The following is a 57,671-nucleotide window of genomic DNA, read 5'->3' on the forward strand; positions in this document are numbered from 1 at the left end:
GTTCAATTCAATCGAAGAAGCCATGAAGTTTATGTCTTATTTCAGCTCCACTTTGGATCTAAGCGCAAAAGACAAAATGATCATTGCTAAAGACCTTTATCTGAACGCTGAGAATGAAAAAGAGGCCATTGGGATAGTGAAAAAATGGACTGACTGAAGCCCGCTCCGGCGGGTTTTTTCATACCTCACCGTTCTCGATGAGTGCGGTTAGTTATGACAACCGGCGGCCATCCACCGCCCATTGAAAAACTGAATAAATGCGTTGAAGTCTTGTATTAACCGTTCGGCGGCGCGGCCTTAAGCGCGGAGATGATTATGAAATACACCATGAAAGTTTACGCTAGCTCTCCTGAATATGGCGCCTACCTTAAAAGCCGATTTGGTGGCGACAAGAGGGGTAAGTCATTTGAATGGGCCGGTCACCGCTGGGCATACGAAGTCACCAGTTTTGACGATGCCGGCGATTACGACCTGCTTTACCGGTTTGATGATAAGCCATATCCAGAAGAAGTTTCAGTCACTACAGATGACATGACGATCCGTGACTACTTTGCGGCTAAAGCGCCAGGTCTTTGTTTCGCACAATACCTCAATCATGCTGAAGTTGAAGGGTTTCAGGATGGCTGGAGAGATGGAGTTGCTGCTGACGCATACCAGATGGCTGACGCAATGCTGCGTGCCAGGGAGGCATCATGACAGTCACCCACAACGGCAAGCAGTACACCGCCAAAAAGCTCAACGATAACGAGTGGCAGCTGACGTCGGTATCAAACCCGCGTGAAAAGATGACGCTTAACCGCTGGCACATGAAGCTGTCTGGCCTCCTGGAACAGGTTGAGGTGAAGGTATGATCAACCACTACGGCACCACCCCGCTCATTCGCCAGTGCGTAACGCCCGGCATGATGGCATTGCATGAAGGCCGAACCTATCGCGTCTCAGCAGTCATTCAGGAGCGCAAATGGGTGTATCTACACACCGATGCAGAAATCATCCGCCTCAGTGATTGCGTGATTGACGTCCTTCTGGACGGTCACGGCAACCCTATCCAGCACTAACCATCCTATTCAACCGATCGGCCTGGCATTACGCGGGCGGCATCTGCACATCCAAATTTCAGGAGAAACCATGAGCGAAGTAACGGACTTAACTGTCATCGAAATCAAGCCGGAACAGGCTCCGGTGCTTTACGTAGCGGGCGGCCTTGATGCTTATCTCGAGCAAATCCGCCAGGCGGTAAACGAAGTGCCGGACCTGTCCACGAAGAAAGGCCGTGACCGTGTCGCCTCTCTGGCGGCGCAGGTGTCCCGCAGCAAGACGGCAATCGAAAAGCCGGGCCGTGAGTACCTGAAACGTCTGAAGGAGGCTGTGCGACCTGCTGAGGCCGAAATTAAGCGGTTTGTTGATGCCTGTGACGAGCTGCGCGATGCGACCCGCCGCCCACTCACCGAATGGGAAGCAGAGCAGGAACGCATTAAGGCTGAAGAAGCCATGAACGCGCTGCACGACGAAGCGCTGGAAATGAACGAAGAGTTTGACCGCCAGCGTGCCGCGCAGATCGAAGCAGACCACGAAATGGCTCTGCTGATGAACAAGGATTTCGACCGTGACCGCGAAGAGCAGCGCCGCCTGGCGGAACAGGCTCAACGCGAGCACGAAGAGCGCATCAAGCAGGAAGCGGCAGAGCAAGCCCGCCGCGATGCCGAAGCGAAGCACAAAGCGGAGATTGAAGCCGCAGCGCGCCGTGAAGCTGAAGAGAAAGCACGTGCAGAGCTGGCTGAACGCCAGCGCGTCGAAGCGGAACAGCGTGCATCTCGCGAGAAGCAGGAAGCGGAAGCCCGGGCGGAACGCGAAAAAGCCGCGGCAGTGGAAGCTGAGCGCCTCAAGGCAAAACAGGCAGAAGAGAAACGCCTGGCCGAAGAGAAGCGCAAAGCTGACGAGCAGGCAAAGCGCGAAGCTGATGTGAAGCATCGCAAAACGGTCGGCACCAACATCGTTAACGCGCTCACCAGCCACACCAGTTTAACCCGCGAACAGGCAATCGAAGTGCTCACCGCACTGAAAGACGACCTGATCCCCTGCGCAAAAATTCATTACTGAGGTGAATCATGAATATCACATGCGAGTGCGTAGACATGCGCACATCCGTCGGCCCCCACAACACCATCAAAGTTGAGATGGAAGGCGTTGTGCTGGCCGGCACCGTAAAACCCCGTGACTTACTCCCCCAGCTCGACGGCGCAGAAGTAATCGAGTGGTTGGCTGAACAGGGGTACGTCATCACTCATCAGGAGCGTGCAGCATGACGGCGGCAGAACGGTGGGATGAAGAGTCATTCCTGCGCCTTATGCGCGACGTGCTTCCGGAAAAGCCCGAGGGTGATGACGAGCCAGTTAACCAGGCCGCCGAGCGGCAGAACCCGGTCATTAGCTGGGATGAATTTGCGGGGAATTACACATGAACCTTGATGATTTAGATGCGCCATTTGCCAGTGAGGATATTGAGTGGCGCATTCAGCAGGCGGGAAAAAACAATAACGGCATCTGGGCAAAGGTGCTGGCTTACGTAACTAACCGCGCAATCATGAAGCGGCTGGATGAAGTATGCGGCAAGGCTGGCTGGCGTAACGAGTACCGAGATATTCCGAACAATGGCGGCGTTGAGTGCGGTATTTCCATCAAGGTTGAAGGCGAGTGGATCACCAAGTGGGATGCGGCAGAAAACACACAGGTTGAAGCTGTGAAAGGTGGTCGCTCTGGCGCCATGAAGCGCGCCGCCGTGCAATGGGGGATCGGTCGTTACCTCTACAACCTGGAGGAAGGGTTCGCAGTGGTGTCTGCAACGCGCGCGCCCGGGTTCCAGTACGCCAAATCAAAAGAGGTTGGCGTTTTCTATTGGAAGGCGCCAGCTCTACCGGGATGGGCATTGCCATCAGGAACACCAACCGAGCAGGACCAACAACCGCATGATGGTCACCAGCAGCGAGACCAGGCACCTCAGTCCGTGGATGCGGACAAAATCCTCGCCGAATTCTCTGCATACGCTGGCTCTGAAAACGATAGCGATCGGCTTAAGCATCGCTATGAAGACACATGGAAATTACTGAACGGCTTTGCTGAGCACCAAAACAAATGCAAAGACGTTACTGGCATTCGACTCAAAGAACTTAAACAGGCGGCGTAAATGGCTAGCAAAGGCGTAAACAAAGTGATCCTCGTCGGTAACCTCGGGCAAGACCCAGAGGTCCGTTATCTTCCGTCCGGCGGCGCAGTGTGTAGCGTGACGCTGGCGACATCTGAGTCATGGCGAGATAAAGCTACTGGCGAGCAAAAAGAGCAAACGGAATGGCATCGCGTCGTCCTGTTCGGAAAGCCGGCTGAGGTGGCCGGTGAATACCTGCGCAAGGGCTCTCAGGTTTATATCGAGGGTCAACTGCGCACCCGAAAATGGACAGATCAGGCTGGCGTGGAGAAGTACACCACAGAGGTAGTGGTAAACGTCGGCGGCACAATGCAGATGCTTGGTGGCCGTCAGGGCGGTGGAGCGGCACCGGCGGGTGGCAGCCAAACGCAGGGCGGGAATCAGTTCAGCGGCGGCGCACAGTCTCGTGCACAGCAGCACTCGTCACCCGCCCAATCTAACGAACCGCCAATGGACTTCGACGACGATATACCCTTTTGAATCATCTCCCGGTCAGGAGAAACCAATGAACAAATTTACCCACGAGTATCGAAAATATCTTCTCCGGCCAATCCCTGACCGGAAGCTCTCACCCTCTGAGCGAGCAGATCGCAAAGAGCTTTACCAAATTATCCAGCAAGAAAGAGCCAACGACGATTCACCCCCTGCCCCATCCAATTACACGCCAGCTGACCCATACCTAAACGACAACCGCAAAGGCCTCGGCGGCGCTTCAAGGAGTGACTAATGACTCACGCTCACGACGACATCAGGGTTGGCACACTGTGCCTTCCCTTCATTGGTAACGGCTGGCTAATGCCATGGGGTGAAGTGGTCAGCAATCCATTAAAGGCGCAGCGGCTCGCTGAGGAATATCGGGAAAGGCAGGAGGCGGCATGACAGCGAAATACTCACTTCTGTATGTCGATCCGCCCTGGTCTTACGGCAACACCATCAGCAACGGCGCTGCCGCCGATCACTACTCCACCATGAAACTCATCGACATCAAGCGCCTGCCAGTGTGGGAACTAGCTGCCGAAAACGCGGTGCTGGCGATGTGGTACACCGGCACGCATAACCAGGAGGCTATCGAACTGGCCGAGGCCTGGGGCTTTACCGTTCGCACGATGAAAGGCTTTACCTGGGTGAAACTGAACCAGAACGCGGAACTGCGCATCAACAAGGCGCTGGCCGAGGGTGAAGTCACCGACTTTTACTACTTCCTCGATCTGCTTAACGCCGAGACGCGCATGAACGGCGGCAACCACACCCGGGCCAATACCGAAGACCTGCTGATTGCCACCCGCGGCGCCGGGCTGGAACGAAAGCACGCCGGGATTAAGCAGGTGGTCTACAGCCCGCTCGGCGCGCACAGCGAAAAGCCGTGGGAAGTGCGCCACCGTCTGGAACTGCTTTACGGTGATGTGCCACGCATTGAGTTATTCAGCCGCAGCGCGGCGCCGGGCTGGGATCATTGGGGAAATCAGTGCGCCACCGCCGCGGTTGAATTGCTACCCGGCTGCGCCATCGATGTTGTTAAGACGGAGGCCGCATGACGCCAGCAGCTTATTACAACGAAATCGACCCGTTCGCTGCTCAGTGGCTGCGTAACCTGATCGCCGACGGTCATATCGCCCCGGGCGAAGTTGATGAAAGGAGTATTGAAGATGTCACACCTGACGACCTGCGAGGATTCACGCAGTGCCACTTCTTCGCCGGTATCGGCGTCTGGTCCCATTCCCTCCGCCTCGCCGGATGGCCTGACGATAAACCAGTCTGGACCGGCTCCTGCCCGTGCCAGCCTTTCAGCGCGGCAGGCAAAGGAGATGGGTTTGCTGACGAGCGGCACCTTTGGCCCCACTTCTTCCACCTCATCAGCGAGCGCAGGCCTGAGCATGTCTTTGGCGAACAAGTTGCAAGCGGTGACGCAAACACATGGTTCGACCTTGTACAAGCTGACCTGGAAGGAATGGGATACGCCTTCGGGCTTGTGCCGTTTGCGGCAGCGGGCGTCGGTGCTCCGCACATCAGAGAGCGGGCCTACTGGGTGGCCAACGCCAACAGCCAGATCGACGACCGGCGCAGGTACATCGGGGCGGATGGGGGGAATGAACATTCAGACTGCAGTAACCCTGACAGGTTGGCCGACACCCACAACGATCGACAACAATCAGGTTGCAGGCCAAGCTGCGGCTGCAAATGCGCCAAAGCGGGGATCCACCCTTGGCGGAGCATCAAGGCTTGCAGGCTGGGTGACACCAACCTCACGCGACTGGAAGGACTCGGCGGGAATGACTGCGCAGCGGGACGGGAAGGAGCGACTGGACCAGCTGCCGCGCCAGGCGTACACATGCGGGCCCTTGAGGTTAACGGTTTTTGGCGAGATGCGGACTGGCTCTTTTGTCGAGATGACAAATGGCGTCCAGTTGAACCCGGCACATTCCCGCTGGTTGATGGGGCTGCCGCACGCATGGGACGAGTCGAGTCCGGGGTGGCAAGAGTGGCAAGCAGCAACCGCACAGGCCGACTCAAAGGCTACGGCAACGCCATAAACGCGCAAGCTGCGGCAGAATTCATCCGCGCTTATATGGAGGGGTTATGAAACCAGAAAAAGACAACGCCATCCGCGCCGCCTGCCGCCGCTGCACCGAGGAAATCCAGCAGGCCATGCGCAAGAAGCCAAAGCCTAACTGGAACGAAACGGTGCCTCCCATCATCAACAAGCATCACAAGAAAATTGAAGCTCTGGGAGTTAGCCTCCTGGAGTTCGTCGTATACACAGGGCGGCTTAATCGCCGCTTCGGAGTTGAATCGTGACCAAATACGCGAAACTGGATAGCGAGGTGTTAAGCGCTATCGGCGCTCAGCCAACCTCGTTTTCGAAGATACTTAACCCTTCCGTCAGGCAGGAGTGCTTGGTCATTGCTGAAGCAGAGGGAAAGCACCCGATGGACGTCTTCAGCATTCTTGACCGCCGACTCCAGTCTCTCAGGAAGCTTGGCGTTATTCAGCATGTCAAAGGCAGGGGGTGGATACAGCCATGACATCACAAATCACCAGGTCGCTAAAGCGGCCTTTTTTATTGCTGGCGTTCACCTTCAACCGAATTAACCGACAGTTCCGGGAGCATTGACCATGGCCGACATCATCGACACCGCAGCAGAGATTGAAGAGCTTCAGCGTAACGCTGCCCTTTCCGCTCACCGCATCGACCGTAATGCCGTGTCATCTGAGCATTGCGCTGAATGCGGCGAGGATATCCCAGCGCCGCGGCGCGCTGCCGTTCCCGGCTGCCAGACGTGCGCGGAGTGCCAGGGCGTTATCGAATTGAGGAATAAGCAGAGGGGGATCCAGTGAAAGAGCGTGGAATGATTTTTAATGGCGAGATGGTGCGCGCCATCCTCGACGGCAGGAAGACGCAGACGCGGCGCATCATGAAAGTTCAGCCGTCTGATGGTTTCCACCCAACGCATAACGGTTACGATCTGGATTTAAACGCCCACTGGTACACGCCTGGCGTGGTCGATAAAAACGGATACCTGCAGCCTGCAAAGAAAGAGGTATTTGGCGTTGCTGATGAGAATGAAGGCTACACCTGCCCGTTCGGTGCCGTCGGCGATCGAATCTGGGTGCGCGAAACGTGGGCTGAAGCTGGTGCTGGCGCGCCGGACCTGAAACTTTATCGCGCGGATTACCCTGAGCACGTTCCAACTCATTACGAGAATGTGCCGCCGGCTGATGAAATACGCTGGACGCCTTCGATTCACATGCCGCGCTGGGCCAGTCGTCTAATGCTGGAAATTACCGGTGTGCGTGTTGAACGACTAAGAGATCTGAGTGAGGACGATGCAAAGTCAGAAGGCATTACGCCGTCTTCCGGCGGGGTTCTTCCCGGATGGGAATATCGCATTAACTTCCGTGACCTTTGGATGAGCATCTACGGTGCCGACAACTGGGAAACTAACCCATGGGTTTGGGTTATCGAATTTAAGGTGGTACCCAATGTTCCAGCTAATTCAACGGGGTCAGATTTACGCTGACCAGCACGGTTGGCCCGTCATTATCCACAGCTGCACATCACAGATAGTCCGCTACTGGCGACAGGGCCGGATAAACACCGCTTCAATCGACCGATTCAACAATGATTTTGAGCACCTAGATCACCGTGAGGCGGCGCAGATACGCGCCGAACTGGAGACGAGCGAGCATATCAAATCGCTGCGTGCCCGGCGCGCGGCCTAAGGAGAGATTATGGGAAAGGTAACGTTTGTATTTGAGTATGAAGATGGCAAAGAGCCGCCAGTTAACGCTGGTATGGAGTTTATGGGAGGTAAGATTGTTGCAGTCTCGTTTAGTGATGCGCTTGAGTGCCTCGAAGAGGATTTTCATGAATGCTCACGGGGTAATTTAACAGTTGAACAAATTATTTCTGACCTCAACGAGTCTGGTCCGATAAGCAGAACCTTGATTGGCAATATGAATATCAAAACCATTGGCTAAACCCACCAATGACGCAACTGATAGCCAGTTATGAGCTGGCTATTGGGTGCGAAAGCACTGCAACGTCATCCCTTTTGCCCGGCCCCGCGCCGGGTTCTTTTTTGCCTGGAGAAACCCATGAGCGAAATGACCTTAATCGTGCCCAACGACTGGGTAACCGAAGAAAAGCTCGTCGAGATTACCGGCCTTCGCCCTGGCACTATCCAGCGGGCCCGAAAAAAATGCTGGATGGTCGGTCGGGAATATCTGCATGTTTCCCCGGACGGCGTGCCGAAGAAAAACAGCGAATGCATGTACAACCGAAAGGCTGTCGACCAGTGGGTTGAGAGCCTCAAAAAGAAACAGCCGGGTGCGCGCCAATGAAGATCCGTTTATGCTTAGCGGGCTCTTGGACGTCAGGAGGGAATAATGGCTAAGTCAGCATACCCAACAGGCGTGGAGAATCATGGCGGAACGCTCCGCATATGGTTCATCTATAAAGGCAGCCGGGTGCGTGAAAGCCTCGGCGTGCCTGATACACCAAAAAACAGAAAAGTCGCTGGCGAGCTGCGCGCGTCGGTGTGCTTCGCGATAAAAACAGGCAATTTCAATTATGCGGCCCAGTTCCCGGATTCGGCAAACCTGAAGAAATTTGGGGTTGAGAGTAAGGATATCACTGTTTTCGAATTGGTGAAAAAGTGGTCAGAACTAAAGCGAATGGAGATCAGCTCAAACACGATGAGCAGGTATGAGTCCATCGTGAAAAACATGCTCCCGCGCATCGGCGAAAACAATCTCGTTTCGTCTGTCACTACTGAAGATTTACTGTATGTGAGAAAGGAGTTATTGACCGGTTTTCATGTGATGAAGAAGGATCACCGCCAGCAGGTAAAAGGAAGAAAGTCATCCACGGTGAATAATTACATGATGCTCATGGCCGAAATCTTTCAGTTCGGTGCCGACAACGGCTACACAAAGGAGAATCCGTTTAGTGGAATTAACCGTCTCAAGAGGGCAAAGGGAGATCCAGACCCTCTTTCTACAGATGAGTTCATCCGATTTATACGGGCGTGTGGGCACCAGCAGATGCAAAACCTCTGGTCTCTGGCGGTCTATACCGGCATGAGGCACGGGGAATTGTGCGGGCTGGCATGGGAGGACATTGATCTGCAGGCGGGCACTATCACGGTGAAACGCAATCTGACCCAAACGGATGAATTCACCCTGCCTAAGACTGATGCTGGTACCGACAGGGTTATTTATCTTATTCAGCCAGCTATCGACGCATTAAAGAGCCAGGCTCATCTGACTCGACTTGGCAGGCAGTACGAAATAGAGGTGAAGTTGCGGGAGTATGGCCAGGCAGTTATGCATCCATGCACATTCGTTTTCAGCCCACAATGCATCAAACGGGGTCCGCGGAGAGGTTATCACTACGCGGTAAATTCTATTAACAAAATCTGGGCGCCAATTATAAAACGCGCAGGCATACGTTACCGGAACGCATACCAGTCAAGACACACTTACGCTTGCTGGTCATTGTCCGCCGGTGCCAACCCAAACTTCATAGCTACGCAGATGGGTCACACTGATGCCCAGATGGTATATAAGGTTTACGGCAAGTGGATGTCGGAGAAAAGTGCTGAGCAGGTGTCCATTCTGAACCAGGCTCTTTCGCAATTTGCCCCACCCATGCCCCAGACCATTACACAGGTTAGCTAAAAACAATAAATATCAGATGATTAGCATCGTTACTGCTACATTTGTATAACACGGGGCACAAAATGCCCTCGACCATAAAACGCGCTTATGTTGTGATCGGGGTTCAATAAATCACTAAACAAGGTATACTCCGGAGTTGTTTATTGTACTAAACGCTCCTGTGAGAGGATGCTACTGCGCACCTATGACTCAATTCGCTTCTCCAGTTCTGCATACGTTGCTGGATACCGACGCGTATAAACTGCATATGCAGCAAGCCGTTTTCCACCATTACTATGACGTTCACGTCGCGGCGGAATTCCGCTGTCGTGGCGACGACTTGCTTGGTATCTACGCAGACGCCATTCGTGAACAGGTCAATGCTATGCAGCATCTGACGCTGCAGGACGAGGAATATCAGTGGCTTTCTGGCCTGCCTTTCTTCAAAGCCGACTACCTGAACTGGCTGCGTGATTTCCGCTATAAGCCGGAGCAGGTCACCGTGCTTAACGATAACGGCAAGCTGGATATTCGCCTTGAAGGTCCGTGGCGGGAAGTGATCATGTGGGAAGTGCCGCTTCTGGCGGTAATCAGTGAGCTGGCTCACCGCTACCGTTCGCCGGAAACCGGCGTCGAGCAGGCGGTCGCCGCGCTGGAAAATAAACTCACTGCCTTCTCAACCCTGACAGAAGGGCTGGACATGTCCCGCTTCCGCCTGATGGACTTTGGCACGCGTCGCCGTTTCTCGCGTGACGTTCAGGAGGCCATCGTTAAACGTCTGCAGCGGGAACCGTGGTTTGTGGGCACCAGCAACTACGATCTGGCACGCCGCCTCAGCCTGACGCCAATGGGTACCCAGGCGCACGAATGGTTCCAGGCGCATCAGCAGATCAGCCCCGATCTGGCTAACAGCCAGCGCGCGGCACTGGCCGCATGGCTTGAGGAGTACCCGAATCAGCTCGGGATCGCCCTCACCGACTGTATTACGATGGATGCCTTCCTGCGCGACTTTGGTCCCGAGTTCGCAGAACGTTACCAGGGGTTACGCCACGACTCCGGGGATCCGGTTGAATGGGGCGAGAAGGCCATTGCCCATTACGAGAAACTCGGCATCGATCCGATGAGCAAGGTGCTGGTCTTCTCGGATAATCTCGACCTGGCGAAAGCGGTCGAACTCTATCGCCATTTCAACACCCGGGTGAACCTGAGTTTCGGAATTGGTACCCGTCTGACCTGCGATATTCCTCAGGTAAAACCTCTGAATATCGTCATCAAACTGGTGGAATGTAACGGTAAGCCGGTGGCAAAACTCTCCGACAGCCCGGGTAAAACCATCTGCCATGACAAAGCGTTTGTCCGCGCATTGCGCAAAGCGTTCGATCTTCCCCAGATCAAAAAAGCCAGTTAAGCGCTTACGGGAGCCTTCATGGCTCCCTTCTCCTTATTTATTTCTCAATTCTTCTCTTTTGACTGCGAAATTTACTTGTCTGATAGCGGATGGCAGGTAACATAGATATCCCCCCATTAGGGTGGACAAGTGTTTATTTTTTCCGACTATTAACAGAGAGAATATTATGAGCGTTGTGCCTGTAGCCGACGTACTCCAGGGCCGTGTCGCCGTTGACCAGGAAGTCACCGTGCGCGGATGGGTGCGTACCCGCCGAGATTCTAAAGCTGGCATCTCCTTCCTTGCCGTCTATGACGGTTCCTGCTTTGATCCTGTACAGGCCGTCATTAATAATTCTCTGCCCAATTACAATGATGACGTTCTGCACCTGACAACGGGCTGTTCCGTGATTGTTACCGGCGTGGTTGTGGCATCACCGGGTCAGGGCCAGAGCTTCGAAATTCAGGCTTCTGCGATTGAAGTCACCGGCTGGGTTGAAGATCCGGACACCTATCCGATGGCGGCAAAACGTCACAGCATCGAATATCTGCGTGAAGTCGCCCACCTGCGTCCGCGTACCAACCTGATTGGTGCGGTGGCGCGCGTGCGTCATACGCTGGCGCAGGCGCTGCATCGTTTCTTCGACGAGCAGGGTTACTTCTGGGTCTCTACCCCGCTGATCACCGCGTCCGATACGGAAGGTGCGGGCGAGATGTTCCGCGTCTCGACGCTGGACATGGAAAACCTGCCGCGCACGCCAGAAGGTAAAGTGGACTATGACAAAGACTTCTTTGGTAAAGAAGCCTTCCTGACGGTGTCTGGTCAGCTCAACGGCGAAACGTACGCCTGTGCGCTGTCTAAGATCTACACCTTTGGCCCAACCTTCCGCGCCGAAAACTCCAACACCAGCCGTCATCTGGCGGAATTCTGGATGCTGGAGCCTGAAGTGGCGTTCGCTGACCTGGACGATGTTGCGGGTCTGGCGGAAGCGATGCTGAAGTATGTGTTCAAAGCGGTACTGGAAGAGCGTCCGGACGACATGAAATTCTTCGCCGAGCGCGTAGACAGCGACGCAGTAGCTCGTCTTGAACGCTTCGTCTCTGCCGATTTTGCGCAGGTGGACTACACCGACGCGGTGGCGATCCTCGAGAAATGCGGTGAGAAGTTCGAGAACCCGGTTTACTGGGGCGTTGACCTGGCGTCTGAGCACGAACGCTATCTGGCCGAGAAGCATTTCAAAGCGCCGGTTGTCGTTAAAAACTACCCGAAAGACATTAAGGCCTTCTATATGCGCCTTAACGAAGACGGTAAAACCGTGGCGGCGATGGACGTACTGGCGCCGGGCATTGGTGAAATCATCGGTGGCTCTCAGCGTGAAGAGCGTCTTGACGTGCTGGACGCACGTATGGAAGAGATGGGGCTCAACCCGGCTGACTACAGCTGGTACCGCGATCTGCGTCGTTACGGTACCGTACCGCACGCCGGTTTTGGTCTGGGCTTTGAGCGTCTGATCGCCTACGTTACCGGTGTTCAGAACGTACGCGACGTGATCCCGTTCCCACGTACTCCACGTAACGCCAGCTTCTAATCGGTACAAGACTAAAATGGCCAGCTTATGCTGGCCATTATTTTATTCTGTATTGTCAGTTTTCGTCAGCGTAAAGTCAGCGTCTTTAAACCTTCACCCCGTCACAACCACTACCTGTTACGTTTTGTTTCCGCGAAACATCCAGCCACAAAAAATAAACCCTATTCTTATTGCGATTATTACACCCTCAAGCGATAGCACAAATTTCAACCACTTTTACAGCCATCCAGAAGTCTTTTTGCGGTCATAAGAAAAAAAGAGTCGTTTAACGTCTGTTTATATGAATCACCTTTATCTCAATTAATCATAAGCAATTCATATATATAGAATAGGTCCTGCCGTTTAATTCGCCAGAGAGGTCTGAAGTTTGAGGTGGTTCACAAAGTTCCAAAAAATACACATTTAGTTACATATATTTTCTTTCAGTTACTTAATCTTGAGAATTGTAGCACTTTCAGGCTAGCGAAACGCTTCGCCGAATGGAAAGATGCCTGTCAGATACATAAAGACACCAAACTCTCATCAATAGTTCCGGAAATATTTATTGACAGAATTTATTGACGGCAGTGGCGAGTGTCATAAAAAAACCAATGAGGGTAATAAATAATGATGAAGCGCAATATTCTGGCAGTGGTAATCCCTGCCCTGCTGGTAGCCGGTGCAGCTAACGCTGCAGAAATCTATAACAAGAACGGCAACAAACTGGACTTCTACGGTAAAGTTAACGCCGAGCACGATTTCGTGACTTCCGGTGATAACACCAACAATAACGACGCTACCTACGCGCAGATCGGTTTCAAAGGCGAAACGCAGATCAACGACCAGCTGACCGGTTACGGCCAGTGGGAATACCGTTTCGTGGCCAGCCAGGCTGAAGGTGGTGCTCAGACTAACAAAAACCGTCTGGCATTTGCGGGTCTGAAAGCGGGCGACGCTGGCAGCATCGACTACGGTCGTAACTACGGTATCGTTTACGACGTAGAATCTTACACCGATATGGCACCGTCCTTCTCTGGTATGACCTGGGGCGGTAACTATGTTGATAACTTTATGACCAGCCGCAGCACCGGTCTGCTGACCTACCGTAACAGCAACTTCTTCGGTCTGGTTGACGGTCTGAGCCTGGGCGTTCAGTACCAGGGCAAAAACGACCGTACTGACGTTAAAACTGCTAACGGTGATGGCGTAGGCTACTCCCTGGGCTACGATTTCGGCGAAGGCTTCGGTGCAATCGCATCTTACAGCAACGCTAACCGTACTCTGAATCAGAAAGCTGACGGTGAAGGCGACAAAGCTGAAGCATGGGGTCTGGGTCTGAAATACGACGCCAACAACATCTACCTGGCAACCACCTATGCTGAAACCCGTAACACCACCCGTACCGGTTCTGATGGCGATGCTGGCTTTGCTAACAAAACGCAGAACTTTGAAGTTGTTGCTCAGTACCAGTTCGATTTCGGCCTGCGTCCAGCAATCTCCTACGTGCAGACCAAAGGTAAAGACCTGGCTGGCGTGACCAACTCTAAAGGCACCTTCAAAGGTGGCGATGCAGATCTGGCTAAATTCATCCAGGTTGGCGCAACTTACTACTTCAACAAAAACTTCAACGTGTGGGCTGATTACTACATCAACCTGCTGGACAAAGACACAGACTACGCGCAAACCGTTGGCGGCCTGAACGGCAACGACGATATGGCTGCTGTAGGTGTGACTTACCAGTTCTAATCAGAACACCACTTTGTTATATGCTTAATGAACAGGGCTTCGGCCCTGTTTTTTTATGCGTGACAGAAAATAATGGCGACTTTTGAAAAGCCGCACGCTTTTCGTCGCAAACGGTTGGCATTTTGTAAATCTACCGTTAACCTGATAGCGGATTTCACTTCTGTAATCACAATGGAACTTCGTCATGTTTGAGAACATTACCGCCGCTCCTGCCGACCCTATTCTGGGCCTGGCCGATCTGTTTCGTGCCGACGACCGCCCAGGCAAAATCAACCTGGGTATTGGTGTATATAAAGATGAAACCGGCAAAACTCCGGTACTGACCAGCGTTAAGAAAGCTGAGCAGTATCTGCTGGAAAACGAAACCACCAAAAACTACCTCGGTATTGATGGTATCCCTGAATTTGGTCGCTGCACCCAGGAGCTGCTGTTCGGTAAAGGCAGTACAATTGTGAGTAACAAACGTGCCCGTACAGCACAGACCCCAGGCGGTACCGGTGCGCTGCGCGTGGCGGCGGATTTCCTGGCGAAAAACACCTCTGTCAAGCGCGTATGGGTAAGCAACCCAAGCTGGCCGAACCACAAGAGCGTGTTTAACTCTGCGGGTCTGGAAGTACGTGAATATGCTTACTACGATGCGGCAAACCACTCTCTCGACTTTGACGGCCTGCTGGCGAGCCTGAGCGAAGCGCAGGCGGGTGACGTGGTGCTGTTCCACGGCTGCTGCCACAACCCAACCGGTATCGATCCGACGCTTGAGCAGTGGGAACACCTGGCGAAGCTGTCCGTAGAAAAAGGCTGGCTGCCGCTGTTTGACTTCGCCTATCAGGGCTTCGCCCGTGGTCTGGAAGAAGATGCCGAAGGCCTGCGCGCGTTCGCAGCCGTGCATCAGGAGCTGATTGTCGCAAGCTCTTACTCCAAGAACTTCGGTCTGTACAATGAGCGCGTAGGTGCCTGTACGCTGGTCGCGGCAAACGAAGAGACCGTCGATCGTGCGTTCAGCCAGATGAAATCGGTTATCCGCGCGAACTACTCTAACCCACCGGCACACGGTGCGTCTGTTGTTGCCACTATCCTGAGCAACGATGCGCTGCGCGCTATCTGGGAACAAGAGCTGAACGATATGCGTCAGCGTATTCAGCGCATGCGCCTGCTGTTTGTGAACACCCTCGCTGAGAAAGGCGCGGACCGCGACTTCAGCTTTATCATCAAACAGAACGGCATGTTCTCGTTCAGCGGCCTGACCAAAGAGCAGGTTCTGCGTCTGCGTGAAGAGTTTGGCGTGTACGCCGTCGCGTCTGGCCGCGTGAACGTTGCAGGCATGACGCCTGACAACATGGCGCCACTGTGCGAAGCGATTGTCGCCGTACTGTAATTTGCACCCATAAAAAAGCCTGCGTTATGCAGGCTTTTTTTTATTCTGGTTACCAGACAGGCATTTCATCCTGAAGGAACGGGTTATGGAGCCGTTCAAAGCCCAGCGTCGACATCGGACCGTGCCCAGGGATAAACGTAACGTCATCACCCAGCGGCAATAACTTTTGTTTAATCGACTGAATCAGCTGCCCGTGGTCGCCGCGCGGAAAATCGCTGCGTCCTACACCACCTTTGAAGATCACATCGCCGGAAATCAGCAGACGGGACTGGTCATCAAAGAAGACGATATGGCCTGGCGTATGTCCAGGACAATGCAACACCTGTAAAGTCACATTCCCTACGTTAACGCGCTCTCCTTCGTTCAGGTAAGCGTCGGGCGTCAGGGGCTGACACTCATCAAGGCCAAACATGCGGCTTTGGGCGGGTAACCCCTGCAGCCAGAACTCATCTTCTTTTTCCGGGCCTATCACAGGCACACCATAGTGTTCAGCCAGTTCAGCCGCTGCACCCACATGGTCGAGGTGACCATGCGTCAGTAAAATCTGCATGAGCGTCACGCCGCTGTCGGCGACTTCCTGCTTGATTTTCTCAGCGTCACCGCCGGGATCGACAAGCGCGGCCAGTTTAGTCTGTTCGCACCAGATCAATGAACAATTCTGGGAGAACGCGGTAACCGGAATAATACGATAGTTCATACTGCTCCTGTGTTTCGTTATTACCAGTGCCGAACCGGACCGGTATCAATGTGCACAAAGTTGCTGCTGGGGTAATATCCTACACCACCTGCGCGCATAGATAACGCGGCTTTGCGAATATTGGCTAACGAAACGCCTTCAATATGGAAATCCATTGCCTGTCCCTTCGTGTGATAGCTTTTTTTCGCTACCCCGCGACTGTGGGCGCGCAGTTCATTATTGGTATCAATCGAGCGATAGCCAGAGATGAGCTGCACCGGCTTGCTGGTGCCCAGCAGGCCCTGAAGGCGGAAAATCTGGTCAAACAGTCCTGGGTCGATGGCTTTTATTTTATTCGCGCGGAAATCACGGAAAAAATGGTTAAGTCTTGCTAATTCATCCTGAATATAGCCTCTGCCATCGAAAAACTCCGCTTTTAGCGACTCACCGGTATGAAGATTGTTGAGCGTTAAAACTCGCGGACGAGGTGTCGAGAGGGTGGCAAATGCTGGCGTCGGCAAGATGGCCGCTGCGCCAAGCGCAACGCCACCTAACGCCAGCAGTTTGCGGCGATTAGCGTCAAATTTGTCCATGATAATCAGGTCTACAGGTAAAAGAAATCGTAATATGCTTAGCGCACGAAGGGCACCATAACTGGCAAAACCAGGTACGTCAAGGCGCCCAACCCCAGTGAATACGCGGCTTGCAGCGATATAGCTACCTATTCACCATAACTTACGACAATCATTTTTCCCGAACTGCTTCATTTACCTGATTAATTGTTCCGCTTTTGGCAAAATTTGTGCGCCAGATCGCGCGGTGAGATCATAATTGTAAATATCTGTACGATACTGGGTACGCCCGTCTTCGCCCACAAACGCCGTCAGATAGTAAAGATTGACCGGAATATTGTGGCGAATATTTACGTAACGCGTATCTCCCTGTTTCAGGGCATCCGAGATGCGCGTATCGTTCCAGCCCGCATCCTGCAGCAGCATATTGGCCAGCTCCGAGGCTTTGTTCACGCGCACGCAGCCAGAACTCAGCGCGCGAGTATCTTTCTGGAACAGGTTGTGGTTCGGCGTATCGTGCAGATAGATAGCTTCTGAGCTCGGCATATTGAACTTGTAGCGCCCTAGAGAATTATGCGCCCCAGGAGCCTGCTGGAAACGGAACGGAAGATTCGACGCAGTGATCGTTGACCAGTCGACCATGTAAGGATCGATGGCCTCTTTACTGTTCCATCCGCGCATCACCGTATAGCCATGACGTTCCAGATAACCCGGATCGTTCCAGACCTTCGGCAGAATGTCTTTCCGCGCCAGCGTCGGCGGCACGTTCCACGGCGGGTTAACCACCACGTTATTCAGCGCACTGCTCATCATCGGTGTTTTACGATCCGGACGCCCGACAATCACGCGCGACGCCAGTTTTTCGCTACCATCCTGATAATAAACCAGGGAATACGCCGGGATGTTAACCATAATTCCGGTAGAGAGCGTTCCCGGCAGCAAGCGCAAACGCTGGATATTGAGCGCCAGCACCCCAGCCCGCTGCGCAGGCGATACGTTCAGCCAGTCGCGCGTCGTCTGGCCAATGACGCCATCGGCCCCCAGTCCCTGAGCGGCCTGAAATTGCTTAACGGCCGCAACCAGCTCGCGATCGTAAGCCGCGGGTTTGTTACTCAGGACAACGGCTTTCTTCTCTTTCACGGGAGCTGACGGGCTAACGGCGACGCTTTGTGAATCATCCCCCGGAAGAGCAATCTTTGGCCCGCCTTCCAGAATACCGGAACGCGTCAGGATCTCGCGCAGGGCAGGAACATCGCTGCTCCACTGCCCTGGACGCAGCGTCGCGGTACCGCGCATTTGCGGCCATGGACGCGTGTCCCCCACCAGCGCGAGGAGCGACTGGTGCAGAGTGGAATATTGTGGATGCGCCGGTGCGAGGCTGGCGATAAAGCGCGGCAGTTCGCCGTTATCCAGCGCTAACTGCCATTGGTTAATCACCGACAGCGCCGGCGTCGCCAGCTTGTACGGCTTATCGCTGTACAGCCAACGGTTGCCATTGACCGGAATACCCGCCACGAACTGCAGGTAGCCCATCATGGCATCGGAAAGCACCACATCACGCGCCTGCCCGGTGACGGCAGGATCGGTTAAAAGCTCAACCCACTTTGTAAACTGCGGCTGAAACCCTGCAATCGCGACCTCCGCCAGCTGCTGCTGGAAGGCGCGCACGGCATCGCGATTTTCCCACATTGGTTTCATATCGCGGGCAGCATAGAGGAGCGTGAGCTGATTGAGATAGGCAGGCGTGTAGCCTGACGGCAGCCCCGACTGCAGCTGCTGACTGAGCGATTCGGTGTCGATGCCTTCCGGCAGCGGTTTAATCCCGGCCATGATAGCCGTCGCCGGAGACTGGTCCAGCGGCTGGGACAACGACGTTGGCTGCGCGCCTGTCGTTGCCGAGCTGTCAGTCGGCACAATTTCAGGCTCGTCGGCCTGGGCGGTTAACAGCGGAGCAAACATCACTGCCAGGCATAAACTCAGCGCAGACAGCTGACGACCACATTCTTTCTTAAGCAACATCCCTTGCCCCCTGTTTTCACGACATGCCCATCACGTTGGGGCTTTCTTTCATTATAGGTAGACGGCTAAGCTGTTGCCTTACCTTATGTAAAGAAGTTTAAAGATAACGCAGCCCTAAGCACAAGTTAAGTTTAAAAAAAAAGCGGCGCCAGTGCGCCGCTTCGGGTCAAAAGACGCTTCAGGAAGCGTCCGCCGTGGTTTCCGGCAATGATTCTGGCGGCTGCGGCGCAAAGCCACGCAGCCCCACAACGTGAACGTGTTCGCTGTTCTGGAACACTTTACGCACCAGTTTGTAGGTTGTGCCCTTCTCGGGGCTGATGTTCTCCGGTGCCGCAATGATGAGCTGCATATCAAGACGTTCGCAAAGCTCGAACAGCGTGGCAATTGAGCGGGCATCAAGACGCGCCGCCTCATCCAGGAACAGCAGTCGGCATGGCGAGATGTCTTTGCCGCGCAGGCGACGCGCTTCATCTTCCCAGCTCTGTACGACCATCACCAGAATTGACATCCCGGTACCGATCGCTTCACCGGTAGAGAGCGCCCCGGATTCCGCACGCAGCCAGCCGTCTGAGCCACGGTTTACCTCAACTTCCATTTCCAGGTAGTTACGGTAGTCCAGCAACTCTTCTCCGATGGTTTGCGGCGTACGCTGCCCCATATCAATCTGCGGGTTCAGGCGCTGATACAGCTTCGCCAGCGCTTCGGAGAAGGTCAAACGGTTGCTGTTGAACAGATCTTGATGCTGCTCGTGCTGCTCAGACAGCACTTCCAGCAGCGTTGCATGGGCTTCACGCACGTTGACGTTGAGGCGCACACTGTTCACCTGGCCAAACGACACGCTTTGCAAACCCTGGTTCAGCTGGCGGATACGGTTCTGCTCGCGCTGAATGGTTTTGCGGATAATGTTCGCCACGCTGCGGGAGCTGATCGCCAGCTTCTGCTCGCGAGAGGTCAGCTCTTCCGTGAGGCGGCCCAGCTCAATTTCCATCTGTTCGATGGCTTCGACCGGATCGTCGGTACGGATGATGTCCTGACGAATACGCTCGCGCAGGTGCTGGTAAACCGCCACGAAGAACTGAATTTTACGTTCCGGACGTTTTGGATCTTCCGACATACGCAGCACATCGCGCAGGTGTTCGTTATCCGCCACCGCCAGACGCAGCGCACCCAACGCCTTATCCGACATGGATCGCAGCTCATCAGCAGAGAGATACGCCAGTTCACGGCGGTGCAGACGACGCTCTACGTTATTGTCTTTCACCATGCGCATCACCGCGCACCAGCCCGCCTTGGCGGTCACGACCTGCTCGCGCATTTCATGATAGTCGCGTTCCAGCTTGCGCAGGCGACGGGTCAGGTTATCCATTTCCGCTTCGCAGAAGGTCAGCGCTTTTTCCAGCTGATTACGACGCGCACGGTTATTGCTGAGCTGAGAATGCAGCTCGTCACGACGAATACGCGCGCGCTCTTCTGCGCCGCTGTCGGCACGCACGCCGATGTCATGAAGCTCTTTCTGCAGATCGTTTAACAGCTCTTTCTTGGTATCGAAGGAGCTTTTCAGCGAGGCCAGCACCTGGTTGTACTGGTTCAGCTGAGCGGAGTGGCTGCGCATCGCTTCGCGGGCGCGAGTACGTTCCGCCTCCGCCTGCTCAAGGCGCTGACGCAGTTTTTCGTTCAGATCGCTGTTACCGCTCAGCATTTCAGCCGAATCGGAGTAGCCAAAGTGGGCCCGACGCTGCACCACTTCCGTCAGGGCAAACGCCTGCTGACGCGCTTCGCGCTGCACCTGCTGCGACCAGGCATAATCTTCTTTTAACTGCTCAAACTGTTCCGGGTCGCTCTGCAGTACAGACACGACGGGCTCCAGCTTAGCCAGCTGATTGCCGTGCTGTTGAACGAAACGCGCGGCTTCCTGCGCTTCATCCAGACGCTCCTGGATCTCGTCCACGCGATCGGCCAGCGTGTCGTCCGCCAGCAGGTTCAGACGCGGCAGAATGCGGTTAAGGGCAGCAACGCCCTCTTTCGCCTGTTCAAACTGAACGCGACTTTGCTGGTTATCACTTTCATGGCTGGCAATCGCACGTTCCAGTTCGCCACGGCGGGTATTGAGTTTGCGGATTTCGGCTTCCGGATCCGCGTCAAACGCTACGGCGAGATGGCTGCCGATAAAGCGGCTGAACGACTGATGCAGACGCTGGGTTTTCTGCACGTCAAACGACAGGGTCGCAAAACGTTCAGACAGCGTTTCACGCTCTGCGTGCAGGCTTTCAATGCGGCTTTCGCGCGCGGCGCGGCCAAACAGCGGCAGCTCAGGGAAGCGGGAATAACGCCACTGACGGTCGGCAATTTTCACCACCACCGCTTTTTCCAGCTCGTCGACGCTGAATACGCTGTCATCGAACGACTGCGGATCCCCTTCGATCAGGTAGAGATCTTCCGGACAATCTTCCAGGCCGGCAAGCTGCTCAGAAATCAGCGACAGATCGGGAACCACAATCGCGTTGCGGGATGGACCGTACAGCGCGGAGAAGTACGGGGCATCGTCAAGGCCAACATCGTCGTAAATCTCGGACAGCAGCACGCCGCCAAAACGCTCGGCTAGCGCATTCAGGCGCGGATCTTCTGACCCGCCCGGCTGGCTTAAGCGCTCAATTTCTTCATCGACGTCGCGCTTGCGGGCGCCCACTTCGTCACGTTCAACAATGGCTTCGCGCTCGCGCTCCAGCAGCTGCTGCAGGTATTCGGTCACTTCCTGGCTGGATTCGAACTGCTCGCCGCACTGCTCGCTGAGCTGGTTCAGGCTGCTTTGAGCCGCCAGCCAGACCGGCGCACGCTCCAGGAGCGTCTTCGAACGGGACTGAATCTGCTCCAGCTCCTGACGGAGGTTCATACGCTGTTCGCTGGCGTTTGATACGGTATCGGACAGGGCTGCAATACGCGCTTCCAGCTCCTGATGCAGAGCCTCAAGCTCGTCGAAATCGTAATTTTTACCCTGACGCTTGCAGAAATCCGCCAGCAGACGCTCGGCTTCCTGCTGCTCGCGCAGGCGCTGCTCCAGCTCGTTCAGACGCATACGCAGCGGCTGAACCTGCTCGGCCAGATGGCGCTGGTTCACACCGTCGCGCAGCAGTTCACGAGCAACGTCCCAGGCTTCGTTACGCGCCAGCGGGCCGTTAATTGCGACCACCAGCTGATAAGCCTGCTCAAACTGGCTGTGCGCCGTTTGCGCAACGCTCATTTTCTGTTCGAGGGACAGCAGTTTCTCGGTGGCTTCCTGCTCTTTGGCCTGGAAGGTATCCAGCCACTCGTCGGCGCTCTCCGGCGTCAGGTCGGGCAGATGACACAGCTCTTTCGCGCGCTGTAATGCCTGCAGTGCCTGGCTGTACTGAATCGCTCGCGTCTGCTGCACGTCCAGCGCCTGCTGGTAATCGGCAAGCTGGCTTTTCAGCTCATCCACTTCCAGCTCGGCCGCTTCGGCGCGGGCTTCGTTCTCTTCCTGCATGTCAGCGGCTTCGGCCACCACTTCATTTTGCTCTTCGAGACGAATCTGCAGCTCATCGAGGTCCGCTTCATAGCGCTCGATTTTTTCCTGCTGACGCAGCGCGGTCTGCACCAGGTTAAGGTGATCGCTGGCGGCCTGGTAATCGGCTTCCAGGTCGCCTTCAGCACCGTTGTGCTCGCCCAGCTCGCGCGCCATTTCGACGTGCTTGTACTGCTCGGCCACCAGCTGTTTACGGGAGGTAAACAGCTCGCGACGGTATTCTAATGCCTGATCGAGATGCACCCGGCGCTCGTTGGCGTGGCGCATGTAGTCCGCCGCCACGTAGTTGGTGGCTTCGCTGATCAGGTGTTTAAACAGGTCGCGGTCAGACTGGGTAACGCGAATCGCTTCCAGCGTCATGCGGTTTTCACGCAGCGCCGCTTCCATATCCTGGAAGGCCTTACGCACGCCGCTGTTTTCCGGCAGCAGGTAGTCGCGCAGGGAGCGGGTAATCGCGCTGGAGATACCGCCGTACAGCGACGCTTCAATCAGGCGGTAGTATTTGCTACGGTCTGATGCCGTGCGCAGACGACGCGCCACCACGCCCAGATCGAACATCAGCGAGTGGTAGTCGGTGATAGAGTTGAACTGCTTGAACTGCACGCCTTCGATGGCTTCGAGCTTGTCCTTCAGCTCCTGCAGCGTCAGCACGCGCGCCTGGCGTTCGTTCAGGGTTTCCGTCAGCAGCGACGTCGGCTGTACGGACGTTGGCAGACCCTGGATCGCAAACGGTTTAATATCCACTTTACGGTCGCGACCGGCGACCTGCTGCAGGCGCACGCCCACCACCACACGCTGATGACGGGAGTTAATGACGTCCAGAACCGAATAACAGACGCCCGCCTTCAGCTTACCGTGTAGACCTTTATCACGGGAACCGCTTGTTGCCCCCGCTTCAGTGGTGTTACGGAAGTGAAGCAGCGTCAGATCGGGGATCAGCGCCGTAACAAAGGCCGCCATGGTGGTGGATTTACCCGCACCGTTACCGCCGGAGAGCGTCGTGACCAGCTCATCCAGATCGAAGGTTCGGGCAAAGAAGCCGTTCCAGTTAATCAGCGTCAGTGAGCGAAATTTACCGCGTTCAATCATTACTCTTCCTCCCCGCTATCCGGCAGATTCTCTTCATGCTCATCATTGAGCTGCAAATGGTTTTCCACCGGCATCGCTTCACCGTCGCGGATCATGCGAAGCTGCGCTTCACGCGCGTCATCGCCCGCACGCACATCGGCACCGAAGCGGAAGACAGATTCCGTAATGCGGAATTTGCTGCTGTCGTGACCCATAAACCAGACCATCCCAAGACGACGCAGACGGTTCAGGGAAGAGCGAACCTTTTCCTGTAATTTCTGACGGTCCAGATCCGACCCCGTGGAGCGGTTATTCACCAGCTTGAGCAGCTTGCTCTCATCAGCCAGCGTCAACAGCTCGTCGTAAAGTTCCTGCTGGGTGAAGATCCCTTCATTTGCCAGACGTTCCGGGCTGAGGTAGAGGTAGCAAAGAATTTTGCCGACCATCATATCCAGCTCGGAGAGCACGGAACGCGGAATCAGCGTCGTGGAGCGCGGGCGCAGGTAGAAAAACCCTTCCGGCGCGCGGATAAGCTCCACGTTGTAGCGTGCATAAAACTCTTCCAGGTACTCCTGGAAGTCCATCAAAAAGGCGTGATTATCCAGCTCGTCTAAGCCAATGTGACGACCGGCACGCAGCTGGCTGTCCAGCGCCGGAAATAACGGATTCGCCAGCGCCTGTGCCAGCTTAACCGGCATCACGTGTTCAATATTTGTCAATGACATGCGCCTGTACCTTGGCTCCGTAATCGTTGATTGGCTGCCACTTCGGCGGCAGTCCGGTGAAATCTGCTTGCGCGACGCCCAGGCGCACCGCCTGGTCTACCACAATGCGGGCAATGTCGAAGTGGCGCGCGCGTGGATATTGCGCCAGATAGTCGCGCACCACGAGACCAAGATCCAGCGGCACTTGTCTGGTTTTGTAGACAGCGAGCTGTTCTTCGATCATCGCCGCAAGCTGCTCGCGAATTTCGTTAAATTCTTCGTATTCCAGATCCGGCGGCAGTTCACCGGTTACCTCTTCATCGCGCAGCGCCATCTCTTCATCGCGCATATCCAGCAGACGATCGGCACTGGCGTAGGTCAGCGCCCACGGCGCATCGAAATAGGTCTGCACCGACTGACGCAGACGCTGAGCAAAGACGCGGTTTTTATCCATATCAATCGCGGTACGGATAAATTTATGCACGTGTCGGTCGTAGCCGATCCACAGGTCGATCGACTGCTGACCCCAGCTGATAATGCGGTCAAGCTTGGTCTGCAGATCGAACACCAGACGGTCGATAAAATGCAGATCGTCGTGCGCCAGCGTCGCGTCCTGGATGCGCAGCAGGTTAGCCTGCAGCTTGTCCCCTGCGGCTTCCAGCGTATCCTGGAGTTCGCGCAGCGTGCCGGAGGTTTCTGACAGCAGAAGTTCACAGCTGGAGATGGCCGCTCGCCAGTCTTTATTCAGCAGCTGCGCGATATCGTCTTTCACCTGCTGCTGCTGTTCGTCCATCAGGCGCTGGGTGAGATCGATACTGTCGAAAATCTCGGCTACCGAATATTTCAGCGGCGCGTAGACGTTACGGTGCCAGTGGAATTCGTCACCGTTTTCATCCGCCGCGTCGGCGGCACGCTTAAGCTCACCCGCCACGATCGAGAGCTGCATGGAAAGACGCAGCGTGGAAAATTCACGCTGGCGGATGTAGTAATCGGTGATGCCGATGCCCAGCGGCGTCAGGCGATAGATGGCGTTTCCTTCCGCCTGCTCGCTGGTAAAGCGGTTCAGCAGACGTTGACGCACCATATCGTTGATCGCGTTGTTGGCACGCACGCTAATGGTTTCGCTGGTTTGCTCAAACGCATCACTGACATGGCGGAACGCATCCACCAGTTCACCCTCGCTCATTTCACCGTCCAGCCGTTCGCCGTTCAGCGTGGCAACCGCCAGCAGGAAAGAGAGTCTGTCTACCGGCAGCGAGATGGAGAAATCGTTTTTCCTGGCCCAGGCAACCAGTTCGGGGACTGTCTGGGAAAATTCACTCATAGGTTATCCTTGCATCTGCGGCTTGTGCGCGGTGACGTGAATATAGCGGCCAAGGCTGATAAAAGGCTCCTGACGGCAATACCGCGTTTCTAATTCTGTTAAGGTGTCAAAACAGTCACGCTGTTTGTGTTTTTCACGCAGATAATCATGAAACACCCTGACGCCCGTCTTCCCGACAATCTGCCAGCCAATCGCTTCCAGCCAGCCATAAACCTGCTGTGGATCGCGCGGATAGTCCGGGGAAAGCGTGCGCTTTTTCTTTTTGGGCATCCCGACCTGCACATAGTCGAAGTTTCCTGCAACCATGTTGTGCATCAGGAAGCCGTTAGCATTGTAGAACATCAGCGACAGCGTGCCGCCCGGGCGTAACATCGACCACAGGGTTTGTAACACGCTTTGCGGATCGGCAACCCACTCCAGCACCGCATGAAACAATATCAGATCAACCTGGGTTTCCAAATGCTGCGCGATGTCCTGAGCAGCGCATTGTATAAAATGCATGTTGTTGCTCACACCTTTCTCTTCTGCCGCACGCGTCGCGCGGGCGACCATTTCAGCAGAAAGATCGCAAAGCGTGACGTGATGACCGCGCCCGGCCATTTTTATCGCCGTCTGCCCTTCACCGCCACCGGCGTCCAGCACGCGCAACGTTTGACCACCAAAGGTGGCCAGAATGGTGTCCAGATCCTGCCAGAGGATCGTCTGACGGAGCTGACCTTTCGTGGTGCCATAAATGTTGCGCGAAAACTTTTCCGCGATGTCATCAAAATTGCGATCCCGCATTGGGAGAGTTCCACTCGCTAACTGCAAAAGCGCTATTTTGTCACACCCGGGCGGAGAATGAACCTCTCTGGTGTAATATCACCGGTAATCCCCTGCTATATGGTCAAAAAAGGAACCAAAAAGGATGCTTTTTACCCTTAAGAAATACATTGGAGGGATGATGCTTCCCCTTCCGCTGCTGCTGCTCACGATCGCGCTGGGGCTGGCGCTGGTCTGGTTCAGTCGCTTTCAGAAAAGTGGCAAAACGCTTATCACGCTCGGCTGGTTTGTCCTGCTGCTGTTAAGCCTGCAGCCGGTCGCGGATGGTCTGTTACGCCCCATCGAAACTAAGTACCCGACGTGGCAGGGAAACCAGAAAGTGTCGTACATCGTAGTGCTGGGCGGTGGGTATACCTGGGATCCTGACTGGGCGCCCAGTTCAAACCTGATCAACAACAGCCTGCCACGGCTAAACGAAGGCATTCGCCTCTGGCTGGCGAATCCGGGATCAAAAATGATCTTCACCGGCGCGGCGGCCAAAACGAACCCGGTGAGTACGGCTGAAGCAGGCGCCAGAGTCGCGGAATCACTCGGCGTACCGCGTTCCTCAATTATCACTCTGGACAGCCCAAAAGATACCGAAGAAGAGGCTGCCGCAGTGAAGCAGGCGATTGGCGATGTCCCGTTCTTGCTGGTGACCTCCGCCTCACACCTGCCGCGCGCGATGATTTTCTTTGAGAAGCAAGGCCTGCACCCGCTTCCCGCACCGGCAAACCAGATGGCCATCGACGCGCCGCTCAACCCGTGGGAACGGGCGATCCCCTCCCCGGCGTGGCTGATGCATAGCGATCGCGTCGGTTATGAGACGCTCGGACGCCTCTGGCAGTGGCTGAAAGGATCGTCAGGCGAGCCAGGGCAGGAGTGATTTTGTTGCCAGATCGAAGTTTGCGCGATTAAAGCGTCCGGTATTGACCAGCTGCGCAACTTCGTCCCAGAGCAGGTAAAGCCAGCGCCGCCAGAGAAACGCCTCTGCAACGGGCGCGCGTTGAAGGTAGTGCCACAGTAAACCTTCCGCCGCCCCGCTGTCGCTAAGCCTGAATAGCTCGTATTCGCGCGGAGCCCAGAGCATGATCCCCGGCCCCAACATCGCCAGAAGCTGATCGCTGCGGGAGTCTTTGAGCATGCTGCGAAGGGTGAAATTACCGTGGATTAGCACGCAGTTGTCATTAAAACCGTCGAACAGCGCCGGCAAGCACTCGCGGGTGCGAAACAGAATACGTTTATCCTGCATGGTCAAACCGGTATTGTTAAACTGGTTAAGCGTCCCCCACAGGACTTCAACCCGCTGGCGATACCACAGCGGCCACAGGTTTTCCTGAGTGCTGTCGACCGGACCGACAAGCCCGCGGCTATCCTGACGGTGCCAGGCCAGCAGCGCCTCGACTATCTGGTCTTTCAGTTGCTCCCAGCGTTCCGGCGTGCGCGCGGGCGCTTCAACGGGTACGCCGCGCAGGCGCTCAATCAGCAGCACGTCCGGGCCGGGGTGTTCCTCGTGCGTCATTACGCCGTACACCGTCGGCATACGGACCGTTCCTTCCCGCGCCAGCATCGACATTTTCCATGCAAGCTGCCTGGCAACGCCCGGCGAGGTGAAACTCCTGGCCATCAGCGGCATTGGGTTGCCCTGACTGTCATACAACGACCAAAGCGCGGTATCGGCCTTTTCACTCACGCATTCGACCCGGCTTAATTTCTCACCCAGCAGATGGCTAAGTTCGGCACGCAGCTGTTCCATATGAGATTACCCCCATTAAGACTACTGCTTTTATAATGAGCGTCCTGAAGGAAGATGTCACCCGGAAGAGATCAATTAGGGAAAAGAAACAGGAATTAGCGGGGAGAGGACATCCCCCCGTCAGGAGGGATGCAGGCGGTATTAGCGCAGCTCGGCGCGGACGCGCTCAAGATCTTCCGGCGTATCAACGCCCGTTCCAGGTACTTCGCTGGCAACGGCAACGTGAATTTTTTCACCGTACCAAAGCACGCGAAGCTGCTCCAGCATTTCGATATGCTCCAGCGGACTCGGCGCCCAGGTAACATAGCGACGAATAAAACCGGCCCGATAGCCGTAGATCCCAATATGACGCAGGAAGGTATCACCGATGGTCTCTTTAGAGAGCGCAAAGCGATCGCGATCCCAGGGGATCGTGGCGCGGGAGAAATAGAGCGCATAACCTTCGGCATCCATGACCACCTTCACCGCATTCGGATTGAATGCCTCTTCAGCATGGTGAATGGGCACCGCGAGCGTCGCCATACCAACCTGACGCTGAGCCAGGTTTTCTGCCACCTGACGGATAATCACCGCCGGGATCATCGGCTCGTCACCCTGCACGTTAACGATGACCGTATCATCACTGAAACCACATTTCTCAACCACTTCCGCCAGACGCTCGGTGCCGGACTGGTGATCGGCGCGGGTCATGCATACCTCACCGCCTGCCGCCTCAACCGCACGGGCGACGTCAGGATGATCGGTAGCAACAATCACGCGATCGGCACCGGATTCACGCGCACGCTCAAGGACATGCACAATCATCGGCTTGCCGTTGATATCCACCAGCGGTTTACCCGGCAGACGCGTTGAGGCATAACGCGCAGGAATAATGACAACAAAACTCATGGTTTGCTCTCTTCTGCCACCAGGGAACGGGCTTCATTTTCCAGCAGTACCGGAATGCCGTCACGCAGCGGGAAAGCCAGGCTGTCCAGCTTGCAGATCAGCTCCTGTTTGTCCTGGCTGTAGTAGAGTTTTCCGTTGCATACCGGGCAGGCAATAATTTCAAGTAAACGGTGATCCATAGTTCCTCCGTATGGGTTATCGCTAAAGCTTAACACATTCCCTTTTCAGGGAGTGCCTGTTTCCCAGCCACTTCGACAGGATGTAAACAGTCCGTCGGGTACCCGGCCCAGCGTGACGTCACGGGCACCCTGCCAGCGCGCGAATTCGCTAATGGCGAACGTTAACCCTTTCTCCAGGCTCGCCGTCACCCTGACGCCCTCTTCCAGATAAAGCGCAATGACTTCAAGCGTGCCGGTCTTGCGGTGCATTTTTGCATCCATGCGCCCGACCAGTTGCCCCTTATGCAGCAGCGGGAGAACAAAGTAACCATACTGGCGCTTTGGGGCCGGGGTATAACATTCCAGCCGGTAGCTAAAATCGAACAGCTGCTCGGCGCGTTTTCTGTCCCAGACGACCGGGTCGAAAGGCGACAATACCGCGCTGTGGGTTGCCTGAAGTTTCCCCTCAAGGGCCAGAGGCAGTAGCGGGAGGAGATCCGCATGCAGCCACATGTCGCCCAGCGTTTCCACCGTGACGGGGATGACGCGCTGTTCGCGTTGCCATATGTCCAGCAGCGGTTTCAGCACGGGCTGGCGAAGGCGATAATAATCTGCCAGCCATTGCGGACGGAAAATGCCCAGACTGCGGGCGCTGTTCTCCAGCATGATGGTCTCGGCCGCCTCCTGTTTGAGCAGGTCACGCTCGTCGTCCCAGTGCGGCATCACGCGATGCGTCAGGTCGTAGACGCGCTGAAAATTACGCCGCTCAATCACCATGACTTTGCCAGAGGTAAACAGCCCTTCGAGATGACGCTTATGCGGCTTCCACTCCCACCAGCCGCTGGTGCCTTTGCGCGGGTGTTCAAAATCTGCGGAGCGTACGGGACCGTTATCCTTAATATGCGCAATGAGCTGCTCAATTTCGGCCTCATGCTCCAGCATCCACGCCTGTCGGTATTTCCAGCCCATCTTTTCCGGGGCAAGCATACGGTGGCGAACCAGGGCAAAATCGCTGCGGGGCAGGAAGCAGGCTTCGTGCGCCCAATACTCCATTAACTCCCCCTTGCTGAGCGCCTCATCCAGCCACTGCGGAGGATAACTTCCCAGGCGGCTAAACAGGACCAGGTAAGGGCTTCGCGCCACAATGTTAATGGTGTCGATTTGAAGCAGCGACATGCGCTGGACGGTAGAGAGAATATCGGCAGGCTGCGCGCGGCGGCGGGGCTTTTTGAGCAGCCCCTGCGCGGCAAGGTGTAAATGACGTGCGGCTGAAAGCGAGAGTTGCGGTAAAGACATGCGTTTTCCTGTCAGTCAAAGCGCCACCAGAACCGCGTAAGCGTTTATTTTACCAACGCAATCAGTTCCTTGAGCAAACGTTCCGGCTGCTCGCCGCTGAGTTCAGCGTCAACCGGCAGATACCACCAGTTTTCTTTCGCGAAGGCACGGCATTTCACCGCATCTTTTTCGGTCATGATCAGGGTCTGACCGGGCACGGTGAGCGCATCGATCTGCCCTTCCATCAGCGCCTGGTGGTCGGCCAACGGAACGCGTTTCTCAAGCCGTGCACCGCACTGTTCCAGCGTAGCGAAGAAACGCGGAGGATGACCAATACCGGCCATCGCCACCAGCGCAGGTAATTGAGAAACCGACTGACGTTCACCCGTCAACAGATTGACCGCCATTCCCGGCAGGAGATGCATGGGGATTTCACCCGCGTTTGCCTCACCACCGTTCACAATCACCGCATCAACGGACTTCAGACGCGAAGCGCGTTCCCGCATTGGCCCCGCCGGCAGCCACCAGCCGTTACCGAAACGGCGAACCCCGTCGATCACCACAATTTCTTTATCACGCGCCAGGGCGTAATGCTGCAGACCATCATCCGTAATGATGATTTGCACCGCGTGTTCGGCAACCAGAGCCTGCACGGCCTCGCTGCGCACTGGAGAGACCGCAACCGGCGCGCCGGTACGCTGGAAAATCAATACCGGTTCATCACCCGCTTCGGCGGTTGTAGTTTCCGCCGTCAGCAGAAGTGGATACTGCGCCGATTTACCGCCATAACCGCGAGAGACAACCCCCGGACGAACACCGCGTTTTTGCAGTTGTTCCACCAGCCAGATAACCACCGGCGTTTTACCGTTGCCGCCCGCCGTGAGATTACCGACAACCACAACCGGAACCGGCGCACGCCAGGCCCGCTTAAGCCCTAAACGGTAAAGCAGACGGATAATGCCGCTCACCAGACCATACAGCCAGGAGAGCGGCAAAAGCAGCAGCCACAGCGGGGATTCACCGGACCAGATGCGTGCAATCATTGTTGGCCAAACTGCATCTTATGAAGCTGGGCGTAAACGCCACGGTGTTCCAGCAAATCGGCATGGCTTCCGCGTTCAACAATGACGCCATCCTCAACCACGACGATTTCATCAGCCTGCTCGATAGTAGACAGACGGTGCGCAATCACCAGTGAGGTACGGTTCTTTTGCAGTTCATCCAGCGCGGACTGGATAGCGCGTTCAGATTCGGTATCCAGCGCAGAGGTCGCTTCGTCCAGGATCAGAATTGGGCTATCGCGCAGCAGCGCGCGCGCAATCGCAATACGCTGGCGCTGACCGCCGGAGAGCAGCACGCCGTTTTCACCAATGATGGTATCCAGACCGTTATCCATCTTATTGATAAAGTCCATTGCATAAGCCATACGCGCGGCGTTCTCAATCTGCTCGCGGCTGTACTCATCAGTGCGTGCATAAGCGATGTTGTTGGCGACCGTATCGTTAAACAGGTGCACGTTCTGGGAAACCAGTGCCACCTGGTTACGCAGCGACTGCAGGGTATATTCCCGCAGGTCGTGACCGTCTAATAGGATTTCACCTTCGTTAATGTCGTAGAAACGGGTCATCAGGCTGGCAATAGTCGATTTACCCGAACCAGAACGGCCCACCAGCGCAACGGTTTTACCCGCCGGAATAGACAGGTTGATATTACGCAGGGCAGGCACTTCGCGGCCTGGATAGGTAAAGGTCACGTTGCGGAATTCAACGTCTCCGTTTGCACGCTCGATCACGCGCTTACCTTCATCCTTTTCCTGCTCGGAATCCAGAATGCTGAACAGGGTCTGGCAGGCGGCCATCCCACGCTGGAACTGGGCGTTGACGTTCGTCAGTGATTTCAGCGGACGCATCAGCGCAATCATAGAGGAGAAGACCACGGTAATGGTACCCGCCGTCAGCGTCTCCATGACGCTCGGGAAGCTTGCCGCATACAGGACGAACGCCAGTGCCAGTGAGGCAATCAGCTGAATAATCGGATCAGAGATTGAAGAGGCCGAAACCATTTTCATCCCCTGAAGACGCATTTTGTTGCTGACTTTATCAAAGCGTTTGGTTTCGACGTCCTGACCGCCGAAAATCAGAACTTCTTTATGCCCTTTCAGCATCTGTTCCGCGCTGGTCGTCACCTGCCCCATCGTGTTCTGCATATTCTTACTGATATTGCGGAAGCGCTTTGAGACGACGCGAATAGCAATAGAAACTATCGGCGCCAGAACGATAAGGATGATCGACAGCTGCCAGCTGTAATAGAACATCATCGCAAACAGGCCGATGATCGACGCACCCTCACGCACAACGGTGATCAGCGCGCTTGAGGACGAGGAGGCAACCTGCTCTGAGTCGTAGGTAATACGGGACAGCAGCGTCCCGGTAGACTGCTTGTCAAAGAATGAGACCGGCATGCCCATCATGTGGCTGAACAGGCGACGGCGCATGGTCATCACCACTTTCCCTGATACCCAGGAAATACAGTAGCTGGAGATATAGCTGGTGATACCGCGTAAGATCATCAGTCCGATAACCACCAGAGGCATCCATAGCAACACTGAGCGATCCGTTTTACCAAAACCGTCGTCCAGTAACGGTTTGAGAAGCGATAGCATAAAAGTATCGCTGGCTGCGTTGAGGATTAACGCTACTCCCGCCACGATCAGGCCTGTTTTAAAGGGCGCAATCATCGGCCAGAGTCGGCGGAAGGTTTGCCACGTGGAGAGATCTTTGTCGTTATGCATTCAAAAAACCAGCATTCGTTGAAATAGCCGCATATTCTACCCGTTATCGACGGGCGCGCCAAACCACTGATGATACCAAACGGGTAAAAATTGCTCTCGCAAGCGCCGGATTTGCCAGTGATGTTGCGAGAATGTCACCGATATTTGTCCAGAATGAGGAGTGTCGTGCCAGATATACCCCTCTTTTCGGTAACGTCGGACAACTTTTGCCGACGGGAATCGCCATGCGTTATACCGGGCCGCTGAGTCCAGAGCGATCTGACCTTCCACCCGCTGTACCAGCGGCAATGAAGACGAAGTATTGCTGCCATGATGGGGCACCTGTATGAGCGTGGACTTCAGATAACGCCAGTAATGGCTAAGCATAGCCTGTTCCGCTTGCGCTTCAATGTCCCCCGTTAGCAGAACACTCTGCTCACCGTCGTCCACCTTTACCACGCAGGAACGGTTGTTACCCTGAGCCGGGTAATTTTCAGGTGGCCAGTGGACGGTGAAGGTGAGTCCCTGCCATCGCCATCTCTGCCCGCGAAAACAGGGACTATGGCCCACCTGGCGCAAGGAGCTTCTTACCCACACGTCCGGCCACGCTTTTTGCAACGATGCGAGGCCTCCCGCATGGTCGAGGTGTTCATGACTGAGAATAATGCCTTCTGGCTGCAGGTGATGCCAGCGAAGCCACGGGATTATTAACCGCTGCGCGCTATCCCCGCCCGGCCAGGCGAGCCCGGTATCATACAGAATGGCTTTCCCCTGCCGTTCAATAACCATCGCCAGCCCCTGCCCCACATCCAGCATATGCAGCGTCCAGCTCTCGCTTTTTGCCGTTCGCCAGAGGGGAAACGTCAGTAAGACACTGCCTGCAAGGCAAACGGCAGGAACGGTTTTCCAGGCACGAAAGCGCCAGGCAATGATGCTCAACCACGGCAGCAATGCCTGGGTTTGCCAGCGCTGATCGACATTCTGCCAGCCATCTGGCAGGCGCATCAGTAGCCAGAAGAGTCCCGCAAGCGACTTATCGGCTGCAAACCAGATGGCACTTTCTACCGCAGCCAGCGGTAGCAGATGGAGCAGCATCCCGAGCAGAATCAGCGGGACGGAAACAAACGTCACCAGGGGAACGGCAAAAAGATTTGCGACCAGGGAGGAGATGCTGAAGCCATGGAAAATCAAAACCTGTAACGGCATGAGCAGCATCAGCATGCCGACCTGCAGAGAGAGCAGGTTCAGCAGCGGCCGTATACGTTGAGTCCGTTGCCAGCCAGGAAGAGGCAGCCACTGAAACCAGAAAATCAGCGCGGCGACGGCAAATGCGGACAGGGCCAGACTCTGCGAAAGTACAGCTAAGGGATCGCTTATCAGGATCGCCGCGATACAGCACCCCCATACCTGCCAGGGAGACCATTGACGGGCACCAATCCGCAACATTGCAAGCACAGCAAGCGCGATGACCGTTCGAAGCGCAGGAGGTTGCAGACCGGTAAGCCAGGCGTAGAAAGCGGCAAAGCATAACCCGGCCAGGAGAGGCATTTGCCAGTGGACCCGATGGCTGGGTAATAAAAACTGGAGTCCACGAGCGAGTAACCAGACAAGGGATGCCGCAAGCGCGATATGCAGACCCGAAATCGCCATCAAATGGAGCGTCCCGGTTTCACGCATTAGATCTTTTATTTCCCGGGGCACATCCAGACGTTCCCCCATCCCCAGTCCGAGGATAACCGCCCCCCAGCGGTAAGCAGAAAGTCGTTTTTGCAGTGACGCCAGATATTGCGCTCGCAGGCTGCAGCGTCCATCGACGACTTCAGCACGGGTGAAACGGCCGCTCAGCGTTTGATGTCGGGCAAAAGCGCTGCGCTGAGAATCATATCCACCGTCGTTCAGTTCGCCGTGAGCAGGCCTGAGCCTGAGCGTCATGCTCCAGCGCTGACCGGCACACGCTTGCTGTGGCAGATAATTGCCATACAGCGTGACGCCGGTGGTGGCCCACCAGCGCTTGCCATCAACGCTGAGAATGTTTCCCTGATGTAGCGTTGCGCCATCTGTGGCGGTGATCTCTACCTCAGCCTGCACAGCACTCGTGGTTAAATGCTGCATCGGCCAGACGCACTCCCGCGCGGCAAGCATACCCCATACACAAAATAACAACGCGATCCCGACATACTTCAGTCGTACGTTTCGCGTTGCGGCCAGCGCTATCCCGCCAACAATCATTAGCCACACGGTATGACGTGACGGCAGTTCAGGTAACCAGAGTAACGGGGCTATTGCCAGAATGACGCAGACGCTTAGAGCGGGAATTCCCATTGCTACCTCCCTGTTTCAGGGGGGCAGTATGTAATCTGGCAGAGCGAGTTGTCAGGTACGAAGAATGTGTTTTACAGCGCGCGCTGTGCTGTTTTTATTCGTTTGCAGAAAATGAAACAAAAAATGCGATGCACCTTCAGAATGAAAGCGACAGAAACAAAAAAAGCACCCGCAGGTGCTTTCTTTCGAACCCAGTTTAACCGGCTGGCTAAACTCAGTTGCCGTAAATATTGGCGCGATCGCGCAGTTCTTTACCCGGCTTAAAGTGTGGAACGTACTTACCTTCCAGCTCGACTTTGTCACCAGTTTTCGGGTTACGCCCGGTACGTGGAGCACGATAGTGCAGAGAAAAACTACCGAAACCGCGGATTTCAATGCGCTCGCCCTGGGCAAGAGTGGAGGCCATATGCTCCAGCATCTCTTTTACGGCATCTTCCACTGCCTTGGCAGGGATATGCGGTTGCTGACTGGCAAGTCTTTCAATCAATTCTGACTTGGTCATGATTCCTCCGGTTCCTTTCAAACCAATTAGCTGAACAGCTCATTAAACAAGGGCGGCCGTAGCCGCCCTTTGTTATTGATTACAGGACGAATCCTGCAATCTGTCAAGTTTGCTCCTCATCCTTCGCGCTGTAAATGCGTTACTGCGCAAATGATGCTGAGAACCTGATATTACTCGCCTTTAGCTGCTTTGAAAGCTTCAGCCATTGCGTTGTTAGAGAAGTTTGCATCTTCCTGTTTGTTAACAGTTGCGATTGCATCTTTCTCATCAGCTTCGTCTTTAGCACGAACAGACAGGCTGATTGCACGGTTCTTACGGTCAACACCGGTGAACTTAGCTTCAACGTCGTCGCCTACGTTCAGAACCAGAGTGGCATCTTCAACGCGGTCACGTGAAGCTTCAGAAGCGCGCAGGTAACCTTCAACGCCGTCAGCCAGTTCTACGGTTGCGCCTTTAGCGTCAACTGCAGTCACTTTACCGTTTACGATTGCGCCTTTCTTGTTCAGTGCAACCCAGTTGTTGAACGGATCTTCTGCGAGCTGTTTAACGCCCAGGGAGATACGCTCACGCTCTGCGTCAACCTGCAGAACAACTGCAGCGATTTCGTCGCCTTTTTTGTATTCACGAACTGCTTCTTCGCCTGCAACGTTCCAGGAGATATCAGACAGGTGAACCAGGCCATCGATGCCGCCGTCCAGGCCGATGAAGATACCGAAGTCAGTGATAGACTTGATTTTACCTTCAACACGGTCGCCCTTGTTGTGGGTTTCCGCGAACTGCTGCCATGGGTTGTTTTTGCACTGTTTCAGGCCCAGGGAGATACGACGACGTTCTTCGTCGATATCCAGAACCATCACTTCCACTACATCACCAACGTTAACAACTTTGGATGGGTGGATGTTTTTGTTGGTCCAGTCCATTTCGGAAACGTGTACCAGACCTTCAACGCCTTCTTCGATTTCAACGAAGCAGCCGTAGTCAGTCAGGTTGGTTACGCGACCAGTCAGTTTAGTACCTTCTGGGTAACGCTTAGCGATAGCTACCCATGGATCTTCGCCCAGCTGTTTCAGGCCGAGGGATACACGAGTACGCTCGCGGTCGAACTTCAGCACTTTAACAGTGATTTCGTCGCCCACGTTCACGATTTCGCTTGGGTGCTTAACGCGTTTCCACGCCATGTCGGTGATGTGCAGCAGGCCATCAACGCCGCCCAGGTCAACGAATGCGCCGTAGTCAGTGAGGTTCTTAACGATACCTTTGACTTCCATGCCTTCCTGCAGGTTTTCCAGCAGCTGATCGCGTTCTGCGCTGTTTTCGGATTCGATAACGGCACGACGGGAAACAACAACGTTGTTACGCTTCTGGTCCAGCTTGATTACTTTGAATTCAAGCTCTTTGCCTTCCAGGTGCAGAGTGTCACGAACTGGACGAACGTCTACCAGAGAACCTGGCAGGAACGCACGAATACCATTCAGCTCAACAGTGAAGCCACCTTTAACTTTGCCGTTGATAACACCGACCACAGTTTCAGCTTCTTCGTAAGCTTTTTCCAGCGTGATCCATGCTTCGTGACGTTTAGCTTTCTCACGAGAAAGCAGGGTTTCACCGAAGCCGTCTTCTACTGCGTCCAGAGCAACGTCAACTTCGTCACCTACCTGGATTTCCAGCTCGCCCTGGGCGTTTTTGAACTGCTCTGCCGGAATGGCGGACTCAGATTTCAGACCGGCGTCAACCAGTACTACGTCTTTGTCGATAGCAACAACAACACCGCGAACGATGGAACCCGGGCGGGTTTCGATTGTTTTTAAGGATTCTTCAAACAGTTGAGCAAAAGATTCAGTCATGTTTAATCTTCAGGTTAATATTAACGTCCACCTGGCTCCGTGCCGGATGGGGTTGTTTCACATACCCGCCGTCAATCCATTGCAGCGGGGGTACTACTAAATCGGTCGCGATTACGCGAGTGCCAGTTTTTGGCGCGCATATTGTAGCGCTTTTTCAATCACTTGCTCAATAGTTAAACTGGTTGAATCCAGAACTAATGCATCTTCTGCAGGAACAAGTGGAGCGACGGCGCGGTTACGATCGCGGTCATCACGCTCTTTTATCTCGGATAAAAGGCGATCAAAGTTAACACTAAACCCCTTTTCCTGCAACTGAAGCATGCGGCGTTGAGCACGTTCTTCCGAAGAGGCGTCGAGGAAAATTTTCACAGGCGCATCAGGGAATACCACGGTTCCCATATCGCGTCCGTCAGCGATCAGACCCGGCGCTTCACGGAACGCGCGCTGACGACGCAGCAGCGCCTCACGAACGCGCGGGAAGGCCGCAACCTGGGAGGCTGCATTAGCCACTTCCTGAGTACGGATTTCGCCGCTCACGTCTTCCCCTTCAAGGATGACTTCCAGGTTGCCATCGGTCGACACGAAACGCACATCCAGATGCGCAGCCAGCGGAACCAGCGCCTCTTCAGACGCAACATCTACATGATGATGCAGCGCGGCCAGCGCCAGCACGCGATAGATTGCTCCCGAATCTAAAAGATGCCATTGCAATGCTTCCGCCATCGCTTTGCACAGAGTACCTTTCCCTGCGCCACTCGGCCCATCAATGGTGATTACCGGGGCAACTGCCGTCATCTTTTTCTCCTTAAATAAGGCATAGCGTTTACATGAACGCCGCGCATTATACGCGCCAACGTGCGCAACTGTTACCTTTGCGTGCAAATTACGGAATGATTGAAGCAGAGTGTAGAAGAAATGAGCGAAGGTGTTCGTAATGAAGCGTAAGCAAATGCCGCATCGGGCGATGCGGCACGACGTTATCAGGCCAGCGTGCTAATGCGTGCCAGCTGTTCGAAGTAGTCCGGGAAGGTTTTCGCGGTACATTTCGGGTCAAGAATAGTGACAGGCGTGTCTGACAGCGCCACCAGCGAGAAGCACATCGCCATACGGTGATCGTTGTAGGTGCCGATTTCCGCAAACTGCAGTTTTGCCGGAGGGGTCACGCGAATGTAGTCTTCGCCCTCTTCCACCTCGGCACCGACTTTTCGCAGCTCGGTCGCCATTGCGAACAGGCGGTCCGTCTCTTTTACGCGCCAGTTGTAGATGTTACGCAGCGTGGTGGTGCCTTTGGCAAACAGCGCCGCCGTGGCAATGGTCATCGCCGCATCCGGGATATGGTTCATGTCCATGTCGATGGCGTTCAGCTCGCCGTGAGTACAGGAGATGAAGTCATCGCCCCAGGTGACAGTAGCGCCCATTTTTTCCAGTACGTCCGCAAAACGGATGTCGCCCTGCACGCTGTTACGGCCGATACCGGTCACTTTTACCGTACCGCCTTTAATTGCACCCGCGGCCAGGAAGTAGGACGCGGATGACGCATCTCCTTCAACCAGGTAGTTGCCCGGAGACTGGTACCGCTGCGCTCCGCGCACAACAAAACGCTGATAAGACTGGTTTTCCACCTCAACGCCAAAGGTTTTCATCAGGTGCAGCGTGATATCAATGTAAGGTTTGGAAACCAGCTCACCTTTAATCGTGATAACCGTATCCTGCGGGGCCAGCGGCGCGGTCATCAGCAGTGCCGTCAGGAACTGGCTGGAAACGCTGCCGTCAACCTCGACGTGACCGCCGGTAAAGCCGCCGCGCAAACGCAGTGGCGGATAGTTTTCCTGCTCCAGATACTCAATCTGCGCGCCGCCCTGACGCAGGGCATCCACCAGGTGACCAATCGGACGCTCTTTCATGCGCGGCTCGCCGGTCAGCACGATGTTGTTGCTCCCCAGGCACAGGGCCGCCGCCAGCGGGCGCATCGCGGTACCTGCGTTACCCAGAAACAGCTCAAGCTCTTCGCCCGAGCGCAGCGCGCCGCCGTTGCCGGTTACTTCACAACGGGTACGATCGTCAGAGAGAGTGTAATGAACGCCCAACGCTTGCAGCGCATTGAGCATATGGCGCACGTCATCGCTGTCCAGCAGGTTTGTGAGGACGGTGGTGCCGTTTGCCAGAGCTGCCAGCAGCAGAGCGCGGTTCGAGACACTTTTTGAACCAGGCAGATTAATGGTGCCATCTACCCGCGCGATAGGTTGTAACGTCAGGGATTCCATGAAAACTAAACTCTCAACTCAACATAATAAAAACCCCGCAGGGAGGCTGCGGGGGTGAAAAACAGCAAATTAACCGTGACGACGTTCGAAGTCGATCATGAAATCCGTCAGGGCTTTAACGCCTTCCAGCGGCATCGCGTTATAAATGGAGGCACGCATGCCGCCAACGACACGGTGACCTTTGAGCGCATGCAGACCAGCCGCGAAGGACTCTTCCAGGAAGACTTTGTCCAGGTTGCTGTCCGCCAGTTGGAACGGCACGTTCATGCGGGAACGGTTAGCTTTCGCCACATCGTTGCGGTAGAAATCGCTCTTGTCGATCACGCCATACAGCAGTTCAGCTTTCTGCTGATTCACCTTGTCCATCTGCGCCACGCCGCCGTTTTGCTTCAGCCATTTGAAGACCAGGCCGGAGAGATACCAGGCAAACGTTGGTGGGGTGTTGAACATCGAATCGTTATCGTTCAGCACGGTGTAATCGAGAATCGACGGGCAGGATTTATGCGCTTTACCCAGCAGGTCTTCACGCACGACGACGATAGTCAAACCGGCCGGGCCGATATTTTTCTGCGCGCCCGCATAGATAACGCCGTAGCGGCTGACATCAATTGGCGCAGACAGAATGGTGGAGGAGAAGTCGGCGGCAACCACGACATCGCTGCCGAAGTTTGGCGTCTCGTCGATGGCAATCCCGTCAATGGTTTCGTTCGGGCAGTAGTGCAGATACGCTGCGTTATCGGAAAGCTGCCACTCGCTCATGGGCTTCACGGCGCGCAGACCGTCAACGGTCACTTTGGCGTCGATAACATTCGGCGTGCAGTATTTGTGCGCTTCTTTTACGGCGCTTGCCGCCCAGTAACCCGCGTCAACGTAGTCAGCCGTCGTTTTTTCGCCCAGGATATTCAGCGGAACGCCCGCAAACTGACCGCGTCCACCGCCGTGACAGAACAATACTTTGTAGTTCGAGGGAATATTCAGCAGATCGCGAAAATCCTTTTCTGCCTCTTCCGCCACCTGAATAAACTCTTTACCCCGGTGGCTGATTTCCATCACCGACGTACCCAGACCGTTCCAGTTGCAAAGTTCCTGTTGAGCCTGTTTAAGCACGTCTGCCGGTAACATTGCCGGACCTGAACTGAAATTAAAGACTTGAGCCATTTCCCCTCACCACGCTAAAAGCCATAAGTTATAACTGTGGATATCGGTTTTATCATTCAGTGACACGCGCCGCAATGTCTAAAACTTATGACCCGTGAAATGTGCCCCGCGTCACACAAAACAATCTGCCGCCTCGCTAAGACAAAACCGACAAAATGGCTGTCAGGTGATACGCTTGGCCCGGCTAACCTTCGTCCATTCCGGATTTGCACAGCGGGGGCATAATTGACGATCTCCCGGCTGCATCGCGACAACGTGGCTACATCTAACACAAGCATACTCACCTGATTCAGGTACCGTTCTGAAACGCTCGATCAGCATATCCGGCAGGATACAGAGACCCGGCTTCACCTCGTCGTCTGAATAGTAATAGACGCTGATCTGCCCGTTGGTTTCCATGATCGCCAGACGCACCTGCCCGAGCTGTTCAACGCTGTTCAGGCGCAGCTCCATAAAGAACTCAAACTCGGTCATATTGGCGCTTTGTACATTTTCCCAGGCCAGCTGTCCGTCCTCGACGATAACGACCGGCTTGCCTTCAAGCAGATCTTCCAGCTTTTCACTTTTCGACATCAGCCACATCACAAGGCGGTAAAGGAGCGCCAGTGTGACAAAGACGATAAACACCGGGACCATCGGCACATCGTCATAAAAGGCGACGTCCCCCGCCGCAGACCCCAGCGTCAGGATGATCAACACCTCAAAGAGCGACATCTGCCGTACGCCACGACGGCCGGTGATTTTAAGAAACAGGAAGACAAGTACGAAGGTATACAGGCTGCGCAGCGCCACTTCGCCCAGAAATTCAGGAGGAACTTTATCAAACGCCATCCGCTGGAGATCAAATGCTTTCATTTTTCTATGCCTTAACAGTCAGTTACTGCCACTAAGCATAGCCCAGCCTTTTATTTTCGCCGAAGATAGCACCCGTCACGCAAAACCCGTATCATTGCGCGCTTTACGTACGATAAAAGTGAACGCCATGACTCAAACGTTTATCCCCGGCAAAGACGCCGCTCTGGAAGATTCCATCGCTCGCTTCCAGCAAAAACTGACCGACCTGGGTTTTAACATCGAAGAAGCCTCCTGGCTTAATCCGGTGCCTCATGTCTGGTCCGTGCATATTCGCGATAAAGACTGTGCCCTGTGCTTTACCAACGGTAAAGGCGCGACAAAAAAAGCGGCACTGGCCTCTGCGCTGGGTGAGTATTTTGAGCGTCTGTCCACCAACTATTTCTTCGCTGACTTCTGGCTGGGCGAAACCATCGCTAACGGCCCGTTTGTTCACTATCCAAATGAAAAATGGTTCCCGCTGACCGAAGATGACGAACTGCCGGAAGGTATTCTCGACGCTCGCCTGCGTGCCTTCTACGATCCAGACAACGAACTGACCGCCAGCATGCTGATCGATCTACAGTCCGGTAACGAAGATCGCGGTATTTGCGCCCTGCCGTTTACCCGTCAGTCTGATGAACAGACCGTCTATATCCCGATGAACATCGTTGGCAACCTGTATGTGTCTAACGGTATGTCCGCCGGTAACACCCGCAATGAAGCGCGCGTGCAGGGTCTGTCTGAAGTCTTCGAACGCCACATTAAAAACCGCATCATCGCCGAATCCATCAGCCTGCCTGAAATTCCGGCTGACGTACTGGCGCGTTATCCGGGCGTGGTGGAATCCATCGCTAAACTGGAAGCAGAAGGTTTCCCAATCTTTGCGTATGACGGCTCGCTGGGCGGCAAGTATCCGGTTATCTGCGTTGTGCTGTTTAACCCAACGAACGGTACCTGCTTCGCCTCCTTCGGCGCGCACCCTGACTTCGGCGTGGCGCTGGAGCGTACCGTTACCGAACTGCTGCAGGGCCGTAGCCTGAAAGATCTCGACGTGTTCACCCCGCCAACGTTTGACGATGAAGAAGTGGCCGAGCATACCAACCTCGAAACCCACTTCATCGACTCCAGCGGTTTGATCTCCTGGGATATGTTCAAGCAGGACGCGGACTATCCGTTCGTGGACTGGAGCTTTGCCGGTACCACGGAAGAAGAGTTCGCCACGCTGATGGCGATCTTCAAAGCCGAAGACCAGGACGTCTATATCGCCGACTACGAACATCTTGGCGTCTACGCGTGCCGCATTATTGTTCCAGGCATGTCCGACATCTATCCGGCTGAAGATCTGTGGCTGGCGAATAACAGCATGGGCGCGCACCTGCGCGAAACGCTGCTGGCTCTGCCGGGCAGCGAGTGGGAGAAGGAAGATTATCTGAACCTGATCGCCCAGCTGGACGAGGAAGGCCACGATGACTTCACTCGCGTACGTGAACTGCTGGGTCTGGCGACCGGTAAAGACAACGGCTGGTATACCCTGCGTATCGGTGAGCTGAAAGCGATGCTGGCACTGGCGGGTGGCGATTTGGATCAGGCTCTGGCCTGGACCGAGTGGACCATGGAATTCAACCAGTCGGTCTTCTCTGCCGAACGCACTAATTATTACCGCTGCCTGCAAACCCTGTTGCTGCTGGCACAGGAAGACGATCGCGAGCCGCTGCAATACCTGAATGCTTTCGTGCGTATGTACGGTGCTGAGGCCGTTGAAGCAGCCAGCGCGGCCCTGAGCGGCGAAGCGCCGTTCTATGGCCTGCAGGCTGTTGATAGCGATCTGAAAGCCTTCCCGGCGCATCAGTCGCTGCTGAAGGCCTATGAAAAGCTGCAGAAAGCAAAAGCCGCTTACTGGTCAAAATAAGCGCACATAACATTACCAGCAGTAGGCGTATTCAATCGTCTGGGCTATATTACGGGGCAATTTCATTGCCCCGTTTTTTATTTTCTTCGGCAATGACTGTTGATTGTAATAATAAAGTTAAACATGGGTAAATATAATAATATTTACCGGGGCTTTACTGTTACTTTTTATGGTAAATACTCCATATTAATTAACTGTTTCAGAGGTGGCCGAACGAAAAAATTCAACTCTTTTCATAACTTTTAAAATTTATTTTTATACGGATAATCAAATACTTACTCCGCATTTGCTGTAAATCATACACACTGCGGGCCTATAAGCCAGGCGAGATATGATCTATATCAATTTCTCTTCTATAATGCTTTGTTAGTATCTCGTCGCCGACTTAATAAAGAGAGAGTTAGTGTGAAAGCTGACAACCCTTTTGATCTTTTACTCCCTGCTGCGATGGCCAAAGTTGCCGAAGAAGCGGGTGTCTATAAAGCAACGAAACACCCGATGAAGACGTTCTATCTGGCGATCACCGCTGGTGTGTTCATCTCTATCGCTTTCGTCTTCTACATCACCGCCACCACCGGTACTGCCGGAATGCCTTTCGGCATGGCCAAACTGATTGGCGGCATTTGCTTCTCACTGGGCCTGATTCTCTGCGTCATCTGCGGCGCCGACCTCTTCACCTCAACGGTGCTGATTGTCGTGGCAAAGGCCAGCGGAAGAATTACCTGGGGTCAGCTGGCACGTAACTGGCTTAACGTCTACGTGGGTAACCTGGTTGGCTGTCTGCTCTTTGTTTTGTTAATGTGGCTTTCTGGCGAGTACATGACCGCCAACGGTGGCTGGGGCCTTAACGTCCTGCAAACCGCCGACCACAAAATGCACCACACATTTATCGAAGCCGTTGCTCTCGGCATCCTCGCTAACCTGATGGTCTGCCTGGCTGTATGGATGAGCTACTCGGGTCGTAGCCTGATGGACAAAGCCTTAATTATGGTTCTGCCGGTTGCGATGTTTGTTGCCAGCGGCTTTGAGCACAGTATCGCGAATATGTTCATGATCCCAATGGGCATTGTCATCCGCGACTTTGCGAGCCCGGAGTTCTGGACCGCAGTTGGTTCATCCCCGGAAAGTTTCTCTCACCTGACTATTATGAATTTCATTACTGATAACCTGATCCCTGTCACTATCGGGAACATTATCGGTGGGGGTCTGTTAGTTGGGTTGACATACTGGGTCATTTACCTGCGTGGCGACGATCATCATTGATGGTTTTCTCAGGCAGTAAATAAAAAATCCACTTAAGAAGGTAGGTGTTACATGTCCGAGCTTAATGAAAAGTTAGCCACAGCCTGGGAAGGTTTTGCGAAAGGTGACTGGCAGAATGAAGTAAACGTACGTGACTTCATTCAGAAAAACTATACCCCGTATGAAGGTGACGAATCCTTCCTGGCTGGCGCAACTGAAGCGACCACCAAGCTGTGGGACAGCGTAATGGAAGGCGTTAAACTGGAAAACCGCACTCACGCGCCAGTTGATTTTGACACCTCCGTTGCTTCCACCATCACTTCTCACGATGCGGGCTACATCAACAAAGCCCTTGAGAAAATCGTTGGTCTGCAGACTGAAGCACCACTGAAACGCGCAATCATCCCGTTCGGTGGTATCAAAATGGTTGAAGGTTCCTGCAAAGCGTATAACCGCGAGCTGGACCCAATGCTGAAAAAAATCTTCACCGAATACCGCAAAACCCACAACCAGGGCGTATTCGATGTTTACACCAAAGACATTCTGAACTGCCGTAAATCTGGCGTTCTGACTGGTCTGCCAGATGCGTATGGCCGTGGCCGTATCATCGGTGACTACCGTCGCGTTGCGCTGTACGGTATCGACTTCCTGATGAAAGACAAGTACGCGCAGTTTGTTTCCCTGCAGTCCGATCTGGAAAACGGCGTAAACCTGGAAGCGACTATCCGTCTGCGTGAAGAAATCGCTGAACAGCACCGTGCGCTGGGTCAGATCAAAGAAATGGCGGCTAAATATGGCTGCGATATCTCTGGTCCTGCAACCAACGCTCAGGAAGCTATCCAGTGGACCTACTTCGGCTACCTGGCCGCTGTTAAGTCTCAGAACGGTGCAGCAATGTCCTTCGGTCGCGTATCCACCTTCCTGGATGCGTACATCGAACGTGACATCAAAGCAGGCAAAATCACCGAGCAAGACGCTCAGGAAATGATTGACCACCTGGTCATGAAATTGCGTATGGTTCGCTTCCTGCGTACCCCTGAATACGATGAGCTGTTCTCTGGTGACCCAATCTGGGCAACCGAATCTATCGGCGGTATGGGCGTTGACGGCCGTACGCTGGTAACCAAAAACAGCTTCCGCTTCCTGAACACCCTGTACACCATGGGTCCTTCTCCGGAGCCGAACATCACCGTTCTGTGGTCTGAAAAACTGCCTCTGAACTTCAAGAAATTCGCCGCTAAAGTGTCTATCGATACCTCTTCTCTGCAGTACGAGAACGATGACCTGATGCGTCCGGACTTCAACAACGATGACTACGCTATCGCTTGCTGCGTAAGCCCAATGGTCGTTGGTAAACAAATGCAGTTCTTCGGTGCGCGTGCAAACCTGGCGAAAACCATGCTGTACGCAATCAACGGCGGCGTTGATGAAAAACTGAAAATGCAGGTTGGTCCTAAGTCTGAGCCGATCAAAGGCGACGTTCTGAACTTCGACGAAGTCATGGAGCGTATGGATCACTTCATGGACTGGCTGGCTAAACAGTACGTCACCGCGCTGAACGTTATCCACTACATGCACGATAAGTACAGCTACGAAGCCTCTCTGATGGCGCTGCACGACCGTGACGTTATCCGCACCATGGCGTGTGGTATCGCAGGTCTATCCGTTGCTGCTGACTCCCTGTCTGCAATCAAATATGCGAAAGTTAAACCAATTCGTGACGAAGACGGCCTGGCTGTAGACTTCGAAATCGAAGGCGAATACCCGCAGTTTGGTAACAACGACTCTCGCGTTGATGACATGGCGGTTGACCTGGTAGAACGTTTCATGAAGAAAATTCAGAAACTGACGACTTACCGTAACGCTATCCCGACTCAGTCTGTTCTGACCATCACCTCTAACGTTGTGTATGGTAAGAAAACCGGTAACACCCCAGACGGTCGTCGTGCTGGCGCGCCATTCGGCCCAGGTGCTAACCCAATGCACGGTCGTGACCAGAAAGGTGCAGTTGCCTCTCTGACCTCCGTTGCTAAACTGCCGTTTGCCTACGCGAAAGATGGTATCTCTTACACCTTCTCTATCGTGCCAAACGCGCTGGGTAAAGACGACGAAGTGCGTAAAACTAACCTCGCGGGTCTAATGGATGGTTACTTCCACCACGAAGCATCCATCGAAGGTGGTCAGCACCTGAACGTGAACGTCATGAACCGTGAAATGCTGCTCGACGCGATGGAACACCCTGAGAAATATCCTCAGCTGACCATCCGCGTATCTGGCTACGCAGTACGTTTTAACTCCCTGACTAAAGAACAGCAGCAGGACGTTATCACCCGTACTTTCACTCAGTCCATGTAAGTGGAATTGACTGAAATCACGCGTTAAAAAGCGTACAATAAAGGCTCCACGTCAGTGGGGCCTTTTTAGCACCCTCTCCATCTCAGTCTCTTTTGTCCGCTATCTATACTCTATGGATATCAGCCAAAACAGACTTCAACACAGCCGGCTTTGAGCTGTGCATACTCAGGCCCTGGACGGGCCGATGCTGGAGATATCACCGCAATGTCAATTATTGGTCGCATTCACTCCTTTGAATCCTGTGGCACCGTCGATGGCCCGGGCATCCGCTTTATCACCTTTTTCCAGGGCTGCCTGATGCGCTGTCTGTACTGCCACAACCGTGACACATGGGACACCCACGGCGGGAAAGAAGTGACCGTCGAAGATTTGATGAAAGAGGTGGTGACCTACCGCCACTTTATGAACGCGTCCGGTGGTGGCGTGACGGCGTCCGGCGGTGAAGCCATTCTTCAGGCGGAGTTTGTGCGCGACTGGTTCCGCGCCTGCCGCAAGGAAGGTATTCATACCTGTCTGGACACCAATGGCTTTGTACGCCGCTACGATCCGGTTATCGATGAATTGCTCGAAGTGACCGATCTGGTGATGCTCGATCTCAAACAGATGAACGATGAGATCCACCAGAACCTCGTTGGCGTCTCAAACCACCGCACGCTGGAGTTCGCCAAATACATTGCCGATAAAGGCATTAAAACCTGGATCCGCTACGTGGTGGTGCCTGGATGGTCAGACGACGACGACTCCGCGCACCGCCTCGGGGAATTTACCCGCGACATGGGCAACGTCGAGAAAATCGAACTTCTGCCCTATCACGAGCTGGGTAAACACAAATGGGTGGCTATGGGAGAAGAGTACAAACTCGATGGCGTGAAGCCGCCCAAGAAAGAGACGATGGAACGCGTCAAAGGTATTCTTGAACAGTACGGCCACAAGGTGATGTATTAAAGAAAAGGCCCGGTGAGAACCGGGCCTTTTTATATTCTATTTAAAGACGCCGTTAATAACGGACGTCACAATGGCTGTACTCAGCGCAATTAAGACCAGGTCATCTCCGACCACGCGCCATTCATAGCCAGGGTAGGAAGGAAGCTGGCCCAGCATTGAGGCCGGTACGGTTTTCTTCGCAATGCCCGGAGGCAAGGGCTTACCGCGCGCCAGGTTTTTCGCGATACCCGGAGGCAAAGAGTCATAGCCCGTTAAGCCATAATTCAGCGCCAGATGGCGGGCATGATCGAAACTCACGCGAGCGTCGACATCGTTACCGACATCTTTACTGCTTTTAAAGCTTTTATCCGATTTTCCAGGGTTATCCTGACCGTTATTTTGCTTATTGCCATGGTTACCAGAATTCCCGTTACCATGATTGCCGCCATTACCTTGCCCGCCACCGTTTCCGTGACCACCGCCATTCCCGTTACCAGGATTAGCCATGACCGGAGCCGTTGCAAACGTTAAAGACAACACTACGGCAAGTGCGGTAGTGGAAAAACGACGAATAGACATGATTGCTGCCTTATAGTGGTAGGACTCACATGAATTATCGCCCGGCGCAATAAACTAACAATAAGCAAAACTCTTAGTTGTGACAGGGACAAATAAGCCCGTCATCGACAGGCTTTTAATTCATCAGGCATGAGCCACAGGCGTTGGGTGTTCGCCCACTTTGCGCAGCAGCATTAAGAGATATATAAACGATACGCTGGCGATCATGATAAACAATAAATTATCAGAGTAATTCTGCATCAGCATCGCGGTAAACGTCGGCCCTAATAAACTGCCGATGGTATAGCTCAGTAACAGCGCCTGGTTCATTGCCACCAGCTGGTGATGTTCAACTTTCTCACAGGCCCAGGCCATCGCAACCGGATAGAGCGTAAAGCCGGCGGCCCCGAGAATAAACAGCGCAGGCGCCATCGCGGCGTTGCTGAGCATGGCAAGGCACCCCATGATGACCACAAAGACCTGGACGCGCAGCACCAGCAGACGACCGAAGCGGTCCGCCAGACGGCCAATCGGCCACTGCCCGACGATCCCCGCACTCACCATCACCGCCATCCAGAAACCAATTCCGGAATCGCTGACGCCCTGATGGTTCAGATAGAGCGGCATCAGGCCGTAGAGCGAGCCCAGTACAATCCCCGAGATAATGCAGCCGTTAACGCCCAGACGCGCCTGACGGAGTCTGAGCATTGGCCAGACGTGGGTTGCTTCCTGATGCTCGCTGTTCTGGTTCACAATGCGCGTGAAAAGCAGCGGCAGGATCGCGGCCAGCACCATGCCCGTTACCCACGGCAGAACGCTCATCAGATCGGTTGGCAGCTTGCTGACCATCAGTTGACCCAGCACGGTGCCGACGTAATAAACCATCATATAGGCTGCCAGCAGGCGTCCGCGGTTGCGGGAGGTGCCGCTGCACATCAGCGCACTTTCAACGACTACCCAAATCATCGCGCAGCCTACGCCAGCGATAAAGCGCCATGCCATCCAGCTCCAGAAGCCGACCATCAGGCCCAGCCCGGCACACCCGGCGGCGAAAATCAGCGAAGCCAGATAATAGCTGCGATTAAAGCCAAAGCGCTTAATCAGGTTCCCGGTGACCAGCGTCCCCAGCAGGTTGCCGGTAAAAAAGGACGAACTGACCATACCCACCTGCCAGGTCGGTAAGTTTTCATGGGCGAGCCACAGCGGGACGAGCGTATTTAACACTGCGATCGCCAGGGTCAACAGAAGCAGGCCACAGAGCAACAAAAGCACTGGCCGGGTATAGGTGGTCATGGATTAAAAACCGTGAGGAAGTTCAGATTTCGTGCGCATCATGCCACTGGCAAAAACAAAGTCAATCCACTGACTTAGCCGCCTCGCACAATATGTTCCCTGTCGATTTAAAAAACTTATCCTGCTAATGCCACGCCTGCTATAGATATTAATTATGTATCTGTTTTTATTTATTAATGGGCAAAATTAAAACAAAACGACAGTCGAAAAATTTCATGATCGAAAAAAGAAAAAGCCGGGCACGCAGGCCCGGCTTGATATAACGAAATGCAACGTTAACTGGCGATAGCCATACCAACGGTCATATGCAACCCGTAGAACACACCGCGTCCAATCAGTTCACCCGCCAGTACCAGCACAAAGGCCAGTGACAACAGCGGCAGCGCGGGCTGATATCCTTTGAGCTGAGGCGCGATCCAGAATACCAACGCCGCGACCAGCAGAACGATGCGCCAGGCCATCAGAGAACCGTAGTCCGGCACCAGGGCAGAAGCCTGCTGGATAGAGCTGTGAATGGTTGCCAGTTCGGCACCCTGCATCAGGGCGACCATCGCACTCACCACCAGCGCCAGCAGCGAAACAGCAGGCAGCAAACGCATAGCCCACCCGTCTACACCCGCCACGCGCAGCAGCAGGTAGCCCAGAAGCGGCCCGCCGATAAACATCGTCAGGAAGAAGCTCATTGGCGTCCAGACGCTGTACCAGGTTGGGACGGTATCAATGGTGTTATAGACGCGCACCATCATCCACACGAACACCACGCCCAGTACCATGGTCACGATCAGCCACAGGCTGCGCAGACCCGCTGGCAATTTCTTCAAAGCCGCCAGCAGCCAGCCCAGCCCACCGACGGCAAAGAAAATTGCCCCGCTGGCAATCTCGTTACTGAGGGATGATGCGCCCACGCGGTTCAGAGAATTAAACGCGCGCATCGGCGAACCCAGGTGCAGCGTAGAGGCGATAAAGCCAATTCCCATCAGCACCCACAGGCCAAACATGCTCAACACTAAACGCTGCTGCTGTTCGGCATTGAGGTTCCCTTTTAACAACGCCAGCGCGAGCACAATGAAACCGCCCGCCACGCACTGACCAAAGACCGTGAAGATCATCAGCGGCCATTCATGCCATCCACTTCCCATCTCACACCTCCTTCGGATTTGCCAGGTAGCCGGTGGTGTCACCTGTAGGACGGCTGTTGGCGTTAGGTTTAATCACAATGCTCGGCTTCGTGAAGTGCGCAGACGGCAGCGGTGCCACTGCGGCAAGCTGACCGTGTTTTTGACGCAGCTCTTCAATAGGGCCGAAGTCCAGCGCGCGCAGCGGACAGGACTCGACGCAAATCGGCTTTTTGCCATCCGCCACGCGGGTGTGGCAACCGTCGCATTTGGTCATATGACCTTTGGCGGCGTTGTACTGAGGCGCGCCGTACGGGCACGCCATGTGGCAGTACCGACAGCCGATGCAGACATCTTCGTCCACCACCACAAAACCGTCTTCACGCTTGTGCATCGCCCCGCTCGGGCAGACCTTGGTACAGGCCGGATCTTCACAGTGGTTGCAGGCAATCGACAGGTAATACGCAAAGACGTTCTGATGCCAGACGCCGTTATCTTCCTGCCAGTCGCCACCGGCGTACTCGTAAATACGGCGGAAGCTCACGTCCGGAGTCAGGTCTTTGTAATCTTTACAGGCCAGCTCGCAGGTTTTGCACCCGGTGCAACGGCTGGAATCAATAAAAAATCCATACTGGGTTGTCATCGGCTACTCCTTAAACCTTTTCAACCTGGACAAGGTTTGTGTGGGATGGGTTGCCCTTCGCCAGCGGCGAGGGACGCTGCGTGGTCAGCACGTTAATACTGCCCGCCTGGTCGATGCGGTTGGCATCGGGGCTGTACCAGGACCCTTCCCCCAGCGCCACCACGCCAGGCATCATACGCGGCGTCACCTTAGCTTCAATGTGCACCTCGCCGCGACCGTTGAAGATGCGTACGCGATCGCCATTGCTGATGCCGCGTGATTTGGCATCCATCGGGTTGATCCACATCTCCTGACGGCAGGCGGCCTTCAGTACGTCGACGTTGCCGTAGGTAGAGTGCACGCGCGCTTTGTAGTGGAAACCGGTCAGCTGCAGCGGGAATTTCGCCGTCAGCGGATCGTTGTAGTTTTCGAAACCAGGCGTGTAGATCGGCAGCGGATCGATAACGTCCCCTTCCGGCAGCTCCCAGGTCGACGCGATTTTTGCCAGCTCTTCGGAGTAGATTTCGATTTTGCCCGACGGCGTGGTCAGCGGGTTCGCCTGCGGATCTTCACGGAACGCTTTGTACGCCACGTGGTGCCCTTCCGGATCGCGCTGTTTGTACATACCCTGCTTGCGGAAGGTATCGAAATCCGGCAGGTCAGGGATCGCCTTACGGGAAAGTTCATGCAGATGGCGCATCCACCCTTCCTGAGTACGTCCCTCGGTAAACTGCTGCTCAACGCCAAGACGTTTCGCCAGCTCAGAGGTCATCTCATAGATGGTTTTGCACTCGAAGCGCGGTTTAATGGCCTGATCGGTAAAGATCACGTAGGACATGTTGCCGCAGGAGGCGTCCAGGGCGAAATCCATCTGCTCAGAGGCGGTACAGTCCGGCAGCAGGATATCGGCATATTTCGCCGAGGAGGTCATGTGGCAGTCGATCACTACAATCATCTCGCACTTCTTATCATCCTGCAGGATTTCATGGGTGCGGTTGATTTCAGAGTGCTGGTTAATGAGACAGTTACCGGCATAGTTCCAGATCATCTTGATCGGCACATCCAGCTTGTCTTTGCCGCGCACGCCGTCGCGCAGTGCGGTCATTTCCGGGCCACGTTCGATCGCATCGGTCCACATAAACATGGAGATGCTGGTCTGAACAGGGTTATCCAGCGTCGGCATACGTTCAAACGGCACTTCATACGAGCCTTCACGCGCGCCGGTGTTACCGCCGTGAATGCCCACGTTACCCGTCAGAATGGAGAGCATAGAGATGGCACGGGTCGCGATTTCGCCGTTCGCATGACGCTGCGGGCCCCAGCCCTGGCTAATGTAGGCCGGTTTGGCTGAACCAATCTCACGCGCCAGCTGAACGATACGCTCCACCGGAATCCCGGTGATGGTGGACGCCCACTCTGGCGTTTTCGCCACGCCATCGCTGCCCTCACCGAGAATGTAGGCTTTGTAATGCCCGTTAGCAGGCGCGCTGGCTGGCAGGGTTTTCTCGTCATAGCCGACGCAGTATTTATCCAGGAAAGGTTGATCGACGAGGTTTTCGGTGATCATCACCCATGCCAGCGCTGAAACCAATGCCGCATCGGTGCCCGGACGGATTGGGATCCACTCGTCTTCACGTCCGGCACCGGTGTCGGTGTAGCGCGGATCGATGATGATCATGCGGGCATTCGATTTGGCGCGGGCCTGTTCGAGGTAGTAGGTTACCCCACCGCCGCTCATACGGGTTTCGCCCGGGTTGTTACCAAACAGCACGACCAGCTTGCTGTTTTCGATATCGGACGGACTGTTGCCGTCCGCCCAGCCGCCGTAAGTGTAGTTCAGCCCAGCAGCGATCTGCGCGGAAGAGTAGTCGCCATAGTGATTGAGATAACCGCCGCAGCAGTTCATCAGGCGCGCCACCAGCGTTTTGCCCGGCGGCCAGGAGCGGGTCAGCGTGCCGCCTAGCGTCCCGGTGCCGTAGTTCAGGTAGATGGACTCGTTGCCGTACTCTTTGATAAGGCGCTGCATATTGGTGGCGATAATGTCGTAGGCTTCATCCCAGCTAATACGCTCGAATTTCCCTTCCCCACGCTTACCGACGCGCTTCATTGGATATTTCAGGCGGTCCGGGTTATAGACGCGACGACGCATTGAGCGACCACGCAAACACGCACGAACCTGATGTAACCCTTCGTAGTTATCGTCCCCGGTATTGTCGGTTTCGACATATTTAATTTCACCATCCACCACATGCATACGCAGCGGACAACGGCTACCGCAGTTTACGGTACAGGCACTCCACACCACTTTTTCCGGCGTGGTGGCCGGGGACAGTGCATCTGCCGCCGACGCCAGTCGGGTAAAAGGGAGCGTGAAGGCACTACTGGCTACGGCCAGTCCGCCAATTGCCGTGGTTTTCATCAACCCACGGCGAGTGACCTCGGCAGCCATTAATGCTTCAGGCGCGTTGATTTTCATAGAGACTCACTTTGGTTGCTCACAAAGAAAAGAAAGGCGGCGCGAACCGCTATGTAGTTTTATATATAACGAATTTCTTGGTTATCAGCTTTTTATGCTGACTTTCATTCGGAGGAGTATTACTACTTTAGAGGGAGAGGTTATTGCTTCGTATCAAATCAAAGGCATAAAAAAAGCGCCCTGAGGCGCTTTTTTGTTTTAAGACAAATTATTAGCCGATGTACTGCTGGCCTTTCATGTACGGACGCAGCACTTCCGGGATCTCAATGCGACCGTCTGCCTGCTGGTAGTTTTCCAGCACGGCAACCAGGGTACGACCTACAGCCAGACCAGAACCGTTCAGGGTATGCACCAGACGGGTTTTCTTGTCAGATTTGCTGCGGCAGCGTGCCTGCATGCGGCGCGCCTGGAAATCCCAGACGTTAGAGCAGGAGGAGATTTCACGGTAGGTGTTCTGCGCAGGTACCCACACTTCCAGATCGAAAGTCTTGCAGGCGCCAAAGCCCATATCACCGGTACACAGGGCCATACGGCGGTACGGCAGACCCAGCAGCTCCAGCACTTTCTCAGCGTGGCCGGTCATCTCTTCCAGCGCGTCCATAGATTCTTCAGGACGGACGATCTGCACCATCTCAACTTTGTCGAACTGGTGCATACGGATCAGGCCGCGCGTGTCGCGACCGTAAGACCCAGCTTCAGAACGGAAGCACGGTGAATGTGCCGTCAGCTTAATTGGCAGGTCGTCTTCGTCGATGATCTCATCACGCACGAGGTTGGTCAGCGGCACTTCAGCGGTTGGGATCAGCGCGTAGTTGCTGCTGTCGGCTTCCTCGTCCAGCGGGCGGGTATGGAACAGATCGCCGGCAAACTTCGGCAGCTGGCCCGTACCGTACAGCGTATCGTGATTGACCAGATACGGCACGTAGGTTTCGCTATAGCCGTGCTGCTCGGTGTGCAGATCCAGCATGAACTGCGCCAGCGCGCGGTGCAGATGGGCAATCTGACCTTTCATCACCACGAAGCGAGAACCGGTCAGCTTCACCGCTGCCGCAAAGTCCAGGCCCGCGTGCATTTCGCCCAGCGTCACGTGATCGCGCACTTCGAAGTCAAACTCACGAGGCATACCCCAGCGTTTCACTTCAACGTTGTCGTTTTCGTCTTTGCCGACAGGCACGCTGTCGTCAGGAATATTCGGGATAGCCAGGGCAATATCACGAATTTCGGCCTGAAGAACATCCAGTTCAGCTTTCGCCTGATCCAGTTCTTCACCCAGTTTGTTCACTTCCAGGCGTAATGGCTCAATATCTTCCCCGCGCGCTTTCGCCTGGCCGATGGATTTCGATCGCGAGTTACGCTCTGCCTGCAGATTTTCCGTTTGTACCTGCAGAACTTTACGACGCTCTTCAAGAGCGCGCAGCTTATCTACATCCAGCTTAAAGCCCCGGCGTGCCAGTTTTTCAGCGACTGCGTCTGGCTCATTACGCAGCAGATTGGGATCGAGCATGCTTATCCTGTGCTTATCGAATTAAAATAGGAAAATGTGGCCACAGCCTGCGGCCACAAGGATACATTGCCAACATTACCGCAACGATTGAACTAACGGTAGCGTTTTATAGGGCTATTTTGATCCTGTCCGGCGAGCCAGGTGAGCTTTTCACCAATCTTGCCTTCAAGACCTCTGTTTGTGGGGTGATAATAGCGCGTTTGTGCCATCTCCAGCGGGAAATATTCCTCCCCGGCAGCGTAGGCATTGGGTTCGTCGTGAGCGTAGCGATACTCCTGCCCGTAACCCATCTCTTTCATCAGTTTGGTCGGCGCGTTACGCAGATGAACCGGCACGTCGTAGTCCGGGCGTTCGCGCGCGTCGGACATCGCCGCTTTGAACGCGGTATAAACCGCATTGCTTTTCGGCGCGCAGGCCAGATAGACAATCGCCTGTGCAATGGCACGTTCGCCTTCTGCGGGTCCAACCCGGGTGAAGCAGTCCCAGGCCGATAGCGCGACCTGCATGGCGCGAGGGTCGGCATTGCCGACATCTTCTGACGCAATCGCCAGACAGCGGCGCGCGACGTATAGCGGATCGCCGCCCGCTGTGATAATGCGCGCATACCAGTACAGCGCCGCATCCGGCGCGCTGCCGCGCACGGACTTATGCAGCGCCGAAATCAAATCGTAAAAACGGTCACCTTTATTATCGAAGCGCGCACTGCGTTCACCGGCTATTTCGGTGAGCAACTCCGGTTTTAGCACTCGCTTACCGGCATCGTCGACTTCGGCCATATCGGCCATCATTTCCAGCGTATTCAGCGCCCGACGCGCATCGCCGTTGACCAGCTCGGCAATCGCACGACGCGTGTCGTCAGGCAGAACGATATCCTGCCCGCCGTAGCCGCGCGCTTTGTCGTCCATCGCCTGGGTAAGCACCTTTTCGATATCCTCGGTGGTCAGCGATTTGAGCAGGTAAACGCGCGCGCGGGACAGCAGCGCCGAGTTCAGTTCAAACGACGGGTTTTCGGTGGTCGCGCCGATGAAGAAGATCGTGCCGTCTTCAATGTGCGGCAGGAAGGCATCCTGCTGGCTCTTGTTGAAGCGGTGGACTTCGTCCACGAAGAGAATGGTGCGCCGCCCGGCATTACGGTTCTGTCGCGCGCGCTCGATCGCCTCACGTATCTCCTTCACGCCGGAGGTGACCGCCGAGATGCGTTCAACGTCCGCGTTGGCATAGCGGGCGATCACTTCTGCAAGCGTGGTCTTGCCGGTGCCAGGAGGTCCCCAGAGGATCATGGAGTGAAGATGCCCGGCCTCAATGGCGCGCGGCAATGGCTTACCGGCAGCCAGCAGGTGCTGCTGGCCGATGTACTGCGCTAAATTTTCTGGCCGCATACGAGCGGCCAGAGGTTGAAACGCGTTATCTGAAAAATCGAGCGACAGATTGCCCACTCACGCCTCTTACTTATTGCGTTGATCGTCCACCGTTACGCCCTGCGGCGGGGTAAAGGTGAATTTCGATGCATCAACGGCGCCGTTCTGCTGAGATTTAAGCTGATAGCTGCTGCGCTGATCGTCCTGCTCAACCGCGCCGAACTGATTAATGGTACCGTTGGTGCTTACGTTAATGGTGAACTGCTTCAGGTTGCCGTTGCTGCCTTTCGGCGTCAGGACAAACTCGTCACCCGTCTGTTTAATATTGTACTGCTGCCAGTCGCTGGACTGGTTACGGGCAATCAGCATAAACGGCGTATTGCTGGTGGCATCTTTCAGCCAGGT

56 protein-coding genes and 1 pseudogene (2 of these 57 running past the window's edge) are annotated in these 57,671 nt (G+C 54.8%); 29 read left to right on the plus strand and 28 right to left on the minus strand.

Annotation, left to right across the window (positions count from 1 at the left end):
- The 24 genes from N037_RS24775 to N037_RS03260 all read left to right on the plus strand — a co-directional run.
- Window positions 1–157, plus strand: partial view of a hypothetical protein gene (locus N037_RS24775; RefSeq protein ID WP_156369700.1) — the 3' portion only. 2 nt of this gene lie to the left of the window's left edge; the window shows 157 of its 159 coding nt (coding positions 3–159); only part of the start codon is in view: it crosses the left edge, with 1 base visible at window position 1; its stop codon occupies window positions 155–157.
- 158 nt (window positions 158–315) lie between these two features.
- Window positions 316–696 (plus strand): hypothetical protein, encoded by a 381-nt coding sequence (locus N037_RS03155; RefSeq protein WP_032638904.1) that lies wholly within the window; start codon window positions 316–318, stop codon window positions 694–696.
- Window positions 693–851 (plus strand): hypothetical protein, encoded by a 159-nt coding sequence (locus tag N037_RS25035; RefSeq protein ID WP_032638906.1) that lies wholly within the window; start codon window positions 693–695, stop codon window positions 849–851. The genes N037_RS03155 and N037_RS25035 overlap by 4 nt, the downstream gene beginning before the upstream one ends.
- Window positions 848–1,057 (plus strand): cell division protein FtsZ, encoded by a 210-nt coding sequence (locus N037_RS03160; RefSeq protein WP_000607101.1) that lies wholly within the window; start codon window positions 848–850, stop codon window positions 1,055–1,057. The genes N037_RS25035 and N037_RS03160 overlap by 4 nt, the downstream gene beginning before the upstream one ends.
- A gap of 70 nt (window positions 1,058–1,127) precedes the next feature.
- A complete protein-coding gene (locus N037_RS03165; protein ID WP_032638909.1) occupies window positions 1,128–2,099 on the plus strand; it encodes a hypothetical protein in 972 nt (323 codons plus the stop codon).
- Window positions 2,100–2,107: 8 nt separating this feature from the next.
- A complete protein-coding gene (locus N037_RS03170; RefSeq protein ID WP_032638911.1) occupies window positions 2,108–2,305 on the plus strand; it encodes a hypothetical protein in 198 nt (65 codons plus the stop codon).
- The gene (locus N037_RS25040; protein WP_197278566.1) at window positions 2,302–2,460 is read left to right on the plus strand and encodes a hypothetical protein; all 159 of its coding nucleotides are present in this window, start codon (window positions 2,302–2,304) and stop codon (window positions 2,458–2,460) included. Before N037_RS03170 ends, N037_RS25040 begins: the two co-directional genes overlap by 4 nt.
- Entirely contained in the window at window positions 2,457–3,182 is a 726-nt protein-coding gene (locus N037_RS03175; RefSeq protein WP_032638913.1) for a Rad52/Rad22 family DNA repair protein, read from the plus strand. Before N037_RS25040 ends, N037_RS03175 begins: the two co-directional genes overlap by 4 nt.
- Complete coding sequence (locus N037_RS03180) at window positions 3,183–3,680, plus strand: single-stranded DNA-binding protein (RefSeq protein ID WP_032638915.1); 498 nt, start codon at window positions 3,183–3,185, stop codon at window positions 3,678–3,680. It begins immediately after the preceding gene.
- 25 nt (window positions 3,681–3,705) lie between these two features.
- Window positions 3,706–3,927, plus strand: coding sequence for a hypothetical protein (locus tag N037_RS03185; protein ID WP_032638916.1), 222 nt, complete (start codon window positions 3,706–3,708; stop codon window positions 3,925–3,927).
- Complete coding sequence (locus N037_RS03190) at window positions 3,927–4,079, plus strand: DUF1317 family protein (RefSeq protein ID WP_006809793.1); 153 nt, start codon at window positions 3,927–3,929, stop codon at window positions 4,077–4,079. The genes N037_RS03185 and N037_RS03190 overlap by 1 nt, the downstream gene beginning before the upstream one ends.
- A complete protein-coding gene (locus N037_RS03195; protein WP_032638918.1) occupies window positions 4,076–4,735 on the plus strand; it encodes an MT-A70 family methyltransferase in 660 nt (219 codons plus the stop codon). The genes N037_RS03190 and N037_RS03195 overlap by 4 nt, the downstream gene beginning before the upstream one ends.
- Entirely contained in the window at window positions 4,732–5,781 is a 1,050-nt protein-coding gene (locus N037_RS03200) for a DNA cytosine methyltransferase (protein ID WP_032638920.1), read from the plus strand. The genes N037_RS03195 and N037_RS03200 overlap by 4 nt, the downstream gene beginning before the upstream one ends.
- Window positions 5,778–5,996: a hypothetical protein gene (locus N037_RS03205; protein ID WP_032638922.1), complete on the plus strand. Its 219-nt coding sequence runs from the start codon at window positions 5,778–5,780 to the stop codon at window positions 5,994–5,996. The genes N037_RS03200 and N037_RS03205 overlap by 4 nt, the downstream gene beginning before the upstream one ends.
- Before the next feature lie 318 nt (window positions 5,997–6,314).
- Complete coding sequence (locus N037_RS03215) at window positions 6,315–6,536, plus strand: TraR/DksA family transcriptional regulator (RefSeq protein WP_032638925.1); 222 nt, start codon at window positions 6,315–6,317, stop codon at window positions 6,534–6,536.
- An 11-nt stretch (window positions 6,537–6,547) separates the two neighbouring features.
- Entirely contained in the window at window positions 6,548–7,219 is a 672-nt protein-coding gene (locus N037_RS03220) for a hypothetical protein (RefSeq protein ID WP_050511213.1), read from the plus strand.
- On the plus strand, window positions 7,182–7,421 hold the full coding sequence (locus N037_RS03225) for a DUF4222 domain-containing protein (RefSeq protein ID WP_032638930.1): 240 nt from the start codon (window positions 7,182–7,184) through the stop codon (window positions 7,419–7,421). The genes N037_RS03220 and N037_RS03225 overlap by 38 nt, the downstream gene beginning before the upstream one ends.
- 9 nt (window positions 7,422–7,430) lie before the next feature.
- Window positions 7,431–7,679, plus strand: coding sequence for a hypothetical protein (locus tag N037_RS03230; RefSeq protein ID WP_032638932.1), 249 nt, complete (start codon window positions 7,431–7,433; stop codon window positions 7,677–7,679).
- Window positions 7,680–7,796: 117 nt separating this feature from the next.
- A complete protein-coding gene (locus N037_RS03235) occupies window positions 7,797–8,042 on the plus strand; it encodes an excisionase family protein (protein ID WP_032638934.1) in 246 nt (81 codons plus the stop codon).
- 45 nt (window positions 8,043–8,087) lie between these two features.
- Window positions 8,088–9,380, plus strand: coding sequence for a tyrosine-type recombinase/integrase (locus tag N037_RS03240; RefSeq protein WP_032638936.1), 1,293 nt, complete (start codon window positions 8,088–8,090; stop codon window positions 9,378–9,380).
- 184 nt (window positions 9,381–9,564) lie between these two features.
- The gene (pncB, locus tag N037_RS03245) at window positions 9,565–10,767 is read left to right on the plus strand and encodes a nicotinate phosphoribosyltransferase (protein ID WP_023335142.1); all 1,203 of its coding nucleotides are present in this window, start codon (window positions 9,565–9,567) and stop codon (window positions 10,765–10,767) included.
- 166 nt (window positions 10,768–10,933) lie between these two features.
- Complete coding sequence (gene asnS / locus N037_RS03250; RefSeq protein WP_023335141.1) at window positions 10,934–12,334, plus strand: asparagine--tRNA ligase; 1,401 nt, start codon at window positions 10,934–10,936, stop codon at window positions 12,332–12,334.
- 606 nt (window positions 12,335–12,940) lie between these two features.
- On the plus strand, window positions 12,941–14,059 hold the full coding sequence (locus N037_RS03255; RefSeq protein ID WP_023335140.1) for a porin: 1,119 nt from the start codon (window positions 12,941–12,943) through the stop codon (window positions 14,057–14,059).
- A 184-nt stretch (window positions 14,060–14,243) separates the two neighbouring features.
- Entirely contained in the window at window positions 14,244–15,434 is a 1,191-nt protein-coding gene (locus N037_RS03260; RefSeq protein WP_023335139.1) for an amino acid aminotransferase, read from the plus strand.
- 49 nt (window positions 15,435–15,483) lie between these two features.
- Here N037_RS03260 and N037_RS03265 read toward each other — a convergent pair whose 3' ends face one another.
- The 7 genes and pseudogenes from N037_RS03265 to cmoM form a co-directional block, all read right to left on the minus strand.
- Complete coding sequence (locus N037_RS03265) at window positions 15,484–16,131, minus strand: MBL fold metallo-hydrolase (protein ID WP_032638938.1); 648 nt, start codon at window positions 16,129–16,131, stop codon at window positions 15,484–15,486.
- 20 nt (window positions 16,132–16,151) lie between these two features.
- The gene (locus N037_RS03270; protein ID WP_023335137.1) at window positions 16,152–16,703 is read right to left on the minus strand and encodes a YcbK family protein; all 552 of its coding nucleotides are present in this window, start codon (window positions 16,701–16,703) and stop codon (window positions 16,152–16,154) included.
- Between the two features lie 174 nt (window positions 16,704–16,877).
- Window positions 16,878–18,701: a L,D-transpeptidase gene (gene ldtD, locus N037_RS03275; protein ID WP_032638940.1), complete on the minus strand. Its 1,824-nt coding sequence runs from the start codon at window positions 18,699–18,701 to the stop codon at window positions 16,878–16,880.
- Window positions 18,702–18,879: 178 nt separating this feature from the next.
- Complete coding sequence (gene mukB, locus N037_RS03280) at window positions 18,880–23,331, minus strand: chromosome partition protein MukB (RefSeq protein ID WP_032638942.1); 4,452 nt, start codon at window positions 23,329–23,331, stop codon at window positions 18,880–18,882.
- A complete protein-coding gene (gene mukE, locus N037_RS03285; protein WP_023335134.1) occupies window positions 23,331–24,035 on the minus strand; it encodes a chromosome partition protein MukE in 705 nt (234 codons plus the stop codon). Before mukE ends, mukB begins: the two co-directional genes overlap by 1 nt.
- Window positions 24,016–25,338: a chromosome partition protein MukF gene (gene mukF / locus N037_RS03290; RefSeq protein ID WP_032638944.1), complete on the minus strand. Its 1,323-nt coding sequence runs from the start codon at window positions 25,336–25,338 to the stop codon at window positions 24,016–24,018. Before mukF ends, mukE begins: the two co-directional genes overlap by 20 nt.
- Window positions 25,331–26,121, minus strand: a pseudogene (gene cmoM, locus N037_RS03295) (tRNA uridine 5-oxyacetic acid(34) methyltransferase CmoM). Before cmoM ends, mukF begins: the two are co-directional and overlap by 8 nt.
- Before the next feature lie 124 nt (window positions 26,122–26,245).
- On the opposite strand from cmoM, the gene elyC reads away from it, so the two are divergent.
- Window positions 26,246–27,025, plus strand: coding sequence for an envelope biogenesis factor ElyC (gene elyC / locus N037_RS03300; protein ID WP_023335131.1), 780 nt, complete (start codon window positions 26,246–26,248; stop codon window positions 27,023–27,025).
- Here the strand turns inward: elyC and N037_RS03305 are convergent.
- The 13 genes from N037_RS03305 to N037_RS03365 form a co-directional block, all read right to left on the minus strand.
- A complete protein-coding gene (locus tag N037_RS03305) occupies window positions 27,002–27,895 on the minus strand; it encodes a YcbJ family phosphotransferase (protein WP_023311002.1) in 894 nt (297 codons plus the stop codon). The two genes, elyC and N037_RS03305, sit on opposite strands and share 24 nt — an antisense overlap.
- A gap of 141 nt (window positions 27,896–28,036) precedes the next feature.
- The gene (gene kdsB / locus N037_RS03310; RefSeq protein WP_023311001.1) at window positions 28,037–28,783 is read right to left on the minus strand and encodes a 3-deoxy-manno-octulosonate cytidylyltransferase; all 747 of its coding nucleotides are present in this window, start codon (window positions 28,781–28,783) and stop codon (window positions 28,037–28,039) included.
- Window positions 28,780–28,962, minus strand: a complete 183-nt coding sequence (ycaR, locus tag N037_RS03315) for a protein YcaR (protein WP_006174474.1) — start codon at window positions 28,960–28,962, stop codon at window positions 28,780–28,782. Before ycaR ends, kdsB begins: the two co-directional genes overlap by 4 nt.
- A 45-nt stretch (window positions 28,963–29,007) precedes the next feature.
- Window positions 29,008–30,237 (minus strand): winged helix-turn-helix domain-containing protein, encoded by a 1,230-nt coding sequence (locus N037_RS03320; protein ID WP_032638950.1) that lies wholly within the window; start codon window positions 30,235–30,237, stop codon window positions 29,008–29,010.
- 44 nt (window positions 30,238–30,281) lie between these two features.
- Complete coding sequence (gene lpxK / locus N037_RS03325; protein ID WP_032638952.1) at window positions 30,282–31,259, minus strand: tetraacyldisaccharide 4'-kinase; 978 nt, start codon at window positions 31,257–31,259, stop codon at window positions 30,282–30,284.
- Complete coding sequence (gene msbA / locus N037_RS03330; protein ID WP_023335128.1) at window positions 31,256–33,007, minus strand: lipid A ABC transporter ATP-binding protein/permease MsbA; 1,752 nt, start codon at window positions 33,005–33,007, stop codon at window positions 31,256–31,258. The genes lpxK and msbA overlap by 4 nt, the downstream gene beginning before the upstream one ends.
- Window positions 33,008–33,043: 36 nt before the next feature.
- A complete protein-coding gene (locus N037_RS03335) occupies window positions 33,044–35,308 on the minus strand; it encodes a ComEC family protein (protein WP_032638954.1) in 2,265 nt (754 codons plus the stop codon).
- Window positions 35,309–35,522: 214 nt separating this feature from the next.
- Window positions 35,523–35,810: an integration host factor subunit beta gene (gene ihfB / locus N037_RS03340; protein ID WP_008499965.1), complete on the minus strand. Its 288-nt coding sequence runs from the start codon at window positions 35,808–35,810 to the stop codon at window positions 35,523–35,525.
- A gap of 170 nt (window positions 35,811–35,980) precedes the next feature.
- Window positions 35,981–37,654 carry a 30S ribosomal protein S1 gene (rpsA, locus tag N037_RS03345; protein ID WP_014169387.1) on the minus strand — a complete coding sequence of 558 codons (1,674 nt, stop codon included), beginning with the start codon at window positions 37,652–37,654 and terminating at the stop codon, window positions 35,981–35,983.
- A 111-nt stretch (window positions 37,655–37,765) separates the two neighbouring features.
- Window positions 37,766–38,449, minus strand: a complete 684-nt coding sequence (gene cmk / locus N037_RS03350) for a (d)CMP kinase (RefSeq protein ID WP_013097305.1) — start codon at window positions 38,447–38,449, stop codon at window positions 37,766–37,768.
- 185 nt (window positions 38,450–38,634) lie between these two features.
- Window positions 38,635–39,918, minus strand: a complete 1,284-nt coding sequence (gene aroA, locus N037_RS03355; RefSeq protein ID WP_032638957.1) for a 3-phosphoshikimate 1-carboxyvinyltransferase — start codon at window positions 39,916–39,918, stop codon at window positions 38,635–38,637.
- A 69-nt stretch (window positions 39,919–39,987) separates the two neighbouring features.
- Window positions 39,988–41,076, minus strand: a complete 1,089-nt coding sequence (serC, locus tag N037_RS03360) for a 3-phosphoserine/phosphohydroxythreonine transaminase (protein ID WP_032638959.1) — start codon at window positions 41,074–41,076, stop codon at window positions 39,988–39,990.
- 162 nt (window positions 41,077–41,238) lie between these two features.
- On the minus strand, window positions 41,239–41,931 hold the full coding sequence (locus tag N037_RS03365) for a DUF421 domain-containing protein (protein ID WP_023335124.1): 693 nt from the start codon (window positions 41,929–41,931) through the stop codon (window positions 41,239–41,241).
- Between the two features lie 127 nt (window positions 41,932–42,058).
- Between N037_RS03365 and ycaO the strand changes: the two genes are divergently transcribed.
- From ycaO to pflA, 4 genes are all read left to right on the plus strand, one after another.
- Window positions 42,059–43,819: a 30S ribosomal protein S12 methylthiotransferase accessory factor YcaO gene (gene ycaO, locus N037_RS03370; RefSeq protein ID WP_023335123.1), complete on the plus strand. Its 1,761-nt coding sequence runs from the start codon at window positions 42,059–42,061 to the stop codon at window positions 43,817–43,819.
- Window positions 43,820–44,224: 405 nt separating this feature from the next.
- Window positions 44,225–45,082, plus strand: coding sequence for a formate transporter FocA (gene focA / locus N037_RS03375; protein ID WP_008499974.1), 858 nt, complete (start codon window positions 44,225–44,227; stop codon window positions 45,080–45,082).
- A gap of 51 nt (window positions 45,083–45,133) precedes the next feature.
- Window positions 45,134–47,416: a formate C-acetyltransferase gene (pflB, locus tag N037_RS03380; protein ID WP_023335122.1), complete on the plus strand. Its 2,283-nt coding sequence runs from the start codon at window positions 45,134–45,136 to the stop codon at window positions 47,414–47,416.
- A 204-nt stretch (window positions 47,417–47,620) separates the two neighbouring features.
- Complete coding sequence (gene pflA, locus N037_RS03385; protein WP_010429226.1) at window positions 47,621–48,361, plus strand: pyruvate formate lyase 1-activating protein; 741 nt, start codon at window positions 47,621–47,623, stop codon at window positions 48,359–48,361.
- A 36-nt stretch (window positions 48,362–48,397) separates the two neighbouring features.
- Here pflA and N037_RS03390 read toward each other — a convergent pair whose 3' ends face one another.
- The 8 genes from N037_RS03390 to lolA form a co-directional block, all read right to left on the minus strand.
- A complete protein-coding gene (locus N037_RS03390; protein WP_023310990.1) occupies window positions 48,398–48,919 on the minus strand; it encodes an anti-virulence regulator CigR family protein in 522 nt (173 codons plus the stop codon).
- A 123-nt stretch (window positions 48,920–49,042) separates the two neighbouring features.
- Window positions 49,043–50,191 carry an MFS transporter gene (locus N037_RS03395; protein ID WP_032638961.1) on the minus strand — a complete coding sequence of 383 codons (1,149 nt, stop codon included), beginning with the start codon at window positions 50,189–50,191 and terminating at the stop codon, window positions 49,043–49,045.
- Window positions 50,192–50,466: 275 nt separating this feature from the next.
- Window positions 50,467–51,330, minus strand: coding sequence for a dimethyl sulfoxide reductase anchor subunit family protein (locus N037_RS03400; protein ID WP_029739492.1), 864 nt, complete (start codon window positions 51,328–51,330; stop codon window positions 50,467–50,469).
- 1 nt (window position 51,331) lies between these two features.
- Window positions 51,332–51,949 carry a DMSO/selenate family reductase complex B subunit gene (locus N037_RS03405; protein WP_021240882.1) on the minus strand — a complete coding sequence of 206 codons (618 nt, stop codon included), beginning with the start codon at window positions 51,947–51,949 and terminating at the stop codon, window positions 51,332–51,334.
- A gap of 10 nt (window positions 51,950–51,959) precedes the next feature.
- Window positions 51,960–54,404 carry a dimethylsulfoxide reductase subunit A gene (gene dmsA / locus N037_RS03410; RefSeq protein WP_032638964.1) on the minus strand — a complete coding sequence of 815 codons (2,445 nt, stop codon included), beginning with the start codon at window positions 54,402–54,404 and terminating at the stop codon, window positions 51,960–51,962.
- A gap of 211 nt (window positions 54,405–54,615) precedes the next feature.
- Entirely contained in the window at window positions 54,616–55,908 is a 1,293-nt protein-coding gene (gene serS / locus N037_RS03415; RefSeq protein ID WP_023335117.1) for a serine--tRNA ligase, read from the minus strand.
- Between the two features lie 92 nt (window positions 55,909–56,000).
- Window positions 56,001–57,344 (minus strand): replication-associated recombination protein RarA, encoded by a 1,344-nt coding sequence (gene rarA, locus N037_RS03420; RefSeq protein WP_032638966.1) that lies wholly within the window; start codon window positions 57,342–57,344, stop codon window positions 56,001–56,003.
- Window positions 57,345–57,353: 9 nt separating this feature from the next.
- Window positions 57,354–57,671: the 3' portion of an outer membrane lipoprotein chaperone LolA gene (gene lolA, locus N037_RS03425; RefSeq protein ID WP_023310983.1), read on the minus strand. It continues 297 nt past the right edge of the window; only the last 318 of its 615 coding nucleotides appear in the window; its start codon lies off the right edge, out of view; its stop codon occupies window positions 57,354–57,356.

The organism is Enterobacter sp. EGD-HP1 (assembly GCF_000733275.2).
Classification (GTDB): domain Bacteria; phylum Pseudomonadota; class Gammaproteobacteria; order Enterobacterales; family Enterobacteriaceae; genus Enterobacter.

Coding starts and splice junctions, on each gene's coding strand:
- N037_RS25040 (WP_197278566.1), top strand. CDS start 2,302: ATGACGGCGGCAGAACGGTGGGATGAAGAGTCATTCCTGCGCCTTATG.
- N037_RS03175 (WP_032638913.1), top strand. CDS start 2,457: ATGAACCTTGATGATTTAGATGCGCCATTTGCCAGTGAGGATATTGAG.
- N037_RS03365 (WP_023335124.1), bottom strand. CDS start 41,931: ATGAAAGCATTTGATCTCCAGCGGATGGCGTTTGATAAAGTTCCTCCT.
- msbA (WP_023335128.1), bottom strand. CDS start 33,007: ATGCATAACGACAAAGATCTCTCCACGTGGCAAACCTTCCGCCGACTC.
- ldtD (WP_032638940.1), bottom strand. CDS start 18,701: ATGTTGCTTAAGAAAGAATGTGGTCGTCAGCTGTCTGCGCTGAGTTTA.
- N037_RS03320 (WP_032638950.1), bottom strand. CDS start 30,237: ATGTCTTTACCGCAACTCTCGCTTTCAGCCGCACGTCATTTACACCTT.
- ycaO (WP_023335123.1), top strand. CDS start 42,059: ATGACTCAAACGTTTATCCCCGGCAAAGACGCCGCTCTGGAAGATTCC.
- N037_RS03215 (WP_032638925.1), top strand. CDS start 6,315: ATGGCCGACATCATCGACACCGCAGCAGAGATTGAAGAGCTTCAGCGT.
- kdsB (WP_023311001.1), bottom strand. CDS start 28,783: ATGAGTTTTGTTGTCATTATTCCTGCGCGTTATGCCTCAACGCGTCTG.
- N037_RS03405 (WP_021240882.1), bottom strand. CDS start 51,949: ATGACAACCCAGTATGGATTTTTTATTGATTCCAGCCGTTGCACCGGG.
- N037_RS03185 (WP_032638916.1), top strand. CDS start 3,706: ATGAACAAATTTACCCACGAGTATCGAAAATATCTTCTCCGGCCAATC.
- pncB (WP_023335142.1), top strand. CDS start 9,565: ATGACTCAATTCGCTTCTCCAGTTCTGCATACGTTGCTGGATACCGAC.
- N037_RS03335 (WP_032638954.1), bottom strand. CDS start 35,308: ATGGGAATTCCCGCTCTAAGCGTCTGCGTCATTCTGGCAATAGCCCCG.
- N037_RS03205 (WP_032638922.1), top strand. CDS start 5,778: ATGAAACCAGAAAAAGACAACGCCATCCGCGCCGCCTGCCGCCGCTGC.
- ihfB (WP_008499965.1), bottom strand. CDS start 35,810: ATGACCAAGTCAGAATTGATTGAAAGACTTGCCAGTCAGCAACCGCAT.
- N037_RS03255 (WP_023335140.1), top strand. CDS start 12,941: ATGATGAAGCGCAATATTCTGGCAGTGGTAATCCCTGCCCTGCTGGTA.
- N037_RS03165 (WP_032638909.1), top strand. CDS start 1,128: ATGAGCGAAGTAACGGACTTAACTGTCATCGAAATCAAGCCGGAACAG.
- ycaR (WP_006174474.1), bottom strand. CDS start 28,962: ATGGATCACCGTTTACTTGAAATTATTGCCTGCCCGGTATGCAACGGA.
- N037_RS03195 (WP_032638918.1), top strand. CDS start 4,076: ATGACAGCGAAATACTCACTTCTGTATGTCGATCCGCCCTGGTCTTAC.
- N037_RS03170 (WP_032638911.1), top strand. CDS start 2,108: ATGAATATCACATGCGAGTGCGTAGACATGCGCACATCCGTCGGCCCC.
- N037_RS03240 (WP_032638936.1), top strand. CDS start 8,088: ATGGCTAAGTCAGCATACCCAACAGGCGTGGAGAATCATGGCGGAACG.
- N037_RS03200 (WP_032638920.1), top strand. CDS start 4,732: ATGACGCCAGCAGCTTATTACAACGAAATCGACCCGTTCGCTGCTCAG.
- rpsA (WP_014169387.1), bottom strand. CDS start 37,654: ATGACTGAATCTTTTGCTCAACTGTTTGAAGAATCCTTAAAAACAATC.
- pflA (WP_010429226.1), top strand. CDS start 47,621: ATGTCAATTATTGGTCGCATTCACTCCTTTGAATCCTGTGGCACCGTC.
- N037_RS03260 (WP_023335139.1), top strand. CDS start 14,244: ATGTTTGAGAACATTACCGCCGCTCCTGCCGACCCTATTCTGGGCCTG.
- N037_RS03225 (WP_032638930.1), top strand. CDS start 7,182: ATGTTCCAGCTAATTCAACGGGGTCAGATTTACGCTGACCAGCACGGT.
- N037_RS03235 (WP_032638934.1), top strand. CDS start 7,797: ATGAGCGAAATGACCTTAATCGTGCCCAACGACTGGGTAACCGAAGAA.
- N037_RS25035 (WP_032638906.1), top strand. CDS start 693: ATGACAGTCACCCACAACGGCAAGCAGTACACCGCCAAAAAGCTCAAC.
- N037_RS03160 (WP_000607101.1), top strand. CDS start 848: ATGATCAACCACTACGGCACCACCCCGCTCATTCGCCAGTGCGTAACG.
- N037_RS03270 (WP_023335137.1), bottom strand. CDS start 16,703: ATGGACAAATTTGACGCTAATCGCCGCAAACTGCTGGCGTTAGGTGGC.
- dmsA (WP_032638964.1), bottom strand. CDS start 54,404: ATGAAAATCAACGCGCCTGAAGCATTAATGGCTGCCGAGGTCACTCGC.
- mukB (WP_032638942.1), bottom strand. CDS start 23,331: ATGATTGAACGCGGTAAATTTCGCTCACTGACGCTGATTAACTGGAAC.
- elyC (WP_023335131.1), top strand. CDS start 26,246: ATGCTTTTTACCCTTAAGAAATACATTGGAGGGATGATGCTTCCCCTT.
- N037_RS03390 (WP_023310990.1), bottom strand. CDS start 48,919: ATGTCTATTCGTCGTTTTTCCACTACCGCACTTGCCGTAGTGTTGTCT.
- mukF (WP_032638944.1), bottom strand. CDS start 25,338: ATGAGTGAATTTTCCCAGACAGTCCCCGAACTGGTTGCCTGGGCCAGG.
- N037_RS03190 (WP_006809793.1), top strand. CDS start 3,927: ATGACTCACGCTCACGACGACATCAGGGTTGGCACACTGTGCCTTCCC.
- cmk (WP_013097305.1), bottom strand. CDS start 38,449: ATGACGGCAGTTGCCCCGGTAATCACCATTGATGGGCCGAGTGGCGCA.
- N037_RS03265 (WP_032638938.1), bottom strand. CDS start 16,131: ATGAACTATCGTATTATTCCGGTTACCGCGTTCTCCCAGAATTGTTCA.
- N037_RS03395 (WP_032638961.1), bottom strand. CDS start 50,191: ATGACCACCTATACCCGGCCAGTGCTTTTGTTGCTCTGTGGCCTGCTT.
- N037_RS03220 (WP_050511213.1), top strand. CDS start 6,548: ATGATTTTTAATGGCGAGATGGTGCGCGCCATCCTCGACGGCAGGAAG.
- aroA (WP_032638957.1), bottom strand. CDS start 39,918: ATGGAATCCCTGACGTTACAACCTATCGCGCGGGTAGATGGCACCATT.
- pflB (WP_023335122.1), top strand. CDS start 45,134: ATGTCCGAGCTTAATGAAAAGTTAGCCACAGCCTGGGAAGGTTTTGCG.
- mukE (WP_023335134.1), bottom strand. CDS start 24,035: ATGTCATTGACAAATATTGAACACGTGATGCCGGTTAAGCTGGCACAG.
- N037_RS03155 (WP_032638904.1), top strand. CDS start 316: ATGAAATACACCATGAAAGTTTACGCTAGCTCTCCTGAATATGGCGCC.
- lpxK (WP_032638952.1), bottom strand. CDS start 31,259: ATGATTGCACGCATCTGGTCCGGTGAATCCCCGCTGTGGCTGCTGCTT.
- N037_RS03230 (WP_032638932.1), top strand. CDS start 7,431: ATGGGAAAGGTAACGTTTGTATTTGAGTATGAAGATGGCAAAGAGCCG.
- N037_RS03305 (WP_023311002.1), bottom strand. CDS start 27,895: ATGGAACAGCTGCGTGCCGAACTTAGCCATCTGCTGGGTGAGAAATTA.
- asnS (WP_023335141.1), top strand. CDS start 10,934: ATGAGCGTTGTGCCTGTAGCCGACGTACTCCAGGGCCGTGTCGCCGTT.
- serC (WP_032638959.1), bottom strand. CDS start 41,076: ATGGCTCAAGTCTTTAATTTCAGTTCAGGTCCGGCAATGTTACCGGCA.
- serS (WP_023335117.1), bottom strand. CDS start 55,908: ATGCTCGATCCCAATCTGCTGCGTAATGAGCCAGACGCAGTCGCTGAA.
- N037_RS03180 (WP_032638915.1), top strand. CDS start 3,183: ATGGCTAGCAAAGGCGTAAACAAAGTGATCCTCGTCGGTAACCTCGGG.
- N037_RS03400 (WP_029739492.1), bottom strand. CDS start 51,330: ATGGGAAGTGGATGGCATGAATGGCCGCTGATGATCTTCACGGTCTTT.